We start from the raw sequence: 57671 nt of genomic DNA, 5'->3' as shown, positions 1-57671 counted from the left end.
ATCGTAAACGACGTTAAACAAGAATCACTAGACAAGGGCCTTGCGAACATCACTAAAAACTTAAACCGCAACGTAGAAAAAGGCCGAATGACAGAAGAAGAAAAAGAGGCAACATTAAACCGCCTTACTTGGACACAAGCGATAGAAGATGCTAGTTCAGTAGATATCGTCATCGAAGCAGCAGTCGAAAACATGGACATTAAGAAAAGTATTTTTAAAACACTGGACCAACATGCACCAGCACATGCGATTTTAGCCACTAATACATCATCTCTACCAATTACAGAAATCGCGGCAGTAACGTCCAGACCGGAAAAAGTAATCGGTATGCACTTTATGAACCCAGTTCCGGTGATGAAACTAGTCGAAATTATACGCGGCCTACAAACAGCAGATGAAGTATACAACTCAATTGAAGATATGACGAAAAAATTAGCAAAAGTACCAGTTGAAGTAAACGACTTCCCAGGATTCGTTTCAAACCGCGTTTTAATGCCAATGATTAACGAGGCAATCTACACAGTTTACGAAGGAGTAGCTACACCAGAAGCAGTAGACGAAGTGATGAAACTCGGTATGAATCATCCGATGGGCCCTTTAACTTTAGCTGATTTTATCGGGTTAGATACTTGCCTTTATATTATGGAAACATTACACGAAGGCTTTGGAGACGATAAATACCGCCCTTGTCCGTTATTGCGTAAATACGTAAAGGCTGGTTGGCTTGGTAAGAAAACAGGAAGAGGATTTTACACTTATTCATAGACATAGGAGTTGGATCATCATGAATTTACGCTTTACAGAAGAACAAGAAATGATGCGAAAAATGGTCAGAGACTTTGCAGAAGCAGAAATTGCTCCGTTCGTAGAAAAAATGGAAGAAGATGGTGAATTTCCTAGAGGCATTTTAAAGAAAATGGCTGAACTTGGATTAATGGGTATAACCATTCCAGAAGAATACGGTGGGGCAGGGATGGATTTTACGTCCTACATTATTGCGATTAATGAACTTTCAAAGGTGAGTGCAACAGTCGGCGTTATTTTAAGTGTTCATACGTCAGTCGGCACGAATCCGATTCTATACTTTGGAACAGAAGAACAAAAGAAAAAATATGTTACCAAATTAGCGAGCGGTGAGTATTTAGGGGCGTTCTGTTTAACAGAGCCAAGTTCAGGTTCAGATGCTGGTAGCTTAAAGACCCGTGCCGTGTTGAAAGATGATCACTACATTTTAAACGGCTCAAAAGTATTTATTACGAACGGTGGAGAAGCAGACACTTATATTGTTTACGCTTCTACTAATCCGGAGCTTGGGACAAAAGGAATTTCTGCTTTTATAGTCGAGAAGGATACACCAGGTTTTATTATTGGAAAAGACGAACATAAAATGGGGCTTCACGGCTCTCGTACTGTTCAACTAACATTTGAGGATGCGAAAGTACCAGTCGAGAATTTACTCGGTGCAGAAGGAGAAGGCTTTAAAAATGCTATGTCTAACTTAGATGTTGGTCGAATTGGAATAGCTGCGCAATCTTTAGGAATTGCCGAAGCCGCGCTAGAAGCGGCAGTTGCGTATGCGAAAGAGCGTGTTCAATTCGGAAAGCCAATCGCAGCACAACAAGGTGTTGGTTTTAAATTAGCAGATATGGCAACCGCAGTTGAAGCTGCAAAACTATTAGTCTATCGAGCGGCAAATTTACGCTCCAAAGGTTTGCCATGTGGAAAAGAAGCGTCGATTGCAAAGCTTTTTGCATCTAAAACGGCAATGAAAGTTGCTACGGAAGCAGTGCAAATATTCGGTGGCTACGGATATACGAAAGATTACCCAGTAGAACGCTTTTTCCGCGATGCGAAAGTTTGTGAAATATACGAAGGAACAAGTGAAATTCAACGGTTAGTAATTAGTAAACATTTATTAAAGTAATATGGCGGACTAATTTCCGTGCCGTGCCAATAAGAGTTCCAAAGTTAGAATAAGGTTTTGCATTAAACTTATGAGTGGAACGAAGCGGAAGGTGCGAGACTCCTGCGGGAAGAAGAGGAATCGGGAGACCCCACAGGGCAAAGCCCGAGGAGGCTCCCGTTTCTCCCCGCGGAAAGCGAGTACCTGCAGCGTAGTGTAACGGACAAACTTAGAAATATTAATCTTTGTTCAAGGATAGATACTAACGAAAAAACGGAGGGAAACAAATGAACTTTTTATTATCAGAAGAACATGAAATGATTCGCAAAATGGTAAGAGACTTTGCAAGAAACGAAGTAGAACCAACAGCAGCAGAGCGTGACGAAGAAGAACGCTTCGATATGGAAATATTCAATAAAATGGCGGACCTTGGTCTAACAGGAATACCTTTTCCGGAAGAGTACGGCGGAATTGGCAGTGACTATTTAGCATATTGTATCGCAGTAGAAGAACTTTCTCGTGTATGTGCTTCCACTGGAGTTACACTTTCTGCGCACACATCACTAGCAAGCTGGCCAATTTACAAATACGGAACAGAAGAGCAAAAGCAAAAATATTTAGTGCCACTTGCACAAGGTACGAAAATTGGTGGCTACGGACTAACAGAACCAGGATCAGGCTCAGATGCAGGTGCAATGAGAACAACGGCTAGATTAGACGGAGACCATTACGTATTAAACGGTTCTAAAATATTCATTACAAACGGTGGAATTGCGGACATCTATGTGGTGTTTGCATTAACAGATCCAACTTCTAAACATAAAGGAACATCTGCATTCATTATCGAAAGTGACTTCCCTGGATTCTCTGTTGGAAAGAAGGAAAAGAAGTTAGGAATTCGTTCTTCACCTACAACGGAAATTATTTTTGAAGAGTGTCGCGTACCGAAAGAAAACATGCTTGGTGCAGAAGGTGAAGGGTTCAAAGTCGCGATGACAACTCTAGACGGTGGACGTAACGGCATTGCTGCGCAAGCAGTTGGTATCGCACAAGGCGCATTAGACGCAGCGATCGCTTATGCAAAAGAGCGCGTTCAATTCGGTAAACCGATCTCAGCTCAACAAGGTGTAAGCTTTAAACTAGCAGATATGGCAACATCTATTGAAGCTTCTAGACTATTAACTTATCAAGCAGCGTGGAGAGAATCAGAAGGTCTTTCTTACGGAAAAGAATCAGCAATGTCTAAACTGTTAGCTGGTGATACTGCAATGAAAGTTACGACAGAAGCGGTACAAATTTTTGGTGGATACGGTTATACGAAAGACTATCCAGTTGAGCGCTATATGAGAGATGCAAAAATTACCCAAATTTATGAAGGTACACAAGAAATTCAGCGTCTCGTTATTTCTCGTATGATCACGAAGTAACCGAATAGGTGGGAGCTTTAATGAAAAAAAGGCAAGTACATGCGTCGGTGAAAGATGAAAAGTTAATTGAAAAAAGAAGAGATCAAATGATTAAAGGAGCGGTGAGCCTTTTTAAAGAAAAAGGCTTTCACCGTACAACGACGAGAGAGCTTGCAAAAGAGGCTGGATTTAGTATTGGCACACTGTATGAATACATTCGTACGAAAGAGGACGTATTGTATCTCGTTTGTGACCGCATTTATGACCAAGTTGGAGAGCGGTTACAGCAAGAGTTAGATATGAACCGAGGATGCTTAAAAAGCTTAAAATCAGCAATATATTATTATTTTCATGTAATGGATGAAATGCAAGATGAAGTACTTGTTATGTACCAGGAGGCAAAATCTTTATCAAAAGACGCACTTCCATACGTGTTAAATAAAGAATTACAAATGGTAGGCATGTTTGAACGGGTAATCCGCAATTGTGTTGAATATGAAAATTTACCTGTCTCGGAAAAAGAAATTTCGCTACTTGCACACAATTTGTTCGTCCAAGGTCAGATGTGGGGATTCCGACGTTGGGCATTACAAAAGCAATTTAATTTAAATGAGTATATAGAGCTTCAACTTGAAATATTGTTACACGGTCTTATGAAGGGGGAGAAAAAATAATGGAAACGTATAAACGAAAACACCATATCCGTTTCGTAACGGCTTCCAGTCTTTTTGACGGTCATGATGCATCGATTAATATTATGCGTCGTATTTTACAAGGAAGTGGAGCGGAAGTCATTCATTTAGGACATAACCGTTCTGTTGAAGAAATTGTAAATGCGGCTATTCAAGAAGATGTGCAAGGAATTGCTATATCATCTTACCAAGGTGGTCACGTAGAATATTTTAAATATATGTATGACTTATTAAAAGAAAAAGGCGCGCCACACATCCGAATTTACGGTGGTGGAGGCGGTGTTATCATTCCAGAAGAAATAAAGGAGCTCCATGAATACGGGATTGCTCGTATTTTTTCACCGGATGACGGTCGGGAGTATGGCCTTCAAGGAATGATAGATTTAATGGTAAGAGATTGTGACTTTTTACCTGGAGAAGGCTTGGACGTTGATGTAGAGCAATTAGACGCTGATAATCATCGTCTAATTGGTAGACTGATAACATTAGCAGAAGTAGGTCTTTCGGCAGAAGCGGAAGTAGCCTCAACGGCGCAAGCAATGTTAGAGCAAGTAAAAGCGATGCAGTCCAATTCACCAGTATTAGGAATTACAGGAACAGGCGGAGCTGGGAAAAGCTCATTAACAGATGAACTGATTCGACGCTTTTTAAACGAAGTGCCGGAAAAGAAAATTGCTATCCTTTCGGTTGATCCGACAAAGCAAAAAACAGGTGGAGCACTATTAGGAGACCGCATTCGGATGAACGCTATTTTCAACCCAAGAGTTTATATGCGCTCCCTTGCAACAAGAGGCTCGCGTTCCGAGCTATCGTTAGCGATACGGGATGCTATTTCTGTTGTAAAAGCAGCAGGCTTTGATTTAGTTATTGTCGAAACGAGTGGTATCGGTCAAGGAGATGCTGCGATAACAGAAATTACCGATCTTTCTATGTATGTAATGACGAGCGAATTTGGTGCTCCGTCACAGCTTGAAAAAATAGATATGATCGATTACGCAGACTTAATTGTGATTAATAAATTTGAACGAAAAGGCTCTGAGGATGCAAAACGTCAAGTTCAAAAGCAGTACCAAAGAAGCCGTTTATTATGGGATAAAGAGCTAGATGAAATGCCGGTGTACGGAACCATTGCGAGCCAGTTTAACGATTTAGGTACGAATACGTTATTTGCAGCTCTTCTAGAAAAAATAAATGAAAAAGCAGGAACAACTTACTCATCGAGTTTGCCAGTATCAAAAGAAGTAGAAAAACAAAATATTATTATTCCGAACGACCGTCGCTATTATTTACGTGAGATTTCCGAAACAGTTCGAAACTATCATAAGGATGCGCAAGCGCAAGTGGAGATTGCCCGTAAACTGTTTCAGTTAGATGGAGCAATGGAAGCAGCATCAGTAGCTGGAAAAGCGGAGCTAAAGCAAGAACTACAACAATTACGAGAAGAATATGCGCAACAACTAACTCCAACATCTAAAAAAGTACTAGAATCGTGGGATGCGAAACGAGAAGCATATTCTGGTGATCAATTTATAACGAGAATCCGTGACAAAGAAATTATTACAAAGCTTACAACGAAAAGCTTATCAGGCCTTTCCATTCCGAAAGTAGTTTTACCGAAATATGTAGACTATGGGGAAATATTAAAATGGGTATATAAAGAAAATGTTCCAGGAGAATTCCCTTATACGGCAGGAGTGTTTCCGTTTAAACGGGAAGGGGAAGATCCGAAACGTCAATTTGCTGGCGAAGGAACTCCTGAAAGAACAAATCGTCGTTTCCACTATTTAAGTAAAGATGATACAGCGAAACGTTTAAGTACAGCGTTTGACTCGGTAACTCTTTATGGAGAAGATCCGGACCACCGCCCAGATATTTATGGAAAAATCGGAAATAGTGGTGTTAGTATTTGTACGCTAGAGGATATGAAAAAACTGTATGACGGATTTGATTTGTGCGCGCCTTCTACGTCTGTGTCGATGACGATTAACGGTCCAGCACCAATTATATTAGCGATGTTTATGAACACTGCTATAGACCAACAAGTGAAGAAAAAAGAAGAAGAGGTTGGTAGGGTACTAACAGTAGAAGAGTATACAGAAGTAAGAGAATGGACATTAAAAACAGTACGTGGAACAGTGCAAGCCGATATTTTGAAAGAAGACCAAGGACAAAACACATGTATTTTCTCAACAGAATTTGCATTGCGGATGATGGGAGATATTCAACAATATTTCATCGAACATAAAGTACGAAACTATTATTCCGTTTCAATTTCTGGTTATCACATTGCCGAAGCGGGAGCAAACCCAATTTCTCAACTTGCCTTCACGCTTGCAAATGGCTTTACGTATGTAGAGTATTATTTAAGCCGTGGAATGAATATAGATGACTTTGCGCCTAACCTTTCATTCTTCTTTAGTAACGGATTAGACCCAGAATACACAGTTATTGGTCGTGTAGCTCGTCGCATTTGGTCAACGGTTATGAAAAATAAATACGGTGCAAATGAGCGCAGTCAAAAACTAAAATACCATATTCAAACATCAGGTCGATCGTTGCATGCGCAAGAAATTGACTTTAACGATATTCGAACTACGTTACAAGCATTAATGGCGCTACAAGATAACTGTAACTCGCTTCATACGAATGCTTACGACGAGGCGATTACGACACCAACGGAAGAATCGGTCCGTCGTGCAATGGCGATTCAAATGATTATTACGAAAGAGCATGGCTTAACAAAGAACGAAAACCCGTTACAAGGGGCGTTTATCGTCGAAGAGTTAACAGATTTAGTAGAGGAAGCAGTTCTGCAAGAATTCGATCGCTTAAATGACCGTGGCGGTGTGTTAGGTGCAATGGAAACGCAATACCAGCGTGGGAAGATCCAAGACGAATCGATGTATTATGAAATGAAAAAACATACAGGCGAATTGCCGATAATCGGGGTAAACACATATAAAAACCCGAACCCGCCATCTGAAGAAGAGTTAAACTCCATCGAGCTAGCTCGTTCAACAGAAGAGGAAAAAGAAACACAAATTCGCAACTTAAGACAATTCCAAACAGAACATGAAGACCAACTGGCAGAAGCACTACAAAAACTACAACAAACTGCCATAAGCGGAGGAAACATCTTCGAAGAACTAATGGAAACAGTAAAAGTAGCTTCCTTGGGCCAAATCACCAACGCCCTCTACCAAGTAGGCGGGCAATACAGAAGGAATATGTAGATAGAAATGCGGAAGGGGCTCGTTTAGCGGCGACAAGCATAAGGCAGGCGCTGCAGGTGGGCGCTTTTTGCCCACCGGAAGTGACTGACTTATGACCTCGAGCCGCTAGCCCCTGCAGCTGGACAATCAGAAAAGCGGAGGGCGTTCGATCAGCGGCGTACAAACTGGACCAGTCCGGTAGGAGATAAAGGAAACACGGCGAGTGAAAGGAGCCGATGTTGACTTATCGTACGGACGGACTGGGAAGTTTGTTAGCCGCTAACGCCCGGAGCTGGACAATGCGAAAAGCGGAGGCGGCTCGTTCAGGTCCAATCAAACTGGAGCTTTTCCGCAGGAGATAAAGGAATCACGGCGAACGTCAGTGAGTCGATGATGACTTATCGTACGGAGGAAAGGTGAAGTTTGAGCCGGACCTAGCCGCCGGAGCTGGACAATCAGAAATGCGGAAGGGGCTCGTTTAGCGGCGACAAGCATAAGGCAGGCGCTGCAGGTGGGCGCTTTTTGCCCACCGGAAGTGACTGACTTATGACCTCGAGCCGCTAGCCCCTGCAGCTGGACAATTAGAAAAGCGGAGGCGCTTTGCTCACGCCCGTACAAACTGCTACTATGTTTTGACTTTCAAGATTTAGAACTGTGAGTGGAAGGAAGCGAGTACCTGTAGCGTAGTGAAACGGACGATAATAACAGAAATACTAACCAAGGCGTTCGTCGAACAATGACGAACGCCGTAGTTTCTTTTCATTTAAATAAACATTTTTACATAAACAATCATTTAAGGCTGGATTAAACAATTAATTTTTGTTTATAATGAATGGTATGGTTTTATATGGTTAATAGAAATAGTAATGGTACTATTTTAATATGATATACATAGAAAGGATGTGCTGACATGGCTCTTGACCATCTAACGAAAGAACAATTAGAGGAAATGTCACTAATTGAAGTTGCATCTGAATTACTAATTACACAAAAAAAATCCTATACGTTCGGCGAACTATTGGATGACGTAAAACAAATCCTTGGATTATCTGATGAAGAAGTACGTCCAAAAATTGCACAATTTTATACAGACTTAAATATTGATGGACGTTTTATTTGTATTGGAGAAAATCAGTGGGGACTTCGCGAATGGTATCCGTATGACCAAATCGAGGAAGAAACAACACCTCAGGTAAAAGCAAAAACGAAGAAAAAATCGAAAAAACAACTTGATGACGATATTGAGTTGGACGATTTCGATGAGCTAGACGAAGAAGATTTAGAATTCGATGATTTAGACGATTACGAGGAAGAAGACTTAGAAGATGACGATCTAGTCGACGACCTAGATGATGATGACGACGCAGATGACGATGATCTAGAAATTATCGAAGATGAAGAAGAATTTGATGAGTTAGACGAAGAAGAAGAGGAACTCGAAGAAGAGGAAGAAGAATTATAATACCGTGTAACATTTTAAAGGAATGTGCTTGACTTTTATTCTGTTCGTAGGTAGAATCTTTTTTGGGCTCTTTAAAAAAGAGAAAGCACTTATACAATACACGCTCCCTTACCTAATCGGTAACGGGGGCGTTTTTTATTTTTTCAGAAAATAAAGCGGGACGCGCATAAAAGAGCAAAACGATAAAGAGCGCATCCGCTTTTTATAATTTTTTATAGCTCCACAGCGACGTAACTTTTCTGTTTTTTCTAATCAAAAGAGTGGTGAAATAATTTTGGATGGGAAAGCTAAAGGAAAAGTGAGAATCCAAAAATAAGCCCCAATAACCAACTAGTTACATACCGGAAAAGGTGTGAAATAGGCAATTTCAATAGAAGTTGAAAACCGCCAGACAATAAGAATCACATAATATTTGAGGGGGAGACCACATGACAAAGTATATTTTCGTAACCGGTGGTGTTGTATCATCATTAGGAAAAGGAATTACAGCAGCATCATTAGGAAGACTATTAAAAAACAGAGGATTAAGTGTAACGATTCAAAAATTTGATCCGTACATTAACGTTGACCCAGGAACGATGAGTCCGTATCAGCACGGTGAAGTTTTCGTAACGGATGATGGGGCAGAAACGGATCTAGACTTAGGTCATTACGAGCGTTTTATCGACATTAACTTAAATAAATATAGTAACGTGACAACAGGGAAGATTTATTCAACTGTTATTAAAAAAGAGCGCCGTGGAGACTATTTAGGTGGAACAGTCCAAGTAATCCCGCATATTACAAACGAAATTAAAGAGCGGGTGTTCCGTGCTGGTCGCGAAACGAAAGCAGATGTAGTTATAACTGAAATTGGTGGAACTGTTGGAGATATTGAATCACTACCGTTCCTTGAAGCGATTCGCCAAATTAAGAGTGATATCGGCCGTGATAATGTTATGTATATCCACTGTACATTAGTTCCGTATTTAAATGCAGCTGGAGAGCTAAAAACGAAGCCTACTCAACATAGTGTGAAAGAATTACGTAGCTTAGGTATTCAACCAAACTTAATCGTTTTACGTTCCGAGCACCCAATTTCTCAAGATATGAAGGATAAAATTGCTCTATTTTGTGATATTGATGAAAGAGCGGTTATTGAGTCAATCGATGCAGATACGTTATATGCAGTTCCGCTATCTTATCAAGAACAAAAGATGGACCAAATCGTATGTGAACATTTAAAGCTTATTTGCAATGACGCGGATATGTCTGATTGGGAGCAGTTAGTAAACAAAGTACGTAACTTGAAAAAAGTTACAACAATTGGACTAGTAGGGAAGTATGTAGAGTTACAAGATGCATACATTTCTGTAGCAGAATCTTTACGCCATGCAGGTTACCAATTTGATTCCGATATTAGCATTAAGTGGATCAATTCAGAAGAAGTGACAGAAGAGAACGTAGCAAGCGTACTTCGTGACGTGGACGGAATTTTAGTACCAGGTGGATTCGGTGACCGCGGAGTGGAAGGGAAAATTGCTGCAACTCGATATGCGCGTGAAAATAAAGTGCCTTTCTTTGGAATTTGCTTAGGTATGCAATTAGCTTCCGTCGAGTATGCTCGTAACGTATTAGGGTTGAAAGATGCTCATTCATCTGAATTAAACCCAGAAACAAAGCACCCTATTATCGACTTGCTTCCAGAGCAAAAAGATATTGAAGATTTAGGTGGAACACTTCGCCTAGGTTTATATGCATGTAAATTAAATGAAGGTACGTTAGCAAAAGAAGCTTACGGGGAAGAAGTAGTATACGAGCGTCACCGTCACCGTTACGAATTCAATAACGAATATCGTCAACAAATGGAAGAGGCAGGATTTATATTCTCTGGGACTAGCCCAGATGGACGTTTAGTGGAAATTGTAGAAATAAAAGATCATCCATGGTTTTTAGCGTGTCAATTCCACCCAGAATTTAAATCAAGACCGAACAGACCACAACCACTTTTCCGTGACTTTGTTCAAGCTTCTTTGAAAAAAGCAGAAGTACTAACAAAATAATGAATGAAAGGAGTTGCCGACCCGAGGTGACTCCTTTTTTCTGGAATAAAAAAGCCTAAAACTGTATACAGCTCTAGGCAAATAATATTTACTATTCTAATTCATCTAATGTTTCTTTCAACGTAAAAGCAATTCCATAATACGCATAGAGGGCAAGCATACTAGTTGGGAAACCGAAACGTGAGCCGTCATCATCTGGAATAAGTCCTCTTTTCAACCGTAAATCAATATGCACATCTGCAATTTCGGATAAAGAACGCTCTGTTTTTCCCTCTTTTTTATCAGAAATTGTAGAAATTGCAACAACCCCAACCCCGTTTTGTGTTAAAGTGTTAGCAATTCTGATAGCTTCTTCGTCGTTATCATATCTCGTGACAATTAATGCACGGTCAGCTATTGAAATAGAGGATGCGAGATCACGATGTAATTCTTTTCCTCGTGGTAACGTTTCAACCCCTTCTATCGCTTCTGCTACGACAGCTTTCATTTCGCGAGCACCATAAATATAAATATCACCTTCTCCTACGATAGCTTGAGCTAGTAAACGAGCACCGTCCTCAAATGAAAACTCTTCTTCTTTAGCGATTTTTTGAAAAGAACCTTGTAATTGTGTAGTAAATATTTTTAACAAAATGAATACACCTATCTTTCTAATATATCGTTCTGTACCTTTATACACCTGTAAAAGTAGTGTAATATATTGTAATATGTAGAAATTTTTTTTCAAAAAGAAGGAAAATATGTTTTGATAGTAGAATAAAAGTAAAAGATGCATTTATTATACAGAAAGAAATGAGGTGTGTTCAAGATGGGGAATAAACTACTTATTGTTGATGATCAATATGGAATTAGAATCTTATTGAACGAAGTATTCCAGAAGGAAGGGTACACTACATTTCAAGCTGCTAACGGTTATCAAGCACTTGACATCGTAGAAAAGCATACGCCAGATCTTATATTACTTGATATGAAAATTCCTGGCATGGACGGTATTGAAATTTTAAAACGTTTAAAAGCCATTAATAAAGACTTTCAAGTAATTATAATGACTGCTTACGGTGAACTTGATATGATTCAAGAATCAAAAGATTTAGGTGCAATTACACATTTTGCAAAGCCATTTGATATTGATGAATTAAGAGAGGCTGTCCGAAAGTACATGCCTAAAAAAGTGTAAAGCTAATATTTACATATCCCCTTCCATTTAGGTAAGGGGTAAAATTTTGCCTAAAAACAGTGGAATGTGGCAGAAAATAAAAACATTTTACATTTAAACGCTTACATCGGTCGATAGCGGTTTGAAGTTATTGCCGATTTTAAATTTAGTTGGTATGCTAATAACGGTTAGATTTCGTCGACAAGTTTTTTACCTTTTATACAGGGAATGTACATAGCCTTTTTTGTTTAGGTGAAACTATATTGGTAAATAACTTTTCGAGTAATGTTTTATATAAATAAAGGAGGATTAAACGATGCCTTTAGTATCCATGACAGAAATGTTAAAGAAAGCAAATGCAGAAGGATATGCTGTAGGTCAGTTCAACTTAAATAACTTAGAATTCACTCAAGCAATTCTTCAAGCAGCACAAGAAGAAAACTCTCCGGTTATCCTTGGAGTTTCTGAAGGTGCAGCTCGTTATATGGGCGGATTTAAGACAGTTGTAGCTATTGTTAAAGCTTTAATGGAAGACTATAGCATTACAGTTCCAGTTGCAATTCATTTAGACCACGGTTCTAGCTTTGAATCTTGTGCGAAAGCAATTCATGCTGGATTTACTTCCGTAATGATTGACGCTTCTCACCATCCTTTCGAGGAAAACATTGAAACAACTACAAAAGTTGTTGAGCTAGCACACTTCCACGGAGTATCTGTTGAAGCAGAGCTAGGTGTAGTTGGTGGACAAGAAGATGACGTAGTAGCGGAAGGTGTAATTTACGCTGATCCGAACGAGTGTGAAGAGCTAGTGAAACGCACTGGAATCGATTGCTTAGCTCCTGCATTAGGATCTGTACACGGTCCTTATAAAGGTGAACCAAACCTTGGATTCAAAGAGATGGAAGAAATCAACAACCGCGCTGGAGTACCTTTAGTACTTCATGGTGGTACTGGTATCCCAACTCATGACATTCAAAAAGCAATCTCATTCGGTACTGCAAAAATTAACGTAAACACAGAAAACCAAATCGCATCTGCTAAAGCTGTTCGCGAAACGTTAGCTGCTAAACCTGAAGAATACGATCCACGTAAATATTTAGGACCAGCTCGTGACGCTATTAAAGCAACAGTAATAGGTAAAATGCGCGAATTCGGTTCTTCAAACAAAGCGTAATATTTAAAATAAGCAACAATCACCATTTCAACAATATTTTTTCAACAAGGTAAAGGCTGTCATTCTTATGAATGGCGGTTTTTTCTTTTCTTACAGACTATCCTTTATTTCCCCTAGAAAACACGTTTTAAAACTATGCTTCACGCAGCTTCATTTTCATCGAATTAATGTAAAATACTTCGATAGTTCCACGATAATAACTAGTCAAAAGGTATTATTAATAAAATATTCAAGAAATATTGTTTTAGATAATGCCAGAAATTGTGTATACTAAGTAATAGTACATTTGGACATAACCTCGCCTTGAAGGGAGTCAAATATGGAAAAGTTAAAAATTATTGGTGGAACAAAATTAAATGGAACGGTACGTGTTAGTGGAGCGAAAAATAGTGCAGTAGCTTTAATTCCTGCAACGATTTTAGCAGAAACACCGGTTCGGATTGATGGGTTACCGAAAATTTCAGATGTTGATATTTTAAGTAGCTTGTTAGAAGAAATTGGTGGAACAGTTGAGCTTTCAGAAGAAGGTGACATAGTTGTTGATCCAGCAAATATGATCGCAATGCCACTTCCGAACGGGAAAGTTAAAAAACTACGTGCTTCTTATTATTTAATGGGAGCAATGTTAGGAAGATTCAAAAAAGCTGTCATCGGTTTACCAGGCGGCTGCCACTTAGGACCTCGACCAATAGATCAACATATAAAAGGCTTCGAAGCTTTAGGTGCAGAAGTAACAAATGAGCAAGGTGCTATTTATTTACGTGCGGAAGAGTTAAAAGGTGCACGAATCTACCTCGATGTAGTAAGTGTTGGTGCAACGATTAATATTATGTTAGCCGCAGTAAAAGCAAAAGGTAGAACGATTATTGAAAATGCAGCGAAAGAACCCGAAATTATTGATGTTGCAACTTTACTAACGAGTATGGGAGCAAAAATAAAAGGCGCAGGAACAGATGTCATCCGCATAGACGGAGTAGAAACATTACATGGTTGTCGTCACACAATAATTCCAGATCGAATTGAAGCTGGTACATATATGATAATGGCTGCAGCAGCTGGTAGTGAAATGATTGTAGATAATGTAATTCCAACTCATATCGAGCCACTGATTGCGAAACTTCGAGAAATGGGCGTAAGAATAGATATTAATGCAAATCAAGATCAAGTGTTAGTTGTACCTGGCGAAAAGTTAAAAGCAGTTGATGTAAAAACGTTAGTGCACCCTGGATTTCCGACTGATTTACAACAACCGATGACAGCACTATTAACGAAAGCAGAAGGAACGAGTATTGTAACGGATACTATTTACTCTGCGCGATTTAAACATGTGGATGAACTACGTCGCATGAATGCACAAATCAAAGTAGAAGGCAGATCCGCTATCATTAATGGCTCTGTGCAACTACAAGGAGCAAAGGTAAAAGCTAGTGACCTTCGTGCAGGTGCTTCCCTAGTCATTGCAGGATTAATGGCAGAAGGATTAACAGAAGTAACAGGCCTTGAACATATTGATCGTGGCTATAGCCATTTAGAAGAAAAACTAAATGGGCTAGGCGCAACAATCTGGCGTGAAAGATTAACAGAAGAAGAAATAGAACAAATGCAGAACTCATAATGGGTTCTGTTTTTTTTGTAATGGGAGCGTGGTTCCCTGCTGGAAAGCAAGCTTATGATAACGAAGCATCTCAGTCTGAAAAACTAAATCGTACAATTTTTACCCAAGCCAACGTTTCACCACTCCCAGACACGAAACCCCATTTCAGCACCTATCATTTTATTAAAAAGAAATACTAAAACAGTATAACATTACTTGATAAATGTGATATACTAATAAAAGATAATAGTATATCACATTGTCATAAAGAGTGCTTTATAGGGAGAGGATACGATGGAAAGAAGTTTATCAATGGAGCTAGTACGTGTAACAGAAGCTGCAGCTTTAGCATCCGCTCGTTGGATGGGCCGTGGAAACAAAGAACAAGCCGACGAAGCAGCTACAAGTGCAATGAGAGACGTATTTGACACGATTCCAATGAAAGGTACCGTCGTAATCGGTGAAGGGGAAATGGATGAAGCACCGATGCTTTACATTGGAGAAAAGCTCGGAACAGGCTATGGCCCGCGCGTAGATGTAGCGGTAGATCCGTTAGAAGGTACAAGCATTGTTGCCTCTGGAGGCTGGAACGCACTTGCTGTATTAGCAGTTGCGGACCACGGGAATTTACTACACGCTCCAGATATGTATATGGATAAAATCGCAGTTGGCCCAGAAGCAGTCGGGCAGATAGATATAAATGCACCTGTAATTGATAATTTAAAAGCAGTGGCAAAGGCAAAAAATAAAGACATTGAAGATATTGTGGCAGTTATTTTAAATAGACCTCGTCATGAACGGATTGTTTCAGAATTAAGAGAAGCTGGTGCAAGAATAAAATTAATAGATGATGGTGATGTTGCAGCAGCAATTAATACGGCTTTTGATGCAACTGGTGTTGATATTTTATTCGGTTCAGGTGGTGCTCCAGAAGGAGTAATTGCCGCAGTAGCATTAAAATGTTTAGGTGGAGAAATCCAAGGAAAACTTCTTCCACAAAATGAACAAGAATTAATTCGTTGCAAAAAGATGGGAATTGCCGATGTAAACGCGGTATTACGCATGGAAGATTTAGTTCGTGGAGACGATGCTATTTTTGCAGCTACAGGTGTAACAGATGGAGAGCTATTAAGAGGGGTACAATTTAAAGGAACGAATGGAACAACCCACTCATTAGTAATGCGAGCAAAATCAGGCACAGTTCGATTTATTGACGGACAGCATAACATTAAGAAAAAACCTAACTTAGTAATCAAGCCGTAAGCATTTGCTTGCGGTTTTTTCCTTGTCGTTTAGGAAACTATAAACGAGTAAATTTTGTGTATAACTACTAACTTTACTTACGTTACGTCTAGCTCCGGCGCTTAGGCCCTATCAAACTTCCTGTTCCGTCCGTACGATAAGTCAACATCAGCTCGCTTTCGCTCGCTGTGTTTCCTTTATCTCCTACCGGAACAGTCCAGTTTGTACGGGCCTGATCGAAGCGCCTCCGCTTTTGTCCCTAGTTTTTACAAAGAGAAAAGAAAAATTAGCTAGTAAAAATATTTTTTAATACTAGACGTAAAATCGACATAAGACACGGATTATGTAAGGGGGTGTCTACAAAAAGTAGTTGCTTAAAGATAGGAAATGTGGGTAAAATATGAATAATAGAGAATCTATTGTTTCTGTAAAAGATATAGTAGAAAGCATGATGAAATAAAAATAGATTAACTATTAAGCCGCAAATGCGTTACTTCCCGCATAGGAAAGACAACGATATTAGCTTCTAAAAGCTATTCTTCGACCTCTTCTAAGGATAGTTATTCCGCTACTAATAGAGAAATAGAAATCCGTTCCTTTATATCAATACATTCTTCGAAGAAAAGAAAAAAGTATAGCTAAAAATTAAGAATTGAGTGGTGTTTTTTTGCATGGAATTAACTATTTCTAATTTAGAAAATCTTAAGCTGAAAGACCTGTACGAACTTGCACGTCAATATAAAATTTCGTACTACAGTAAATTAACGAAAAAAGAACTTATATTTGCTATTTTAAAAGCTCAAGCAGAACAAGATGGGCTATTGTTCATGGAAGGTGTTCTTGAAATTATTCAGTCGGAAGGATTCGGTTTCTTACGACCAATTAACTACTCTCCAAGCTCTGAAGACATTTACATTTCTGCATCGCAAATTCGCCGTTTCGATTTAAGAAATGGAGATAAAGTATCTGGAAAAGTTCGTCCACCTAAAGAAAACGAACGTTATTACGGGCTACTTCATGTAGAAGCCGTAAACGGCGACGACCCAGAATCGGCGAAAGAACGTGTACACTTCCCGGCTTTAACGCCATTATACCCAGATCGTCACATCTTACTTGAAACACAACCACGTGCATTATCGACAAGAATAATGGACATCATGGCACCAGTAGGTTTTGGCCAACGTGGTTTAATTGTTGCGCCTCCAAAAGCTGGTAAAACAATGTTGTTAAAAGAAATTGCAAATAGCATTACAACGAATCATCCAGAAGCAGAATTAATCGTCCTATTAATTGACGAGCGTCCGGAAGAGGTAACAGATATCGAACGTTCTGTTGCAGCTGATGTAGTAAGCTCTACTTTTGATGAAGTGCCAGAAAACCATATTAAAGTTGCAGAACTAGTACTAGAACGTGCAATGCGTTTAGTTGAGCATAAGCGTGATGTTATTATTTTAATGGACAGTATTACTCGTCTGGCGCGTGCTTACAACTTAGTAATTCCGCCAAGCGGTCGTACGTTATCAGGTGGTATCGACCCAGCTGCCTTCCACCGTCCAAAACGATTTTTTGGAGCAGCACGTAACATTGAAGAAGGCGGTAGCTTAACAATTCTAGCAACAGCGTTAGTAGACACAGGTTCTCGTATGGACGATGTTATTTATGAAGAATTTAAAGGTACAGGTAATATGGAATTACACTTAGACCGTTCACTTGCTGAGCGTCGTATCTTCCCTGCAATTGACATTCGTCGTTCAGGTACTCGTAAAGAAGAGTTATTAATTCCGAAAGACCATTTAGACAAGCTATGGGCAATCCGTAAAACAATGTCTGATTCCCCTGACTTTGCGGAAAAACTACTTCGTCGCTTACGACAAACGAAATCGAACGAAGAATTTTTCTCTATTCTAGACGATGAGCAAAAAACAGGTGGTAGACGTTAATATTTAGTTCGTCCAACAATTGTCAAATAAAACTATTTACGAGTTGTTGCAAAACTGGAATAACCTTGATATAATTTCAACAGTGTGTTTAAGATAAATGATGTCGAATTGTATGACACTTTGGTATCATTTGATTATAACTCTGTTTCGAAAGACTCAGGGCGTTAAAGGAGATGAAAAGAATGAAAGCAGGAATTCATCCAGATTACCGTAAAGTCGTATTTATGGATATCAACACAGGTTTCAAATTCATCACAGGTTCTACGATGAAAACAAACGAAACTGTTGAGTGGGAAGACGGAACAACTTATCCGTTAATTAAAGTAGAGATCTCTTCTGACTCTCACCCATTCTACACAGGACGTCAGAAGCATGCTGCTGCTGATGGACGTGTTGAGCGTTTCAACAAAAAATACGGCCTTAAGTAATATTGAACTTATCTCAATGAGGGAGCTTGCTCCCTCATTGGTTATGAAAAGGCTAAAAATCGTACATGCAATCATGCCAACGATTTTCCGAAACGAAACGATAAAACAGGCAGGTTAACCAACATCTTGCCTGTTTTTTTATTCTTTATAGATAGAAATGCTGAGGGCGCTCGCTTAGCGGCGACAAGCACAAGGCAAGCGCTGTAGAAGGGCGCTTTTTGCCCTTCGGAAGCGATTGACTTGTGACCTCGAGCCGCTAGCGCCCGAAGCTGGACAGATAGAAAAGCGGAGGCTGCTCGCTCAGGTTCAAACAAACTGGAGCTTTTCCGCAGGAGATAAAGGAATCACGACGAACGAGAGTGAGTCGATGATGACTTATCGTACGGAGGAAAAGTGAAGTTTGAGCCGGACCTAGCCGCCGTAGCTGGACAGATAGAAAAGCGGAGCCGGACCTAGCCGCCGTAGCTAGACAGATAGAAAAGCGGAGGCGCATCGGCCTGACCGCGCTCCAGTAGGAAATTAATTACAACTAGTGGAAAAACAAAAAAATGCGTATAGTTCATATCGCTTATGACTATACAACTACTACTTTCGTTAAAAATAATTAGAAAAAAGCTACATATGCTACCACTAACGGTAGCATCTTAACTGTTTGTTGGAAGGGAGAGGCCTTATATGTATGTTATGGAACATTCAGGCTGGGTAGAAGTAATTTGCGGTAGCATGTTCTCAGGAAAGTCGGAAGAATTAATTCGCCGAGTTCGAAGAGTGCAATTTGCGAAACAATCCATTCAAGTGTTTAAACCGGCAATAGACAATCGTTATAGTGATGAAGCAGTAGTTTCACATAACGGCACGTCCGTTTTAGCGATACCTGTGAAAGATTCAAATACAATTCTACAAGTGTTAGATGAAAAAACAGAAGTAGTCGCAATAGATGAAGTACAATTTTTTGATGATGCAATTGTTGAAGTTGTTCAACAACTAGCAAACAAAGGCTATCGAGTAATGGTGGCTGGATTAGATCAAGATTTCCGCGGTGAGCCATTTGGGAAAGTTCCAGAACTAATGGCGATTGCTGAATCTGTTACGAAGCTACAAGCTGTATGTACTGTTTGTGGTTCTCCTGCAAGTAGAACACAACGTTTAATTAACGGGAAACCAGCTAGATTCGATGACCCAATTATACTAGTAGGTGCTTCAGAAGCCTATGAAGCCCGCTGCCGCCATCATCACGAAGTTCCTGTAAAGGTACCGGAAAGTCAAACAATTAAATAAATAGTAAAGGGATTCTGCATGAATAGTTACCATGACTGTTCATTCAGGATCCTTTTTTATTTTGCATTTGTTTTCATATCAAGGTGAATATTTCCATACCGATAGGGGAAGTTATAGTTAGTCCAACTGTACCTAAATTGAAGGTGATACGATGAAAAAACCAATTCCGTTATCTTCTCTTTTGAAAAAAAAGATAGAGGAAGAACAGGAAGATAGTAAAGAAGCAGTAGAAGTAACGGATGAAACTTCGGAACTATATAAAGATCTTACGAGTAATATTGAAAAAATAAAACAATTATTAGGAAAAAGTAATGATATTACATTTAGAGAACTAACAATAACGCAAAAGCCTTTTACTCAAGGAACTGCGGTATTTATAAACAATATAGTAGATGAACAAATCGTGAATGAGCATGTTTTAGAGGCAATTATACAATACCCATTTGAAAAAGAATTAGAGAAAGAGAATCTATTTTCTATACTAGAAAAAGAGACTTTATCTGTCCTAGACGTTAACGTGTTGAATCGATGGGACGATATAGCGAACGAGATAGTATCAGGTCATACTGTTATTTTTGTTAACGGAATAAACGAAGTGGTTAGTTGTAAAACAAACGGTGGAAATTACCGGTCGATAGAAGAACCTTCAACAGAAGTTACCGTGAGAGGGCCGAAGGAAGGTTTTGTCGAATCGTTACCGATAAATATTTCATTAGTTCGTAGAAAAATTAAAAGTCCGGATTTGCAAGTAGAGAAGAAGAAATTAGGGAAAATAACGAAAACGAATATTGCCGTTTTATACGTAAAATCAGTAGCGAACGAAAAAATCGTGCAAGAAGTGATGGCGAGGCTGAATCGAATTGAAATTGATTCTATTTTAAGCTCTGCGAATATTGAGGAACTGGTACAAGATGGTACATTCACTCCATTTCCGACCGTTTTTAATACAGAGCGCCCTGACATTGTTTCGAGTGAGTTAATGGAAGGTAGGGTGGCGATTATTGTTGAAGGGACACCGTTTGTATTAATTGTCCCTACGAGTTTTCCACAATTTTTTAAATCTGCGGAAGATTATTATCAACGGTTTGATATTGCATCACTAATTCGGATTTTACGGTATATTGCGTTTACAATTTCTTTACTCGGTCCTTCCATTTATATTGCCCTCATTACATTTCATCAAGATTTAATACCGACAACGCTACTAATTAATTTAGCTGCACAAAGAGAAGGTATACCGTTTCCAGCTTTAATTGAAGCGTTCATTATGGAATTAACATTTGAAGTGTTGCGAGAGGCTGGGATTCGTATGCCAAGGGCAATTGGCCAAGCAGTTTCCATTGTAGGGGCACTAGTAATCGGCCAAGCGGCAGTACAGGCAGGTATCGTATCAGCGTCAATGGTAATTGTAGTAGCATTGACAGGGATTGCAAGTTTTACAACTCCTTCTTACAACCTTGCTATTGCAGCTCGGATGTTACGTTTTTTTATGATGCTAGTAGCTGCAACGTTCGGTTTATATGGGGTTATGATGGGGATTATTGTTATCGTTGCTCATATATGTAGCTTACGCTCATTTGGAGTACCGTATTTATATCCAATTGCCCCATTTAGTCTAACAGGTCAGGCAGATGGATTAATTCGAGCTCCTCTTTGGTGGATGAAAAACCGTCCACACTTAATTAGTAGAGGCAGAACAAAAAATATGCCGAAAGATTTACACCCAACCCCAACAACAAAAGGTGATACGAATGATTCGACGTAGTTTCAAGTTATCGATACCCATCATCATATGCATTCTATTAACGAGTTGTTGGAATGCTCGAGAAATAACCGACCTTTCTATCATTTCTGCAGTAGGGGTTGATAAAACAGAGGATGGAAAATTTAACGTTTCGTTTCAAATTATTAATGCTGGGGATGTAGCAACAGGGCAAGAAGGGGCTTCCCGAAATGCTTCCCCTACTGTCGTATATTCAGAGCAAGGGGACACGTTATTTGAAGCGATAAGAAGAGCTACGAAGAAAATATCAAGAAGAATATATTTTCCACATACGAACGTCGTAATTATTGGCGAAGAAATAGCACGTGAAGATGGTGTGAAAGCTTTTTTAGACTGGTTTGAACGTGATCATGAATTCCGAACGAATGTCGATCTTGTTATTGCTAGAGGAAGTAGAGCAGAAGATGTATTAAAGGTACAAACATCGATAGAACGTGTGCCGGCGAAAAAGATTGTTACCGAGATTGCGACAACGGAACGGTCTTGGGGAGGAGCAATCGTTTCGCAAATCGGTGAAGTTATTAGCGATTTAATGAGTGATGGAAAAGAAGTAGTTATTACAGGAGTTCATTTAATCGGGGATATACAAGAGGGATCAAATGGTGAAAACTTAATGAAAAGTGTCCTTCCTAGCTGGATAGAAGTGAGTGGAATAGGGCTATTTAAAGAAGGTAACCTTATTCATTGGTTAGATGGACGCGATGCGCGTGGGTATAATTGGGTCGTCGATAATGTGACAAGTACGGTAGTGAATCTTGATTGTGAAGCGCGTCCTGGAGGAAATATTGCAATTGAATTAATTAGATCGCGGACAATAATTAAAACGGAAATTCATAATGGAGCACCGATAGTTAACATGAGTGTAACAGGAGAAGGTAATATTGGGGAGCTGAGCTGTCCAATTGACCTACTTGAGCCCACTAATATATTAAAGCTAGAAAAACAATTAAATGAAGAAATAAAAGGAGAAATAGAAAGAACGGTAAATATCATTCAGGAACTAGGTATAGATTCTTTTGGCTTTGGAAGTGAGTTTCACCGTCAGCATCCAAAAGAGTGGAAGGAGCTAAAAAATAATTGGGACGAAATTTTCCCAACTGTAAAAGTGAATGTTGAAGTAGACGGTTTTATTCGAAGAACGGGCATGAATAATAATAATTTCCTCATCCAATAGGAAATGGGGTGGTTTAATTGGATAAAGTTAAAATAAATTCCTTTCAGTTTTTCACACTGCTAGTTCTGTTTGAACTAGGGAGTGCCATTGTTGTATCTGTAGGATTAGAGGCGAAGCAAGGAGCTTGGGCGACTATTTTATTAGGAATGACAGGTGGAATTGCTATTTTCTGCATTTACTATTTATTACATAAACAATATCCCGATAAACCACTCACTGATTATGTAAACGCCATCGTTGGAAAGTATATTGGTACAGTAATTAGTTTCTTATATATCGTTTATTTTTTATATATTGCAGCAAGAGTATTGCGTGATTTTGGTGATTTATTACTCACCTCAACTTTGCCAGAAACCCCCCTGTTCGTCATTAATCTCGTGATGATCATAGTAATCGTGTACGTTTTATTCCTTGGACTAGAAGTGATGGCAAGAATGAGTGAGTTTTTTTTCATCTTTTTAATATTAAATGGACTATTCGCCAATTTCCTTATCTTTTTTTCGGGCATCATTAATTTGAAAAATTTATTTCCAATTCTCGGGGAGGGAGTTGGAACAATTATAAAGACAGCTTTTCCGGTTGGATTTACATTTCCGTTTGGGGAAGTAATTGTGTTTACGATGATTCTTCCACTATTAAATAAGGAGAAAACAGCGCTTAAGACTGGAATAATTGGAATTGTTGTAAGTGGACTGTTAATCGCGTATACAACGATGTTAAATGTTGTCGTTTTAGGTGCGGAAGTGTCTCGTGTATCTACCTTCCCACTTCTAATGACTGTTGGAAAAATTGAAGTTGCTGAGTTTTTAGAGCGACTAGATGCACTTGTCGTCGTAACACTCGTATTAACAATGTTTTTTAAAATTTCTATCTTTATGTACGCGGGCTTAAGTGGAATTAAATCGGTATTAAAACTTAACAGCTTTCGCACATTCGTTTTTCCAGTAGGTTTGTTAACAGCGCTTTGCTCTATTACAATTGCAGGGGATTTTTCTGAGCATTTAAAAGAAGGAGTAGACATTGTCCCGTACTATTTACATTTACCTTTTCAGGCAGGTATTCCAATCATGTTATTGTTAATAGCTTTATTCCGTAAAAAAATGATGAAAAAAAGTTAAGTAGTTTCTTTCTCTTTCTGCACAGAACGAAATTTATTATATAACGGAATAGCGACACATAGCCCAGCAATAATAATGATGATGGCGTATTCCTCCGTATCCATTACCCAAAACGGATTAATTATGTTACGAATACTCGTTTGCATCGGAATACCTACAATAAAGTCTAAAGCAAAAAGTAACATACATTGAGCTATTAACAATAATGGCATAAATAAAAGCATTTTTTTCATTAGTTATTTCTTCCTTTACTGGTTCTAGTGTAACGCGTCTGAATAACACTGTGGAGTGGTGCATTGGAGCGGAATTTTCGTGCATAAACTTTTCATAGTGGTGCAAACCGTGACGGAAATTGGTGCATAACCAGCTGAAAAGTCAGCGTAAGAACTCATCGTAGTAAAACAGAAAACCAACTTCGTGCTCCATTACTAATAGTATGCTTGAACAAACGAATTGAAATTGGATGTAAAAATTGGAATGATACCTTCTCCTATGAAAAAAAAGTAGGTGGGCAGTATAAAGGTAGGAGGTGTATGAAAAGTGAGAACGATACTTATCTTATTGGTAACAAGTTTGCTGCTAGCTGGTTGTGGGATTGATGGGGAGCGAATTAGCCAAAGTGAAGATATAGATGGAACAAGGTTTATTAACAATCGATACGGTGGTTATTATGAACGTGATTTAGATAGTGAACGTTACAATACGAATCAAAATCCTAATTTTATCGATCTAACAGAAAATAGACCAACGTACGGGGATGACCAAGATAAAGCACGTGAAGTGATAAATGCAGTTTCGGGTGTGAGAGCGGGCTCTATTTTTATAAATGGCAACACTATTCATGCCACAGTGTATACGACCGAGAAAAAAGATAAGGAAGAAAGAAAAGAGCTGAAAAAGAAAGTAAACCGGAAACTAGCTAGAGCGCTACCACGATATGATTACGATGTACAATTGCAAAACGAAAATTAAAAAACGGCTGAGACAAAACTAAATTCATCATGATAAAAAACGAACAATTGCAGGATTAGCGGAGGAAATATACGTAGACTTCAGCGGGAGGAAAGGCATAGGTGAGAAGATAGCAGTGCGCAGCACGAGGAGGCTCACCAGTACGAAAAGTGAAGGCGGCTCGCTCTGGCCCGACAAGCATAAGACAGACGCTGCAGTTGGGCGCTCTTTGCCCAACGGAAGTGACTGGCTTATGTCTCGAGGGCCAAGCCGCCGTAACTAGACACGCCCGCGGAAAGCGAAGTATATTTCCGGAGCGAGTTTTCCCCGGATATTTTTTTGTTCGTTTTTTTACTTTCATGAAAAAAGTTATGTCCCAACCTCTTTAGACATGTCAGGTAACTCTCTGCTTTTTTTCCAATAATTTAGATTTTGACTGTTACTTTCTACTATATTATAATTATACTGTTGTACATATAATGCTAATTTGCAAAATCCATTTAGAGGTGAATGCACGTGTTTGATCGTTTACAAGCAGTAGAAGCACGTTATGATAAATTAAATGAATTATTAAGTGATCCGGAAATCGTTAGTGATACAAATAAACTTCGTGATTATTCGAAAGAACAATCAGATATTCAAGAAACAGTTGAAGCTTATCGTGAGTATAAAGAAGTAAAAGAACAGTACGATGATGCGAAAGCGATGTTGGAAGAAAAGCTCGATGATGAAATGCGCGAAATGGTAAAAGAAGAGCTTTCAGAACTAGAAGACCAAATTGAAGAGTTAGAAGAGCGTCTGAAAATTTTGCTTATACCGAAGGACCCTAATGATGATAAAAACGTTATTATGGAGATTCGTGGTGCAGCTGGTGGAGATGAAGCAGCACTGTTTGCTGGTGACCTTTACCGCATGTATAGTCGTTTCGCCGAGGCAAAAGGCTGGAAAACGGAAGTAATGGAGGCAAACTCTACAGGTGTAGGTGGATATAAAGAGATCATTTTTATGATTACTGGGAAAGGTGCCTTTTCTAAGCTTAAGTTCGAAAACGGTGCGCATCGTGTTCAACGTGTACCTGATACTGAGTCTGGGGGCCGTATTCATACATCTACCGCTACTGTTGCAGTTTTGCCAGAAGCGGAAGAGGTAGAAGTGGATATCCATGAAAAGGATATTCGTGTAGATACATTTGCTTCAAGTGGACCTGGTGGACAGTCAGTTAACACGACAATGTCTGCAGTTCGTTTAACGCACATTCCGACGAATACTGTTGTTTCATGTCAGGATGAAAAATCTCAAATAAAAAATAAAGAAAAAGCGATGAAAGTATTACGTGCTCGTGTATATGATAAGTTCCAGCAAGAAGCTCAAGCCGAATATGATGCAAACCGTAAACAAGCGGTTGGAACAGGGGATCGTTCAGAGCGTATTCGTACGTACAACTTCCCGCAAAACCGTGTAACAGACCATCGTATCGGACTAACAATTCAAAAACTTGATCAAATTCTAACAGGGAAGCTAGATGAAGTAATCGATGCCCTCATTATGGAAGATCAAGCACAACGAATGGAACAGGCGGAATAGCTATGAAACCGATGAAAATATACGAAGCCCTCACTTGGGCTTCTTCTTTTTTAAAACAAAATAACCGTGATGAAAACGGGGGCGAAATATTATTAAGGCATCAATTAAAAATGTCTCGTGCCCAACTTTTAAGCAATATGCAAGAGGAACTTTCAGAAAATCACCGGAAAGTATTCGTATTCGATGTGCATAAATTGGTAGCTGGAGTTCCGGTTCAGTATATCCTTGGATTTGAAGAGTTTTACGGTCGCCAGTTTTTCGTGAATGATGAAGTGTTAATACCTAGACCGGAAACGGAAGAACTTGTCGAAGGTGTGCTCCAAAGAATTGAAGATTTATTTCAAAACAAAGAAAGTGTCTCCCTAGTAGATGTTGGGACAGGCAGTGGTGCAATTGCAGTGTCGCTTGCTCTTGAGAATAGTAGATTACAAGTTAGTGCAACAGACATTGCTGGAGAATCGTTAGAAGTTGCGAAGGATAATGCGCATAAGTATGATGCGGCTGTTGAGTTCGTACACGGTGATTTATTATTACCGTTAATAGAACAAGGGATAAAAGTAGATGTTGTTGTTTCTAACCCGCCGTACATTACGGAAACGGAATTTGAAGAACTTTCTACCGTTGTCAAAGATTTTGAACCGTATCGAGCATTAGTAAGCGGGAACTCTGGATTAGAATTTTATGAGCGCTTTATGGAAGAATTGCCACAAGTTCTAAACGAAAGAGCATTAGTCGCTTTTGAAGTAGGACTTGGGCAAGGTGAAGCAGTGAAGGAACTACTACAGCGTACATTCCCGCAAGCAGATGTTCAAGTAATAAATGATATTAACGGCAAAGATCGAATGGTTTACGGAATCATACGTTGATGGAATAGAGGGGATTGGCTTAATGCCAACCCCTTTATTTCTTTTTCTAAATGTTTAAAGACAGTCTGTTTCATTAAAGAAACCTCTGCTTCGTCAATATGTTTAAGTATTTGAGAAAGATTTGGATCAAACGTTATTGTTCGATGATAGTGATGATAAAACACGGTACCGTTCATCCATTTTCCCCCGATTAATAAATCAAAACTAACCGGAACGCTAATATGATTAAACGACTTACCAACTTTTCCAACACGATAATCCTCAATTTGGAATTGGTACTGATACATAACGTTTTCATCCTTTCCTAAGTAGTATTCTGTAGTCATGTATCCCCTCTAACCACATTCCCGTTTAATAAATGTCCTAAAACATTTTTCTTTAAATGAAAATATTTCTAACCGTATACATAAATAAAGGAATGGTTAATACAATAATAAATTTCTGTTAAGTTTTTTGAAGAATGTAAATATTATTACGAGTGATTTTTCTAAACTATTGATTTGTAACGCTTTAGTAGAGCTTCCGTTAATTGTTTTGTAAAATCGTCCAATTTGATTTACAAATCGTTCATATTAACTTAAAACTACTATTTTATGATTGGGGTGGTAGATTACATATTAATAGGAGGAGTAGCATGAAAAAGGGGAATGTAGGAGCGGGACTAAACAAACTATTAGTGTATATGTTAATGTTTCTTTTAGTTTTTTCAAACATTAGCTTATCACTACCACCAAAGTATGCGTTTGCAACAGAAGTGGAGTCGTCCACTAGTAAGAGCGAGATGTCTCTATTACTAACAGAAATAGGATCGAACGCTGATGAGACTGGTTATGAATTTTTTGAAGTTTATAATACAACAGCCAATCCAATATCACTAGTAGACTTTTCTTTTGTTTACGATAATATGGTAGATTCCAACATAGAGATAACATTAAGCCAGGAGAAGTATTAGTTTTTTGGTTTAATAATGGAGATAAAAGTTTAGAAGAATTTAATGAAAATTTCCAAATAAATTTAACGAGTGAACAAGTAATACAATTTAAAGATGTATTTCCAGGCTTTGCAAATGGCGGCTATCGAGCACTCGTTATAAGGGATCAAGAAGGAAATGAAGTTGTTTCAGCTAACTACTTGGCTAGCGACAACGATAACACTGGGGCAGGCATCCAATACAAGTATCCTTTAACAGGGACAATGATGGAAAAATATCAAAGTTTAGCACCTCCAACACCAGGTACAGTGGAAGCAGTTCAAATAGAGGAGCCAAAAGAAGAACCAGTCGTCGAAGAACCTATAGATGAACAGGAAGATACTTATAGTGACCTTCCGATTTTAATACCAGAATTATCTCCAAATTCTGTAGGGGGTGGTACCGACTTTTATGAGTATTTTGAGCTCTATAATAATACAAATCAACCCCTGTCGTTATTAAATTATTCATTTATCTATTTATATACTCAAACTGGAGTGGAGTTACCTTTCCAAATTCCTGTCACAACGATAGAACCACAAGAAACGCTCGTTTTTTGGTTCAATGTTGGTGACCGAAGTTTAGATCAATTTAATGAAAATTTTGGTACACAATTAACGAGTGAGCAAGTTGTGGAATTTAAAGATGTTTTTCCAGGGTTTGCAAACGGGGGAGACCGCGCTTTAGTATTGAAAGATAAGGATGGTAATGTAGTAGTTTCAGCAAGTTATTTAGGATCGGATAACGATAATACAGGAGCTGGTATCGAGTATAAGTTTCCACAATCAGGTACAGAGATGGAAAAATACAAAAGCCTTGCACCACCAACACCAGGTACAATTGAACCTATTCAAGTTCCGACGAAACGTATTGAACTAGAGGAGCTACCAGTCGACATAGAAGCACCAGTAATTTCTCATGAGCCTGTTACTGAAGCAACAGCTTTTTCTCCCGTACAAATAGAAGCGGAAATAACAGATAACGAGACAACACCGTTTGCTAACGTCTTTTATAAACTAGCGGAAGGTGACGATTGGAAGTCTATTCCGATGAGGTCCTCAGAAGATAATTCACAAATATATAGAGCGGATATACCAGGATTAGATGTACAGGGTGATGTTATATATTATATTGAAGCAACGGATGGGTTTAATATAGCCAAAACGGAAGAATATACAATCTCTGTTCAAGTAAGTGAAGTGGATTATAATAGTCTCCCTCATTTTCTCGTAACGGAAATTGTCCCTGATTCTACAAATGTAGGAACGGCTGATGGTTATGAGTTTATTGAAATATATAACAATACGAATAAAGACATTAACTTTAAAGATTACAAAATAAATTATCGCTACGGTGCCGATCCAAATACGGATGTAGTATGGCCTTCTATCCCAGAAGAAGTAATGATTCCGTCAAAAGGGACGCTCGTATTTTGGATTATTAATGATCAAAACGGTCACAGCACAGTAGACGATTTCAATGCAAATTATGGCTCTAATTTAGTGGAAAATAAAGATATTGTTCGAATTTATAGCGCTGGTATGGCAAATGCGGCAATGAGAGGGCTTTTAGTAGCTACGAATGCAAAAAAACCAATCTCAATCGCTTACTATAATGATGAGCCTGGTGTAGATGATACTCATCCAGATCAAGGAATTCTTTATAAATATCCACAAGATGGTACTATTCAATCTACAAAACTAGGCATTGAAGCTGCAACACCTGGAAGAGTGGAATCTTTCCAAGTGCCACCTCAAGCTGTGGAACTTGAAGATGACACTACACCACCAACAGTAACAGATTTAACAAGCGTAACAGAAGTGTTAGAAACAGAAGATATTTTAATAAGAGCGGAAGCTTCGGATGATAGAGAAGTAAAGTCAGTCCGTCTGTTTTATTCATTAAGTACAGACAATGATTACAGAGGGGTTATTTTAAATAAAAATCAAGAAAATGAAACGTTTTTCTGGACAATTGCCTCTCCTGACATTATTGGGGAAGACTATGTGGACTACTATTTTGTCGTTTCGGACGGTACAAATGAATTAGTCAGTGAAACAAAACGAATTACCGTTTCTAGTCTTTATGACAAGTCTAGCCTTCGTTTAAATGTATCGGATGGAGAAGTTATAGCAGGCAAAAAAGTCATCAAAGGTACGTCACCTTCAGCTGTTTCGGGTGATGTAAAGCTTTATATTGATGAGGAAGAATGGACAGAAGGATTGTATTCTTCATTGGAGCAGGATGCGTATTTTGCTTATGAAGTGAGTGGTATCAATGCATTATTCCAAAATGCGGTCACAATGGGAGACGACATTCTTCATATCTTTGATAGAACGATGGCAGATTGGACATTAATTACGATACCGATTGAAGCGGACCGCCTCACGGTAGGAGAAAATACAATTACGGTTAGATCAGGAAATAAATCATCACCTTTCGAACTGGATCAATTAGAAGAAAACCGTGACGACTTTAACTTACGAGATGTTCGCCTCGTATTACCAGACGGTACGATACTACGCGATCCATTAAAATCAGACCCAACACAAGTTTTTGATATGGGTGATGACGGAACGTACCGACCATTTGAACATTTTACGTTTACGATTACAGAGGAACAAGCACCATCCCAATCCTTTATTTTTGATACAACTACTGTTTTAGATGGTGAATATACGATTAAAGCGCTAGACGTAAAACAAAACGAAACAATGGCGGCGACTGTTTTTGTTGATAACACAGCACCTCAAGTCTCTACATCTATAATGGAAGGTCACGAATATAAAGGTCCTTTTACAATAGAAGTACAAGCGACAGACAATATTGCAGGTGTAAGTACTGTTAGAGTGTTGCTTAATGGGAAGGAAATAGAAACACCGTACGAAACAGCATCTTCACAGCTTTCACCTGGAGAACACAAGTTAGTTGTCATTGCCACCGACAATGTTGGTAACAGAGCAGAAGCAACAGTGAATTTTTCTGTAGTGAATGAAAATCCGTTGAAACCAGAGCTAGTTTCACCAACGGACAGTGCAGATCATTCAGTAGATGGTGACCCTACATTAGTAGTGAAAGTAAGTGATCCTACAGATGACGAGTTAAAAGTATCATTCTATGAAGGATTTAAATACGATGCGAAGCGAACAGACTCCATCCGAATTTTCTCCAATGCTACTGATTATGAGCCACCACAAACGATGGTGCCGGAAGGGGAAGAGAAATTTGGAGACGAGGAGTATGTAACCATTTCCGAAAAGGATGGAAACTATGTAACGAATGATTCAAGTACACAATTCCCATACCATCGTTTTGAAGTGACAATAGATGAGACGATTGACGAAAATGATTTGATTGAACTAGTTTGGAACGGAAATTCTCTCGATGGTCGTAAAGTATCCATGTATGCTTGGAATCACGATACAAAGAAGTGGGAATTACTAGATTACAAGATTGCTGGAATAGAAGACTTTGAGTTAAAAGGAATCGTATCGTTCCATGAATATGTGAAAGAGCAAAAAGTAAACGTATTAGTTCAAGATGAAATACCAAGTTCACCGGAGGAATATGACTATACATTCGTTTGGATGACAGATACACAATATTATTCAGAGAGTTATCCTCATATTTATGATGGAATGACTCATTGGATTGCTGAAAATAAAGATGAGTTGAAAATTAAATATGTGTTCCACTCGGGTGACCTGGTAGATAAATACTATCAAGAGTTTCAATGGGTGAATGCAGACAGAGCGATGAAGACGTTAGATGACCATAACATTCCTTATGGCGTTATCGCTGGAAACCATGATGTCGATTATATAAATGACGATTATACCGAATATTATAAGTGGTTTGGTGAGGAGCGCTTTAAAAATAAACCTTATTACGGTGGCTCCTATAAAAATAACCGTGGCCATTTCGATTTAATTTCCGAAAAAGGCAATGATTTCATCATGGTGCATATGGGATGGGGAGTTTCCGACGAAGATATTGAATGGATGAATGATGTATTAGCGCAATATCCAGACCGTATCGCGATTTTAAACTTCCATGAATATTTACTAGTTTCAGGGAACCGTAGTCCAATCGGTAACCGTATTTTTAACGAAGTTGTTGTGCCAAATAAAAACGTAGTGGCTGTTCTAAGTGGCCATTACCATGATGCACAAACATTAGTTAGTGAAGTGGATGATAACGGTGATGGAGTGACAGATCGTAAAGTTTATCAAATGCTTGCAGACTACCAAGGTGGTCCGGAAGGTGGACTAGGATATATGAGATTGTTGCATATAGATCAAGACAACAATCGAATTATCGTAAATACGTATTCTCCTTATTTAGACAAATACAATTACTATGATCCAACTGACTACCCTGAAAAAGATGAATTTATTATCGAAGTCGATTTAACAGTAAAAGAAAAGCGAGTTGCTACTGATTATTTTACTGTTAATGTATACACAGATACAGAAATCGGTACGGTTGACGGAGTAGAGAGTGGTAGTCAAACGGAAATGAACTGGTTAAATCTAGAGCAAAATAAAACGTATTCTTGGTATGTTGTAGCAGAAGACCAATACACCGGTAGAGCCGTTTCGGATATTTGGACTTTTACTAAAGGGAATATTCATTCAGAACTTCCAAAACCAACAGATCCAGTAGAGGAAGATCCAGTAGGGGAACAACCTGTCGTTGAGAATCCGAAAGAGGAAAACATAAACACAGAAAAAGGACAAAAAACGGACAACTCAAAACAGTCTAATGAAAAAGAAATAACGAAACAGCCAGAAACGAATAGTGGTAACCAATCAAATCTATTACCTAAAACGGCCACACATTTTTATAATTGGATAGCGATTGGGCTTATTCTCATTATGGCAAGCTTAGTAATCGTTTATAAGAATCGACGAAAAATATTATAAACTATTAAAAAAGTAGGAACATTACGGTTCCTACTTTTTTTGTTTCTATAAAAGGATTCGTTATAGAAAAAATATATTTTTTCATTTTACTAGTTTAATATTTATCCAATTTGTCCAAACTGTTTGCTAGAGAGGGGAGAAAAAAGCAAATGGTTAAAAAAAATATGATTCCTTTATATATAGTAATAATGTTTATGGGAGCTTTTGTGTCACTAGTAGGCGAGCAAGTAGAAGCAGGTGTTAAGAACGGTTCAATGGTTATTCCGGACGATGCGATTCGTTTACGTATTCTAGCAAATAGTGATAATGACGAAGATCAAGAGTTAAAACGTAAAATACGCGATCGAGTGAACGAAGAAATTACAATTTGGGTAGCAGATATTACGTCAAAGGAAGAAGCAAGAGCTGTCATTAAAGGAAACATCCCAGCAATAGAAGATATTATTGAAGAAGTAATGGTAGCAGAAGGCATCGAGCAAAAGTATAATGTAGAGTTTGGAAGAGCAGATTTTCCTACAAAAATGTACGGTCGTTTTATATATCCAGCTGGAGATTACGAAGCAATTAAAATTACGTTAGGAAAAGGTACTGGTGCAAACTGGTGGTGTGTACTATTTCCGCCATTATGTTTCTTAGACTTTTCAAACGGAGAAGCAACTTCTGCAACACCTTTTGAAGATGAAGAACAATCAGAACAATTAGTAGTAGTAGATGAAGAGCCAGAAGAAGTGGAAGTAAAGTTTTTCTTATTCGAATTTATTGCAAACATTTTCGCGAAATTTAAATAAATGATAGATTTATTATAAAAACAGTTCTACTTTCTATCTCGGTTCATAGATTATTACTAGAATCTATTTAAAACGAGGTGGAAAAATATGAAATATGTAAGAACGGCTAATAGAAATGATGTGCAAATGGTAGAACGATTTTTAGGACAAGCTAATATTAGTGCAGTAGGTTTAGAAGATTTGATTGAAGACTTTTTAGTGGTAGAAAATGAAGAGGGAAAAATAGAAGGGACGTTAGGAATTGAACGTCACGGAAAATACGCTTTGCTTCGGTCCCTCGTTATTTCACCAAGTTTTAAGCAACATCATATTTTGCAGCTGTTTGAACAAGCCCAAATATACGCAAAAAAGCGCGAAGTAGAAAAACTATTTCTGTTTACGAACAAGGCCAACTTTGCATCTTTTTTTGAACTACTTGGTTTTGTACCACAAAAAATAGAAGAAGTGCCGTCCGAAATACAGCAATCACCTTACGTGAAGGAGACATTTTCATTATCCGAAAGTAAAGTGTTAGCATGTGAATTATAGGTTATTCTATATGAATATCGGAACTATACACATTTTTTTGTGAAATATTCTGAAACAAACAACGTTATCCACAAAAAAGGTATGCTTTATCCACAGAATGTGGATAAAGCTTGTGTTATGGAGAAAATTTTAATAAAGTAATAGTACTATTACTAGATTTTTAAACGAGGATGATAAAATGAACACAATAAAGTGGATTGTGGATAAAAATAAAGTAAAAACAGAAAGTTATCCACATGTTCAACAAGCAGCAGCACTTTTACAACAAGATGAAGTAGTAGCTTTTCCTACTGAAACGGTATATGGACTTGGTGCAAATGCCTTGAAAGATAGCGCCGTTGCTAAGATTTTTAAGGCGAAAGGTAGACCGAGTGATAACCCGTTAATCGTACATATTAGTAATCAACAACAGTTGATAAACCTTGTGGATAACATAACACCAGTAGCAAAAAAGTTAACCGAAACGTTCTGGCCGGGACCATTAACGATTATTTTAAAAAAGAAGGCAGGTATTTCCGAGTTATTAACTGCTGGGCTAGATACGGTAGCGATTCGGATGCCGGATCATGAAATTGCACTAGCGCTAATAGAAGAGTCCGGCTTACCGCTTGCTGCTCCGAGTGCAAATCTTTCAGGTAAACCAAGTCCAACATTAGCTAAGCATGTTGAGGAGGATCTTAACGGTAAAATAGCTGGTATTGTCGATGGTGGTGCAACAGGAGTTGGCCTAGAGTCAACCGTTGTAGATTGTACAGGGGACATCCCGGTTATTTTTCGGCCAGGTGGCGTAACGAAAGAGCAACTTGAAAAAGTGGTAGGCAGAGTGGATGTAGATCCTGCGCTGGAAAAAGAAGAAGCATCTTTAAAACCAAAGTCGCCTGGAATGAAATATACACATTATGCTCCGGTCGCACCACTATATATAGTAGAAGGAAGTCCACAATATCTACAACACGTTGTGGATAAAGCGAGAAAAGATGGGAAAATCGTCGGAGTACTATCCACAGATGAACAAATAGATAGGATAAAAGCCGATGTTGTATTAACAGTTGGTACGAGAAAAGACCTACATACAATCGCAGCACATCTATACGAAGTATTGCGCGCCTTTAATGAAACGTCTGTGGATATTATTTTTAGCGAAAGTTTTCCACAAGTTGGTGTTGGGGCAGCCATTATGAATCGTTTACAAAAAGCAGCTGGTCATAAAATAGTGAAAGAAAACGAGTGAGGATAACCTTGCTCGTTTTTTTTATGAAAAAAATAACAACTAAAAATTGTATATTTCTCTTCTATCCCATCTTGGTTGTGCATAAGTTTATATAGGCTAGTCCGGTTGGGAGGGAGAGATTACAATTACACACTTTATAGAAGAACTCATAACTCTATTTATTATGGCAGTTGCTCTAGGAATGGATGCCTTTTCCGTTGGGCTAGGGATGGGAATGATTAAATTAAGATTAAGGCAAATATTTTACATAGGGGTTACAATTGGAATTTTTCATATCATTATGCCGCTCGGAGGTATGTTCGTAGGAAAGCTGCTGTCAGAAAAATTCGGTGCGCTAGCAACATGGGCGGGTGGCATTTTATTAATTCTTCTCGGCTTGCAAATGATGATTGCCTCCTTTAAAAAGGATGATAAACCGTTTATTACCCCAGTAGGCTTCGGATTAATCCTTTTTGCCTTAAGTGTCAGCATGGACAGCTTTTCTGTCGGATTAAGCGTAGGCATATACGGTGCAAAAGTATTTTTAACCGTAATGATGTTCGGAATCGTCAGTATGATATTAACGTGGATCGGACTTCTTTCAGGGAAAAAGCTACAAGGTTGGCTTGGCTCCTACAGCGAAGCACTAGGTGGCAGCATTTTACTAGCATTCGGAATTAAATTACTATTGCCGTAAAAGCAAGGTGTATGCCTTGCTTTTTTTGTGCGTTAAAAAGGTTCGTATCTGCGTCAATAAATTTCTCAAGTGCGTCAAAAGTCCGAACCACCGTCAATAACCCGTTCAGGTCCGCCCAAAATCTCCCCGTAACTGCATGAAAACCTGTAATAAACATCTATCCCATGACGATAAAGAGGAATCCCCGTCCAAAACTCTAAAAATCTTATTACTTTTTACCTAATTTTTGCTATCTAGTACATAAACATTTATTGAAATATGCCGAAATAAAGTATATAAAAGTTTTCATACTTTTTTTCTGTTCTTCTCCGAACTTGGACTATAATAGTATTAAACAATAACATCGAGGAGGACATGAAAATGAATATTTTATTTGTATGTACAGGAAATACTTGTCGAAGCCCAATGGCAGAAGCGATTTTATATAGTAAAAAACTACCGGGTGTGGAAGTGAAATCAGCAGGGATTTATGCGAATTCTGGTAGTGCTCCGTCTCCACAAGCGCAAATAGTATTGGAAGAGCAGGGTATAGCTTTTGATCATCGTTCGACAGCTCTGTCAGAAGAGCATATTGAATGGGCGACCTACATTTTAACAATGACAAATCAGCATAAACAATCCATTACTTATCAATATCCGCATGCACAGGGGAAAACGTTCTCATTAAAGGAATTTGCAGACGAAGATGGCGATATAATCGATCCGTTTGGCGGCAGTGTACCTTTGTATGAACAAACATTTAAAGAACTAAAGAGATTAATTGAACAGATAGTAGAAAAAAAGTTGTAGGCAGGGGAAATTTGGGAGGGAAGAAGCTTGAAGGAGAAAAAAATATTTACCTTTAGTTTGCGTTGGAAGTTAGTTATTTTTACTACAGTTTTAGCAGCGATTACGTATAGTGTGAGTGGTTTCTTCATTTACGTTGTGGCAGATTATGTATCATTTTTAAATGAAGTCTCGTTTACGATCATTACATTAACGTTAGGTGTTATTTGGTCGGGAATATTAGCTTATGTCGCTGCACAATATTTAACGAAGCCATTACATCAAATTCAAGTAGTTGCGGAAAAAGCAGCGAATGGTGATTTAACAGAAGACGTTCCTGTAGTTCAATCACGTGATGAAATTCAAGCGCTTGGGACGTCATTCAACTTAATGCTTCATAACTTAAGAGAAATGGTACAACATATTGAACAAAACTTCGATGAAACGAACAAAAAGGTAATGCATATTTCATCCGTTTCCTCTCAAGCTTCTGAACAAGCATACAACATTGCAGTAACGATAGAAGAAATTGCAAAAGGGGCAGAAAGTTCTGCTGCCTCTGTACAAGATACAGCAGAGTCTGTAGAAAATGTTATTCAAATTGCGGATGAAGTACATACAAAAGCAACGTCATCTGAGCAATTATCGCAAGAAATGGTGCAAGATTTAAATGAAAGCAAAGAAATCATTCACTCTCTTGTGTCTGGTATTCATAATCTAGCAGAAAATAATAGCGCATCATTAAAAGCGGTAGAAAGATTAGAACAACATGCGAAAGAAGTGGAACATATCATTTCATTAGTCGGCACTATTGCCGGGCAAACGAACCTTTTAGCATTGAACGCATCCATCGAAGCAGCTCGAGCTGGTGAACATGGTCGTGGATTTGCAGTTGTTGCGGATGAAGTTCGTTCACTAGCGGACGAAAGTGCAAAAGCAGTACAAGCTATCTCAGGTTTGATTCAAAACATACAAGTGGAAGTAAAAAATGTCGTTGCTCGCATAAAAGAACAAGCGAAAGTAGCAAATGTTGAGGCAGACAAAGGGACAAAAACGAACGAAGTAATTGCCGAAATGCAACAGTCTGTCATGGAAGTAGCCGACGCGGTAAAACATATAGCGGATTTAGTGAATAGACAAATGGAAGTCATTCAAGTAACATCCCGACAATCACAAGAAGTAGCAGCAATCGCAGAAGAAACATCAGCAGGTGCAGAAGAAGTAACAGCAGCTACACAAGAACAAGCAACATTAATCAATGATATTGAAGGCATCTCCGAAGAGCTTGCCACCCAAGCAAACCGCCTAAAACAAACGATAGAAAAATTTCATATTTAACACCTACAAACCTTAGCTTTCAAAAGAGATAAATACACTTATTATTTCTAATAGCTGAGGTTTTTTTGATAAATAACGGTAAATGATAATGGTTGGTTCGCCTTAGAACTGTTACAATATTTTACCTTAAAAGATTTAGAACCGTGAGTGGAACGGAGCGGAAGGTGCGAGACTCCAGCGGGGGAAGCGTGAGTCTTGAGACCCCGCACGAGCGAAAGCGAGGAGGAGGCTCAAGCCACGCCCGCGGCGACGCACAGGACGTGCTAGTGTCGACCGTGCGACAGGACGTCGCGGTACGGTCGACCAAGCGAGTACCTGCAGCGAAGTGAAGCGGAACTATGGTAGCCGGTATTTCCGCTATTTGCAATAAAGAACTGGATCAAAGGGGAGGTCCAAGTTCTAGATTTAACAAACTACAGTTACTAAAAGGGGTACTTCTATATGACGGATCGTTCACAAAAATTAGACCAACTAAAAAAAGAAGACATTACAAGAAAAAATAAACTTATTAATCTCGTTACATTTATTTCTGTCCTACTAGCCGTAGTTGTAGAAATATCCATACAACAACCGTTAGCGGTCATCCTAACAATCGGCATAGGTGGAGTCATATTTATTTCGGCTTTATCTGTATTTATAAAAAAAGAAATGTTCCTAATGCAAACACCATATATAGCAATAGGTGGAATAGCAATCGTCGTTTACCTTATTATGTCTGTTTCCACATCGTTGCCGGTTATGCTACTACCACTATACATTATGACAGCAGCAGCGATTTACAATACACGAAAAACGCTAATCGTTGGTACTGCTACTGCTTTATTGCTTAGCGCTCTTTACTTTATAACAACAAGTGCTGATTTAGGTATGGACTTGAAAAACTTAGTCATTTTCTATTTAATTTTCATCGTCATTACGTTAACGCTCTTTTTTCAAAACAGCGTGTCTCAAAAGCAAAATGTAGAAATCCAAAAACTACAAGAAGAAACAGAAAACATGTTACAAAAGCTACAACATCAAGCTAGTGTAATCGGTGATAAAGCGACAACTATAGGTGAAAACCTCACAAATATTCGTAAACAAGGAGAAACACAAGGTTATACTTTTAATGAAATGGTAATAGCCGTAAACGAAATATCTTCCGGAATGAACACACAAAGTGCAACGGCTTCTACTATTACTGAATCAATCGAAAGTTTAAACGAAATGGTAAAGCAATTGCTCGAAGGCTCTTCTGTTTTGAAGAAGGAAACGGATAAATCCCAACTCGAAACACAAAATGGTAGTAAAACGGTTGAATTACTTTCTACTAAAATAGTAGACTTTCAGCAAAGTATTCAACTAATGTCGGAAACGATGGAAACATTAGTGGAGAAAATAAAGGAAACGAACGGTTTTACAAATAACATTCAAGAAATCGCAGCACAAACAAACCTTTTAGCGTTGAATGCTTCTATAGAAGCGGCCCGTGCTGGAGAAAGCGGTAAAGGATTTTCGGTCGTGGCGGCTGAAATAAGAAAGCTTTCGGAGCTAACATCTAACACAGCTAATTTAATATCTAACAATCTAGCAAAAGTAAACGAGAGCACCGCCATTACGCAACAGCAAATGAAGGACAATTCATTAAGAATGATAGAAAGTGTGGAGTTAACGAAAGAAACGAACGGGGTGTTTTTGAAAATTAGCGAAAGTGTAACACAATTAAATAACACCGCTAAGCAATTTGAAGAAATAACACAGCAGCTAGGGGCATCTTCGTTCTCCATTGAAACGTCGGTAAGTGATTTTGCGGCTATTATTGAAGAAACAACCGCTTCATTAGAAGAAATGTCCGCTTCTATAGAAACGCAAAACGAACAATTACATGAGCTCGTTTCTTACGTGCAAAATACAGACAAAGCAACAATGGAGCTGGTGAATAGTTGTAAATAAAACAGACAAACGTTTTCTCCAATTGTAATGATGGATTTTTTTTAACTAGAAGGGTAATATGAAAAAAGAGAAACATACGGTAAAGGAGAATGACAAACATGAAAGTAGCAGTTGCCTCAGATCATGGTGGTATGAATATCCGCAGAGAAATTATTGAACTTTTAAATGAAATGAATATTGAGCACGATGATTTAGGCTGTGAATGTGAAACGAGTGTAGACTATCCAGACTATGCACTACCAGTTGCTCAAAAAGTAGCTTCTGGAGAATACGATCGTGGAATTTTAATTTGTGGAACAGGTATCGGAATGTCTATTGCGGCCAACAAAGTAAAAGGGATTCGTTGCGCACTTGTGCATGATATGTTCAGTGCAAAAGCAACTCGTGAGCATAATAATAGTAACATCCTTGCAATGGGAGAGCGCGTAATCGGACCAGGTTTAGCAAGAGAAATTGCACGCGTTTGGCTTCAAACAGAATTTGAAGGTGGTCGTCACGAAAACCGCGTGAACAAAATTCATGCTGCAGAAAAATAAAAACAAGTAAATGCCCATCGCTAGCTTTGATGGGTTTTTTCTGTAAAAAGGAGTGAGCGTGTTGACAGTTTCGGATTGGAAAAACGAATTAACCGAAATATTAGATGAATTTCAAAAGCAAGCAAATCTTCAAAAGGGGCAAATATTTGTAATTGGCTGTAGTACGAGTGAAATCGTCGGAGAACGAATCGGCACAGCAGGCACGGATGAAGTAGCAGCAATGGTTTATGAAACGCTCTCCCAGTTCAGCAAACAAACGGGTGTCCACCTCGCATTCCAATGTTGCGAACATTTAAATCGAGCACTCGTCGTGCAACGAGAACTTGCAGATACACGAGGATTTGAACAAGTAACCGTTGTTCCAGTCCGTCAAGCGGGTGGAGCAATGGCATCTTATGCGTACCGAAACATGCCAAATGCCGTTATGGTAGAGCATATAAAAGCAGACGGTGGTATTGACATCGGTGACACTTTTATCGGTATGCATATAAAGCATGTGGCTGTACCTGTCCGGGTAAAACGAAAAAACGTTGGCCAAGCACACATCACGTTAGCGACTACCCGTCCAAAGTTAATCGGCGGTGCGAGAGCGATATATGTTTTAGAAGATGGCACTTGAAGCTTTACTCAAGTGCTTTTATTTTTTTGAAAATGTACTGTAACTTTTTCCAACATCGTTCGTTTTCATAATAGATAAGGGGGAGAAAAAGTGGAGAAGCAACGAAGGGAGACGTTGGATACATTATACCGAGCCTACGCGGAACAACTTTATTACTATTTGCAGAAACTGTCAGGCTCACCTTCAGTTGCGGAAGACTTAGTCCAAGAAACGTTTGTGAGAGCGACAATCTCTTTGCATGAATGGAAGGACAATTCCTCAGCGAGAGCATGGTTATATAAAGTTGCACGAAATGCGTATTTAGACACTTGGCGCAAAAAACAGAAATGGCAGTGGGTTCCGTTTTTACAACGTGATGAAATGGTCAGTCCGTATGGAATTCCAGAGATAGAATATGAAAAGAAGCAAAACCACCAATTAGTAGAAGAACTATTTAGTCTCCTCCCCGAGCAATATCGTTCTGTTCTCTATTTAAGAGAAATAGAGAATTATAGTTATGAGGAAATAGCCGAAGTGTTAGAAATGAACGAAGGCCAAGTGAAAATTACGATTCATCGTGCCAGAAAACGACTTCAAGATCTCGGAGAAAGAGAGGAGAAAAAATATGAGTAACTGGACAGAAGAGAAGGAGAAGAAAATATTAACGAAGTATCGATTCACGCTTACTTTTCGGATTCTCCGAATAACAATCGCCGTATTAATCGCATATTTTCTTGTAGTATCGGGAATGAAATGGATCATTATCCAAACAACGAATCCGTTAAAGTACGCTCATGATGCCGACACTATGTTACTAATAACAGAGCCAAATATTCATATTGAATATCGTTTTTGGGTATACCCAGAAATAGACTCTTTTTTTACTCAAACAATAAAGTATCCTATCTATAAGAAAGTTGGAAATGGTGAAATAGAAATTGGGGAAGTAGAAATAAAGAAGAAGCTATTCCAACGTAAGCCAACAATGACGGTAAATAAAAAACCACAATACAGCAATACATTTGAATTTTATTTGCCAGAAGATCCAACGGGAGGAACACCTTTAGATGCTCCTGAAAAACCTGGGCAATGGGAAAAGTTAGAGAAAGTCCATGAAGGTACTGTTGCAGAAATGGCATTTTCGATGGACCGTTATTATAGTATGGAAGAGTTACTAACTTTATTGGAAGGTTATGATATTCATGTTCTTTGGATGCCGTTAAATGTTGGAGAAAGGGCATTTCCTTATATGTCTTCCAGTAGTGGTGAAGAAGGTTATATTAACTACGTACCTGGTCAAGGTCTTGGGATTGGTAGAGTAAGTACGGTAGATGAAGAATATCGCCATTCGATGTCCATCTCTAGACCTTTTGTAGATGGAGCAGAACAAATGAGAGATATTTATTTAGTGAACTTACAAGGGTTGATTGAAGAAAGTACATTCCAAGAACAAATATTTACGAAGGAGTATCTTGCAAAGTACTATAAAGGTATAGAGGAAAATGACTTCCAAGTATACGGTGCTGTCGTTACTGGACCGGTAAAGGAACTTTTGAAGCTAAAGGAAGTCGAAGGACTACGAGCAGCACAAGTAGGAGATGTCACCTTTTGGAATTGGGATGAATAATAATCCGAAAATTTTCGATAGTAAACGCTGCCAACCTTCTTTTTTCCTTCCAAATGTAGCCCTGTACATGATAATATAATGTGGAGAATGAAAAATTTCCGAATAAACGCCAAAGGGGGATTCGAGAATGACATTAGCAAAACAAGATGAACAAGTGTTTAAAGCGATACAAGCAGAACTAGGTAGACAGCGTACGAAAATAGAATTAATTGCATCTGAAAACTTTGTAAGTGAAGCAGTAATGGAGGCACAAGGTTCTGTACTGACAAACAAATATGCAGAGGGATACCCAGGTCGTCGTTATTACGGTGGCTGTGAGCATGTTGACGTAGCAGAAAACATTGCGAGAGATCGTGCGAAAGAAATTTTTGGAGCAGAACATGCAAACGTGCAACCACATTCTGGTGCGCAAGCGAACATGGCAGTTTACTTTACGATTTTAGAGCCGGGAGACACTGTTTTAGGGATGAACCTTTCTCATGGCGGACATTTAACACACGGAAGTCCAGTTAACTTCAGTGGAATTCAATATAATTTCGTTGAATACGGTGTGGACGAAATAACTCATACCATTAATTATGAAGATGTATTAGAAAAGGCGAAATTACATAAACCAAAACTTATCGTTGCGGGTGCAAGTGCATATCCACGTGTTATCGACTTCGCTAAATTCCGTGAAATTGCGGATGAAGTAGGTGCATACCTCATGGTTGATATGGCACACATCGCAGGTTTAGTTGCAGCGGGCTTACACCCTAACCCAGTTCCTTATGCAGATTTCGTTACGACGACTACGCATAAAACGTTACGTGGACCACGTGGTGGAATGATTCTTTGTAAAGAAGAATGGGCGAAGAAGATTGATAAGTCCATTTTCCCTGGAATTCAAGGTGGCCCATTAATGCACGTAATCGCTGCAAAAGCAGTAGCATTCGGTGAAGCATTACAAGACGATTTCAAAGTATATGCACAAAACATTATCGATAACGCTAAGCGTTTAGCGTCTTCTTTAGAAAAAGAAGGGTTAAGTCTTGTTTCTGGTGGAACAGACAACCATTTATTACTTGTAGATGTACGCTCTTTAGGCATTACGGGTAAAGTTGCGGAAAAAGTATTAGACGAAGTAGGTATTACAGTTAATAAAAACACAATTCCATTTGAAACGGAAAGTCCATTCGTAACAAGTGGTATTCGTATTGGAACAGCAGCGGTTACAAGTCGTGGATTCGGTTTAGAAGATATGGACGTGATCGCAGCTCTAATCGCCGAAACGTTAAAAAATCATGAAGATGAAGCGAAGTTAAAAGAAGTAGCAGAAAAAGTAGAACAATTAACTGCTAAATTCACACTATATCCTGAACTAGGATAAGGTTTTTGTAGAGGTCTGATGTTAGACCTCTATTTTTTTTCGTCAATGACTTGAACGATTTGTCGAATTTCTGTAAAATCAGTGAAAGTGTGGACAAAATAGATTCGTGATATAAAATTTTTGATTAGATGAAGGGAGCGCTTTCGATGGCAAAAGTATACGTTTTTGATCATCCGCTAATTCAACATAAACTAACATACATACGAGACGTAAGTACAGGAACGAAGGAATTTCGTGAGCTTGTAGATGAAGTTTCTACATTAATGGCTTTTGAAATTACTCGTGATCTACCACTTCAAGAAGTGGATGTAAATACTCCTGTAGCAACAGCAAAATCAAAAGTATTAGCAGGAAAAAAATTAGGTATTATCCCGATCCTTCGTGCTGGCCTTGGCATGGTAGACGGTATATTAAAGCTAATCCCAGCAGCAAAAGTAGGGCACGTTGGACTATACCGCGACCCTAAAACGTTGCAACCTGTTGAATATTACGTGAAGCTTCCTTCAGATATAGAAGAAAGAGAACTAATAGTAGTGGACCCAATGCTAGCAACAGGTGGATCTGCTGTAGAAGCAATCCATTCCTTGAAAAAACGCGGAGCAAAACATATTAAATTTATGTGCTTAATCGCTGCACCAGAAGGCGTAGAAGTAGTAAAAGAAGCACACCCAGACGTGGACATTTACATCGCAGCACTAGACGAAAAGCTAAACGAAAAAGGCTACATCGTTCCTGGTCTAGGCGACGCTGGCGATAGATTGTACGGTACAAAATAATTTTTACGAGCTTCCCATTTATGGGGAGCTTTTTTTGATGAGGTGGAGGGGATGGATGGTGTGGTTGGCACAAAAGGGGTTGCGGTTGGTGCAAAAGGATGTTGGGTTGGGGCAAAAGGACGCTGGGTTGGCACAAAAAGTGTTGCGATTGGCACAAAAAGTGTTGCGATTGGCGCAAAAGGATGTTGTGGTGGCACAAAAGGGTGTCGGGTTGGCGCAAAAGGAAGCTGGGTTGGCACAAAAGGGTATCGGGTTGGCGCAAAAAGATGTTGGGTTGGCACAAAAGAATGTCGAGTTGGCGCAAAAAGATGTTGAGTTGGCCGAAAAAGTGTTTTGGTTGGCGTGAAAGAGAGTTCAGTTGGCCGAAAAAGTGTTTTGGTTGGCGTGAAAGGGAGCTCAGTTGGCCGAAACAGAGTCGCGGTTGGCGTGAAAGAGAGTTCAGTTGGCCGAAAAAGCGTTGCGGTTGGCGTGAAAGAGAGCTCAGTTGGCCGAAACAGAGTCGCGGTTGGCGTAAAAGAGAGTTCAGTTGGCCGAAAAAGTGTTTTGGTTGGCGTGAAAGAGAGTTCAGTTGGCCGAAAAAGTGTTTTGGTTGGCGTAAAAGAGAGTTCAATTGGCCGAAAAAGCGTTTTGGTTGGCGTGAAAGGGAGCTCAGTTGGCCGAAAAAGTGTTTTGGTTGGCGTGAAAGGGAGCTCAGTTGGCCGAAACAGAGTCGCGGTTGGCGTAAAAGAGAGTTCAGTTGGCCGAAAAAGCGTTGCGGTTGGCGTGAAAGAGAGCTCAGTTGGCCGAAACAGAGTCGCGGTTGGCGTGAAAGCGAGTCTGGTTGGCCGAAAAAGCGTTGCGGTTGGCGTGAAAGAGAGCTCAGTTGGCCGAAACAGAGTCGCGGTTGGCGTAAAAGAGAGTTCAGTTGGCCGAAAAAGCGTTGCGGTTGGCGTGAAAGAGAGCTCAGTTGGCCGAAACAGAGTCGCAGTTGGCGTGAAAGAGAGTTCAGTTGGCCGAAACAGAGTCGCGGTTGGCGTAAAAGAGAGTTCAGTTGGCCGAAACAGAGTCGCGGTTGGCGTGAAAGCTAGTTTGGTTGGCACGAATAAAGAAGCGGTCTTTGCCCGAAAGTCCGATTGGTCCCGAATTGCCAAGAGCGTCGACAATTTGTACAGGTGCGTCAAAAAATTCGCGAAGTGCATCAATTATTTCCACAAGTGCCTCATAAACTACGTATAGTGAATTGTTAACCTCCCAAGCGCCTCATAAATCTCAAAGAATCGCATAAAATTTCCTCCCAACTACAACAAAAATTAAAAATCGCCCCGCAAAACCACCTTAAACAGGCCTATCCGCACCCCATTCTCCACCTTCAAAAAAACTTCATTCCACGCTAAACAATCGTTACATATTTCTCCCTCCAAAAACAAACATTAGAAAAGAGGTGGTTAAATTAATGAATTCGTGCCGTCAATTTCTAATAATATCGATAGCTGTTGCATTATTTTTTTCTATTACCCAACGAACGTATGCCTTTCAATATCCAGAACGTCCACCGTTACCCGTTAGTCAACCTATAAGTGATGAAGAAACACAAACGGTTATTATCCGGACAGATGAAGAAATGCATGAGGCAATCCAACAAATCATTGAAACGCAATACCCTACACTCTCTATTAAATATACATACACAGAAGTATTTCACGGATATTCGATAGAGGGACCGGTACTAGAGTTAGAAAAGCTACAGAAAGAGGAAGGGATACTCGATGTTTCACCTGTTTCTATCTACAACCCACACATTGATGAAAGTGTCCCGTTTATTGGTGGGAAAGAAATAAGAGGCATTTTCGATGAGGATGGAGACCGCTTAACAGGTGAGGGTGTTGTAGTAGGGATCATCGACACTGGTATTGATTATACACATCCAGATTTAGCGAGTAATTATATTGGAGGTTATGATTTCGTCGATCAGGACGATGATCCGATGGAAACAAAGCGTGAACAAGGACCTCCAACACTACATGGAACGCACGTTGCTGGAATTGTTGCAGCGAATGGAAAGATGATGGGGGTAGCACCAGAGGCGAAAATTATGGCATATCGAGCACTTGGACCAGGTGGGAATGGCACGAGTGAACAAGTTATTGCTGCTATTGAGCGAGCAATTAAAGACGGAGTAGATGTTTTAAATTTATCACTCGGAAACACGATTAACGGTCCAGACTGGCCAACGAGTCTCGCTTTAGATAAAGCAGTCGAAAAAGGGATTGTTGCAGTCACATCGAGTGGGAATTCGGGACCGAACCTTTGGACAGTAGGCTCACCTGGCACGTCAACAAAGGCGATATCCGTCGGAGCGTCCACCCCTCCATTACACATCCCACACATCGCTACTATTTTCTCGAGCGAAGAAGTAGAAATGCTCCCGTTTCAAGGAGCCCCAAAGTGGAATTTAAAACAAGCAAAATATTACGAGATGGAGTTTGTCGGTCTCGGTGAGAAAAAAGACATAAAAGATGTAGAAGGAAAAGTAGTATTAATCGAACGGGGGAAAATTCCGTTCACTGAAAAAGTGTTAAATGCGAAAGAACAAGGTGCAATTGCTGTTATCATTTATAATAATTTAGAAGGAACGTTTCTTGGGGGACTAGAGGTGGAAGTGGACATACCGGTCGTCTCTATTTCGAAAAGTGACGGGTTATTTTTAAAAAACCAATTAAAAAAGAAAAGAAAATTAATGAAAACGAAATACAGATGGCATCGGGATGAAATTGCTTCTTTTAGTTCAAGAGGACCTGTTACACATACGTGGGAAATTAAACCGGACTTAGTTGCGCCTGGAGTTGCAATTGATAGTACCGTACCAAATGGATATATTGCGCTTCAAGGGACGAGCATGGCAGCACCTCATGTTGCAGGAGCAGCAGCATTACTAAAGCAAGCTCATCCAGATTGGGAACCTTCAAAAATAAAAGCGGCATTAATGAATACAACGAAAGTATTAAAAAAAGGGGATGGAGAATTTTATTCTGTTCTCGAGCAAGGAACAGGTCGTATTCAACTAAAAGATGCAATGGAGACAAAGTCTATCATTCAGCCAGGATCCCTTCATTATGGAATTTACGAAAAAATTGATAAGCGAGAAAAGAAAGATGTTATTCTTCAAATAGAAAATGTTAGTGAAAAAGAAGTAAAATATCGTTTCGATATTCCGAAAGCAAACAAAGGAATTATATGGTCGATTCCCCCATCCTTCTCATTGAAACCAGGAGAAAAGAAAGAAGTAACAGTTTCACTCGATATTAACCCGGAAAAGTTAGAACCAGGAATGCATGAAGGTCAAATAACGGTGAAAGCAGATGGGCAAGAAATTCGGTTACCTTACTTATTTATGATCGAAGAACCTAACTATCCGAGAATTCAAGGTTTTCAATTTGGATACGGCGATAAAGAAGGTAGCTATCAATATGAAGTATTTGTTCCAGAAGGTGCAGAAGAGTTAGGAATCGCATTATACGAAGGGGACACGCTTCATTTTATCGATTTTCTTGACTGGCAACGAGATGTACCACGAGGATTGCTTAGAAAAGAAATAAGTGGGGAAAAACTGAAAGGTAAAGGATTAGTAAAAGCAGTTATTTTTGCGAAAAGAAAAGAGAAAGAAGATTCCATTGAAGTGAATCTATATTTCGATTAATAAAAAGACGGTGATTTCGAATAAAGAAAAGCTTTTTCACAAAAGTTTTTTTCGAAATCGCCGTTTTTATAGTTGTTTTTAAGTTGGACACAAAATGTTCACAAAGTCAAATTAGAAATGCAGGAAAATCCAATTAAAATCGTGTTAGAATAAAGAGTAAAGTTTTTGGGACTACTATAATACAGTGATTTTTATCACACCATTTAATACCAATAAAGTTTACTGAGAATTTATGTATAACACATTGACATTGACAAAATGCTATTGTATGCTTACAAAGGGTATGAAATGGTAGGGTTTTCATACATTGAAAACACTTGTAAATGTTACATATTTTCATCGAGTTGGACCTCTTTTTTTTGACCACCATTATTGGGGTGATTAGGATGACTAATGAGAAACACCCTTTCCGTGCAATGGCACTAACTACTAGCATTCTCTCTTACTTAGTTGGCCCTACTTTACTAGGTATTTTTGTAGGGAAGTGGTTAGACGAACAATTCGAAACTCCGCCGTTGTTTTTACTTATCGGTCTCTTTCTGGGACTGGCTACAGGTATATTTGGAATTATGCAATTACTTCGAAAATACTCTTCAGGAGAATGATTATGCCTGATACTAAAATTATGTTTATGCGTCATATAAGGTATTTTCTATTTATAGCAGCCTTATATGTATTAGGATGGGGTTTCACTCCATACCAAGACTGGTTTCTAGGATTACTACTAGGAACAGTTATCAGCTTTTATAACCATTGGCTACTATACCGAAAAGTTAATAAACTTGGAACGGTAGCAGCTGAAGGTGGCAGAATGATGTCACTTGGAACTGTATCAAGGATGGCTGCCGCCGTATTAGGAGTAGTACTAGCCGTAAGATTGCCAGAATATTTAAATCTATACGGAGTAATTATCGGGATTGTGACATCCTATATTGTCATTATCATAGATTCATTTGCAAGAATTTTCATAAGCAGTGGGGAAGAGAGGTGAGTACAGTTGGATCATGGAGCACCGATAAGGGTTGTTAATTTGTTTGGGGATTTTACCATATCCTTTAACCTATCAAACGTTATCATGACAATTATTGCAGCAACAATCGTGTTTCTAGTAGCGGTAATCGGAACACGCACAATAGCATTACGACCAACTGGTATGCAAAACTTCCTGGAATGGCTAGTAGATTTTGTGAAAGGCATCATCAGTAGTACGATGGATTTAAAAACTGGAGCCAGATTTATCACGTTAGGACTAACATTGCTTTTGTTCGTGTTTGTTTCTAACATGCTTGGACTTCCATTAGCTATCGTCTATAACCATGAGTTATGGTGGAAAGCGCCTACTGCCGATCCAGTGATGACATTAACGTTGGCTGTAATGGTCGTTGCATTAACGCACTATTATGGTATTAAACTAAAAGGCTTTAAAGAATACGGTAAGGATTACTTTAGACCGATGCCGTTCTTGTTCCCGTTAAAAATAATTGAAGAGTTCGCAAACACGCTTACTCTTGGATTACGTTTATACGGTAACATGTTTGCAGGAGAAATCTTGCTAGCATTACTAGTAGGACTAGCAGTAAATGGATACGAAGTTGGAATCGCATCTGGTATCGTCGGAACTGTTTTAGCAGCAATTCCTATGATGATTTGGATAGCGTTCAAAATGTTCATCGGATCAATTCAAGCGTTTATCTTTGTAATGTTAACAATGGTTTATATGGCACACAAAGTGAGTCATGACCATTAATTTATAAATTTTTTTTACAAAAATTGAAATTATTTTATACACATAAGGAGGAAATTATCAATGGGAGCTTTAGCAGCAGCAATCGCAATTGGTTTAGCAGCACTAGGTGCAGGTTTCGGTAACGGGATGATCGTTAGTAAAACAGTAGAAGGGATCGCTCGTCAACCTGAGTTAAAGAACGCTCTTCAAACTACAATGTTCATCGGGGTAGCACTAGTAGAGGCTGTTCCTATCATCGCGGTAGTAGTAGCATTCATGGTAATGTAATTTTAGAAAATTAGCTTAAAAAAGGTTCAATAAAGGCGAAGTCCGTCTCACTCGAGAACCTTCGCCTTTCGTTTATACGATGTTTAAGGGAATTACTCCTTTTAACATAAAATAGACGAGAATAGTTTTAATAGAAGAAACTAGCTTTCGTTTGTAAATAGACCATTTATAAACTACACAACTTGGTTGTAGACCAAGTTTTCTCATGTAACGATGTATTCCTTGAAAGGAGTGAAAGCAATGATGAGCAACCTCGACACATTAGTACTTGGTGCTGGTGGTGGTTTAACTCTTGGCGACTCACTTGTCCAATTAACAGTTTTCCTATTATTACTTTGGTTACTACGTAAGTTTGCTTGGGATAAGCTTATGGACATGATGAAGAAACGTGAAAACCATATCTCTAGTGAAATCGATGCGGCTGAAAATAGTAATCGCGAAGCTAAAAAGCTTTTAGAACAGCAACAAGCGTTATTAAAAGAAGCACGCGTTGAAGCGCAAACTCTAGTAGAAAGCGCGAAAAAAATTGGTGAAGACCAAAAGAACGAAATTATTAAATTAGCACAAGAAGAAGCTAATCGCGTAAAAGAAGATGCGAAAAAAGAAATCGAGCAAGAAAAAGAGAAAGCAGTTGTTGCTTTACGTGAGCAGGTAGCATCACTATCTGTCCTAATTGCATCTAAAGTTATTGAAAAAGAACTAAATGAGCAAGATCAACAAAAACTTATCGACGACTACGTTAAACAGGTAGGCGAAGCACGATGAGTAAAAATAGTGCAGCAAAACGTTATGCGTTAGCTCTTTTTCAAATAGCAAAAGAAAACAACACTTTCGATCAATTTGATACAGAATTAGCAGAAGTAAAAGCAGTGTTCGCAACGAACAAAGAATTACAATTAGTGTTAACAAACCCAAAAGTTTTAAAAGAATCAAAGAAGCAAATCATCCGCGAAGGATTTGTAGGCGCTTCTCCATTTATCGTAAATACATTACAGCTTTTAGTAGATCGTCATCGTGAAAATATTGTAGTCGACATGGTTGATGAGTACAAGAAAATAGCGAATGAAGCTCGCAATATAGCAGAAGCTGTCGTTTATTCCGTAAAAGCTCTTTCTGAAGCAGAAAAGCAACAGCTGTCCGCTGTGTTTGCTGCAAAAGTAGGGAAAGCATCATTATCCATTGAAAACATCGTCGATCCATCTATTCTAGGTGGCCTTAAAATTCAAATCGGCAACCGCATTTTTGATGGAAGCGTTAGTAGTAAATTAGAACGTCTTGGACGTCAATTAACTTTGAACAGATAGTAGATAGGGGTGAAATTCATGAGCATCAAAGCTGAAGAAATTAGTGCGCTGATAAAAAAGCAAATCGAAAGTTATCAGTCAGAAATCGAAGTTAGCGATGTAGGTACAGTTATTCAAGTAGGTGACGGTATTGCTCGTGCTCATGGCCTCGACAACGTCATGGCTGGAGAACTTGTTGAATTTTCAAACGGTGTTATGGGTCTTGCCCAAAACCTTGAGGAAAACAACGTAGGTATCGTTATTCTTGGTCCTTTCCGCGAAATTAAGGAAGGAGATTCTGTTCGCCGTACTGGCCGTATCATGGAGGTACCAGTAGGTCCAGAATTAATCGGTCGTGTCGTGAATCCATTAGGACAACCTGTGGATGGTCTTGGCCCAATTGAAACAAAGAAAACTCGTCCAATCGAGAGTGCAGCTCCTGGTGTTATGGATCGTAAATCCGTTCATGAGCCACTTCAAACTGGTATTAAAGCGATTGATGCGCTTGTACCAATCGGACGTGGACAACGTGAGTTAATTATCGGTGACCGTCAAACTGGTAAAACTTCCGTTGCAATTGATACAATCTTAAACCAAGCTGACCAAGATATGATTTGTATCTATGTAGCTATCGGTCAAAAAGAATCTACTGTTCGTGGAGTAGTAGAAACTTTACGTAAGCATGGTGCATTAGATTACACAATCGTTGTAACAGCATCTGCTTCTCAACCAGCTCCAATGTTATTCTTAGCACCTTACGCTGGGGTAACAATGGGTGAAGAATTCATGTATAACGGAAAACACGTATTAGTTGTGTATGATGACTTAACGAAACAAGCGTCTGCATACCGTGAGCTTTCCTTACTATTAAAACGTCCTCCAGGTCGTGAAGCATACCCTGGTGACGTATTCTACCTACACTCTCGTTTATTAGAGCGTGCAGCAAAACTTAGTGATGCAAAAGGATCAGGTTCCCTAACAGCGTTACCATTCATTGAAACGCAAGCGGGTGACGTATCTGCTTACATCCCAACAAACGTTATTTCCATCACTGATGGACAAATTTTCTTACAATCAGACCTATTCTTCTCAGGAGTTCGTCCTGCGATCAACGCTGGTTTATCCGTATCCCGTGTTGGTGGATCGGCACAAACAAAAGCGATGAAGAAGGTATCTGGTACACTTCGTCTAGACCTAGCGTCTTTCCGTGAGTTAGAAGCGTTCGCTCAGTTCGGTTCTGACCTAGATAAAGCGACACAAGCGAAATTAAATCGTGGTGCTCGTACGGTAGAAGTGTTAAAACAAGGTTTAAACAAACCAATAAAAATGGAAAAACAAGTTGCGATTCTTTACGCATTAACGAAAGGTTTCATCGACGACGTTCCAGTTGAAGATGTAACTCGTTTCGAAGAAGAGTTATTTGTATTCTTAGATCATAACCGTAAAGAAGTATTAGAAGAAATTCGTACTACTGGTGCTTTACCAAAAGACGAAGAAACTCTTAAAGACGCAATCCTTGCATTCAAAAAGACGTTCGTTCCAACTGAAAAGTAATAGATTAAATCGGTGAGACCACAGTAATGATAATCATTGCTGTGGGTTATCGCCATGACAAGGTTACAAAAGGTGGTGAGAACCTTTGGCATCATTACGCGACATAAAAACGAGAATTAACTCAACAAAGAAGACGAGTCAAATTACGAAAGCAATGCAAATGGTATCTGCTTCGAAATTAAATCGTGCAGAAACAAACGCAAAAGCTTTCAACCCATATATGGACAAAATTCAAGAGGTAGTTGCAAGTATCGCACTTGGAAGTACAGATGTAACGCATCCAATGTTACAAACACGTCCTGTAAAACGTACTGGCTACATCGTCATGACTTCTGATCGTGGATTAGCAGGTGCTTATAACAGTAATATTTTACGTACTGTATACCAAACAATCCAAAAGCGACACAAGTCTCAAGATGAGTACGCAGTAATTGCCATCGGTCGAGTTGGCCGCGATTTCTTCAAAACACGTAATATCCCTGTATATTCCGAAATCACGGGATTAGGGGACCACGTATCGTTTGCGGAGATTAAAGATATCGCGAGTCAAGCAGTTGGTATGTTTGCAGATGAGACTTTTGATGAGTTATACATCTATTACAACCACTTCGTAAGTGCAATTTCACAAGAAGTAACAGAGAAAAAACTACTTCCACTATCGGACTTAGCTCAAGACTCTAAACTTACTTCTTATGAATTTGAACCATCTCAAGACGCTATTTTAGAAGTTTTACTTCCGCAATACGCAGAAAGTTTAATTTACGGTGCTTTACTTGACGCAAAAGCTAGTGAACACGCAGCACGTATGACGGCAATGCAAAGTGCGACAGATAACGCGAAAGAGCTTATCCGTGACCTTACACTTGTTTACAACCGTGCACGTCAAGCAGCGATTACACAAGAAATTACCGAGATTACAGCTGGTGCGGCTGCATTAGAATAGAATAAAAAAGATTCGGACATAAAAAGTTGAACGGTAAAAGTAAGATAGGAGGGAAAACGATGAAAGGACGCGTTACTCAAATCATGGGTCCAGTAGTAGACGTAAAGTTCGAAAGTGGACATCTTCCTGAAATTTACAACGCTCTAAAAATTAATCATAAAGCACGTAGCGCTAATGAAGTTGATATCGAATTAACTTTAGAAGTTGCCCTTCACTTAGGGGACGATTCAGTTCGTACAATCGCTATGGCTTCTACTGATGGTGTCGTTCGTGGCATGGAAGTAGAAGATACAGGTTCTCCTATTTCTGTACCAGTAGGAGACGTAACATTAGGTCGTGTATTCAACGTATTAGGGGAAAACATCGACTTAGATACACCAGTTGCAGCAGGCGCTCGTCGTGATCCAATTCATAGAACAGCACCTACATTTGAGCAACTTTCTACAGACGTAGAAATCCTTGAAACTGGTATTAAAGTAGTAGACTTACTTGCTCCATATATTAAAGGTGGAAAAATCGGTCTATTCGGTGGTGCCGGTGTAGGTAAAACAGTATTAATCCAGGAGCTTATCAACAACATCGCTCAAGAACACGGTGGTATTTCCGTATTCGCAGGTGTTGGAGAACGTACTCGTGAAGGTAATGACCTTTACCACGAAATGAGCGACTCTGGCGTTATCGGCAAAACAGCGATGGTATTCGGTCAGATGAACGAACCACCTGGAGCGCGTATGCGTGTTGCCTTAACTGGTCTTACAATGGCGGAATATTTCCGTGATGAGCAAGGTCAGGACGTTCTATTCTTTATCGATAACATCTTCCGTTTCACACAAGCAGGTTCAGAGGTTTCTGCCCTACTAGGCCGTATGCCATCTGCCGTTGGTTACCAACCAACACTTGCTACTGAAATGGGTCAATTACAGGAGCGTATCACGTCTACAGCTGTCGGTTCTGTTACATCGATCCAAGCGATCTACGTACCAGCCGATGACTATACGGATCCAGCTCCAGCAACAACGTTCGCTCACTTAGATGCGACAACAAACTTAGAGCGTAAATTATCTGAGATGGGTATTTACCCTGCGGTAGACCCACTTGCTTCAACTTCTCGTGCATTATCACCTGAAGTAGTAGGAGATGATCATTACGCAGTAGCTCGTGAAGTACAGTCTACTTTACAACGTTACAGAGAATTACAAGATATCATTGCAATCCTAGGTATGGACGAGTTAACAGATGATGACAAATTAACTGTTCACCGTGCTCGTCGTATCCAATTCTTCTTATCTCAAAACTTCCACGTTGCTGAGCAGTTTACTGGACAAAAAGGTTCTTACGTACCTGTTCAAGAAACGGTTAAAGGTTTCCGTGAAATTCTTGACGGTAAATACGACCACCTTCCAGAAGATGCATTCCGCTTAGTTGGACGCATTGAAGAAGTAGTGGAAAAAGCGAAGTCAATGGGTGTAGAAGTTTAATTAAACGGACCTAGGAGGGAATGAAATGAAGACGTTAACTGTCAGTGTAGTAACTCCCGATGGCCCGGTTTATGAATCTGATGCAGAAATGGTCGTATCAAAAACTCTTGAAGGTGAGCTCGGGGTTTTACCAGGACATATTCCAATGGTAGCTCCTTTACAAATCGGAGCTGTTCGCGTGAAAAATGCGAATACTACGGATCTTGTTGCTGTTAGTGGTGGATTCCTTGAAGTACGACCTGACAAGGTAACAATCCTAGCACAAGCGGCAGAGACTTCAAAGGACATTGATGTTACCCGTGCGGAAGAAGCTAGAAAGCGTGCGGAAAGTCGTATGCAATCTAAACAAGATGACATCGACTTCCGTCGTGCAGAACTAGCACTTAAACGCGCAATCAACCGTCTAAACGTTGCTAAACGCAGCTAATTATATAACTATTGATACCTAACCTCGTTGGTCTGCTTATAGAAGCAGATTGGCGGGGTTTTTTATTGTTCGGAGTAGAAAAAAATGCGGACATTTATGTTAATGTGGCTTTATGTAAACAATCAAAGTGTTTATGTGTGTCAGGTGGAGGTTTATGTGCAATATCAAAGTGTTTATGTGCATTATGTGGAGATTTATGTTCAATATCCACCGAAATATGTGCAACATCCATTCATTTCTGTTCTCGGGAAAAGTTTATGTGCACTATCAAAGTGTTTATGTGCATTATGTGGAGATTTATGTTCAATAAACCCAAAAATATGTGCAACATCCATTCATTTCTGTTATCGGGAAAAGTTTATGTGCAATATCAAAGTGTTTATGTGCATTATGTGGAGATTTATGTTCAATAACCCCAAAAATATGTGCAACATCCATTCATTTCTGTTCACTGTAAAAGTTTATGTGCACTATCAAAGTGTTTCTGTGCATTACATGGAGATTTATGTTCAATATCCACCGAAATATGTGCAACATCCATTCGTTTCTGTTCTCGTAGAAAGTTTATGTGCAATAACAAAGTGTTTCTGTGCATTACATGGAGATTTATGTTCAATATCCGCAAGAATATGTGCAACATCGATTCATTTCTGTGTTCTGAGCACATTTATGTGGGTTATCAAAGTGTTTCTGTGTATTACGCGGGAAATTATGAGCATTAACCCCAAAAATATGTGCATCATCTATTCCTAAGCCGAATTCCGGTTCTCACATGTCTTTCATTCAGATCCGGCTCCACCCCATCAAACTGTTATCACTATACAATCTATTCACCCTAAAAAATTTCTCCATGTCTATTATCTTTATCACATCTCCAACTCTAGTTAACTCTATCTTATATGCTGTTCCCATTACCCAAAATTGCGGTACCACTAGTGTTCAGCAATTTCCACTATTTTCACCTCATAAATGTGAAATAACAAACATACGATTTCTATGTGGCACTTGTACATCTTATGTCGACACAGATATTGGTATTTGGTATAATTGTTATCGGTTACATTATTTAATATTCAGATGAATTTGAAAAAATGAAAAGCTTTGGAGGGGGCGGCATGAGTCTACTTAACTTATATCAAAATAACTATTTGATTGTGATCGTGTTCTTGCTATTAGGCGTGTTACTTCCTATCGTTGCTTTAACGGCAGGTAGGTTTTTAAGACCACATGCT

Annotated in this window: 52 protein-coding genes (2 of these 52 running past the window's edge); 49 read left to right on the top strand and 3 right to left on the bottom strand. The window is 39.1% G+C overall.

Annotation, left to right across the window (positions count from 1 at the left end):
* The 7 genes from O1A01_RS24460 to O1A01_RS24430 all read left to right on the top strand — a co-directional run.
* On the top strand, positions 1 to 765 hold the 3' portion of the coding sequence (locus tag O1A01_RS24460; RefSeq protein WP_270065263.1) for a 3-hydroxybutyryl-CoA dehydrogenase. It extends 87 nt beyond the left edge of the window; the window shows 765 of its 852 coding nt (coding positions 88–852); the start codon falls outside the window, past its left edge; it ends in the stop codon at positions 763 to 765.
* A gap of 19 nt (positions 766 to 784) precedes the next feature.
* On the top strand, positions 785 to 1924 hold the full coding sequence (locus O1A01_RS24455; protein ID WP_270065262.1) for an acyl-CoA dehydrogenase: 1140 nt from the start codon (positions 785 to 787) through the stop codon (positions 1922 to 1924).
* 266 nt (positions 1925 to 2190) lie between these two features.
* A complete protein-coding gene (locus O1A01_RS24450; protein ID WP_066420537.1) occupies positions 2191 to 3330 on the top strand; it encodes an acyl-CoA dehydrogenase in 1140 nt (379 codons plus the stop codon).
* A 20-nt stretch (positions 3331 to 3350) separates the two neighbouring features.
* Entirely contained in the window at positions 3351 to 3983 is a 633-nt protein-coding gene (locus O1A01_RS24445; protein WP_066420539.1) for a TetR/AcrR family transcriptional regulator, read from the top strand.
* Entirely contained in the window at positions 3983 to 7234 is a 3252-nt protein-coding gene (gene icmF / locus O1A01_RS24440) for a fused isobutyryl-CoA mutase/GTPase IcmF (protein WP_270065261.1), read from the top strand. Before O1A01_RS24445 ends, icmF begins: the two co-directional genes overlap by 1 nt.
* Before the next feature lie 889 nt (positions 7235 to 8123).
* Complete coding sequence (gene rpoE / locus O1A01_RS24435) at positions 8124 to 8675, top strand: DNA-directed RNA polymerase subunit delta (RefSeq protein WP_270065260.1); 552 nt, start codon at positions 8124 to 8126, stop codon at positions 8673 to 8675.
* A 428-nt stretch (positions 8676 to 9103) separates the two neighbouring features.
* Positions 9104 to 10717 carry a CTP synthase gene (locus O1A01_RS24430; protein ID WP_066421499.1) on the top strand — a complete coding sequence of 538 codons (1614 nt, stop codon included), beginning with the start codon at positions 9104 to 9106 and terminating at the stop codon, positions 10715 to 10717.
* A gap of 91 nt (positions 10718 to 10808) precedes the next feature.
* On the opposite strand, the gene O1A01_RS24425 is transcribed toward O1A01_RS24430, so the two are convergent.
* Positions 10809 to 11348, bottom strand: coding sequence for a DUF2529 domain-containing protein (locus O1A01_RS24425; RefSeq protein WP_066421504.1), 540 nt, complete (start codon positions 11346 to 11348; stop codon positions 10809 to 10811).
* A 177-nt stretch (positions 11349 to 11525) separates the two neighbouring features.
* Here O1A01_RS24425 and O1A01_RS24420 point away from each other — a divergent pair, with 177 nt between their 5' ends.
* From O1A01_RS24420 to O1A01_RS24375, 10 genes are all read left to right on the top strand, one after another.
* Entirely contained in the window at positions 11526 to 11894 is a 369-nt protein-coding gene (locus O1A01_RS24420; protein ID WP_066421505.1) for a response regulator, read from the top strand.
* Between the two features lie 295 nt (positions 11895 to 12189).
* Positions 12190 to 13047 (top strand): class II fructose-bisphosphate aldolase, encoded by an 858-nt coding sequence (locus O1A01_RS24415; protein WP_270065259.1) that lies wholly within the window; start codon positions 12190 to 12192, stop codon positions 13045 to 13047.
* A gap of 319 nt (positions 13048 to 13366) precedes the next feature.
* Positions 13367 to 14662 carry a UDP-N-acetylglucosamine 1-carboxyvinyltransferase gene (locus O1A01_RS24410; RefSeq protein ID WP_270065258.1) on the top strand — a complete coding sequence of 432 codons (1296 nt, stop codon included), beginning with the start codon at positions 13367 to 13369 and terminating at the stop codon, positions 14660 to 14662.
* 273 nt (positions 14663 to 14935) lie between these two features.
* Positions 14936 to 15904 carry a class II fructose-bisphosphatase gene (glpX, locus tag O1A01_RS24405; protein WP_066421513.1) on the top strand — a complete coding sequence of 323 codons (969 nt, stop codon included), beginning with the start codon at positions 14936 to 14938 and terminating at the stop codon, positions 15902 to 15904.
* A 650-nt stretch (positions 15905 to 16554) separates the two neighbouring features.
* A complete protein-coding gene (rho, locus tag O1A01_RS24400) occupies positions 16555 to 17823 on the top strand; it encodes a transcription termination factor Rho (protein ID WP_066422009.1) in 1269 nt (422 codons plus the stop codon).
* Between the two features lie 182 nt (positions 17824 to 18005).
* A complete protein-coding gene (locus O1A01_RS24395) occupies positions 18006 to 18251 on the top strand; it encodes a type B 50S ribosomal protein L31 (RefSeq protein ID WP_066422007.1) in 246 nt (81 codons plus the stop codon).
* 675 nt (positions 18252 to 18926) lie between these two features.
* Positions 18927 to 19529: a thymidine kinase gene (locus O1A01_RS24390; protein WP_066421782.1), complete on the top strand. Its 603-nt coding sequence runs from the start codon at positions 18927 to 18929 to the stop codon at positions 19527 to 19529.
* A gap of 151 nt (positions 19530 to 19680) precedes the next feature.
* Complete coding sequence (locus tag O1A01_RS24385; protein WP_270065257.1) at positions 19681 to 21294, top strand: spore germination protein; 1614 nt, start codon at positions 19681 to 19683, stop codon at positions 21292 to 21294.
* Positions 21281 to 22486, top strand: a complete 1206-nt coding sequence (locus tag O1A01_RS24380) for a Ger(x)C family spore germination protein (RefSeq protein WP_270065256.1) — start codon at positions 21281 to 21283, stop codon at positions 22484 to 22486. The genes O1A01_RS24385 and O1A01_RS24380 overlap by 14 nt, the downstream gene beginning before the upstream one ends.
* A 17-nt stretch (positions 22487 to 22503) precedes the next feature.
* A complete protein-coding gene (locus O1A01_RS24375; RefSeq protein WP_270065255.1) occupies positions 22504 to 23604 on the top strand; it encodes a GerAB/ArcD/ProY family transporter in 1101 nt (366 codons plus the stop codon).
* Here the strand turns inward: O1A01_RS24375 and O1A01_RS24370 are convergent.
* Positions 23601 to 23837: a YczF family membrane protein gene (locus O1A01_RS24370; protein ID WP_270065254.1), complete on the bottom strand. Its 237-nt coding sequence runs from the start codon at positions 23835 to 23837 to the stop codon at positions 23601 to 23603. The two genes, O1A01_RS24375 and O1A01_RS24370, sit on opposite strands and share 4 nt — an antisense overlap.
* A 307-nt stretch (positions 23838 to 24144) precedes the next feature.
* Between O1A01_RS24370 and O1A01_RS24365 the strand changes: the two genes are divergently transcribed.
* From O1A01_RS24365 to prmC, 3 genes are all read left to right on the top strand, one after another.
* Positions 24145 to 24576, top strand: a complete 432-nt coding sequence (locus tag O1A01_RS24365) for a hypothetical protein (protein ID WP_066421793.1) — start codon at positions 24145 to 24147, stop codon at positions 24574 to 24576.
* Between the two features lie 489 nt (positions 24577 to 25065).
* Entirely contained in the window at positions 25066 to 26139 is a 1074-nt protein-coding gene (gene prfA, locus O1A01_RS24360; protein WP_066418277.1) for a peptide chain release factor 1, read from the top strand.
* An 11-nt stretch (positions 26140 to 26150) separates the two neighbouring features.
* On the top strand, positions 26151 to 27005 hold the full coding sequence (prmC, locus tag O1A01_RS24355; RefSeq protein ID WP_270066465.1) for a peptide chain release factor N(5)-glutamine methyltransferase: 855 nt from the start codon (positions 26151 to 26153) through the stop codon (positions 27003 to 27005).
* Here prmC and O1A01_RS24350 read toward each other — a convergent pair.
* A complete protein-coding gene (locus O1A01_RS24350) occupies positions 26987 to 27331 on the bottom strand; it encodes a hypothetical protein (protein ID WP_066418284.1) in 345 nt (114 codons plus the stop codon). The genes prmC and O1A01_RS24350 overlap by 19 nt on opposite strands.
* Positions 27332 to 27639: 308 nt before the next feature.
* On the opposite strand from O1A01_RS24350, the gene O1A01_RS24345 reads away from it, so the two are divergent.
* The 29 genes from O1A01_RS24345 to O1A01_RS24205 form a co-directional block, all read left to right on the top strand.
* Positions 27640 to 27957: a lamin tail domain-containing protein gene (locus tag O1A01_RS24345; protein WP_270065253.1), complete on the top strand. Its 318-nt coding sequence runs from the start codon at positions 27640 to 27642 to the stop codon at positions 27955 to 27957.
* Between the two features lie 245 nt (positions 27958 to 28202).
* A complete protein-coding gene (locus O1A01_RS24340; protein ID WP_270065252.1) occupies positions 28203 to 32900 on the top strand; it encodes a lamin tail domain-containing protein in 4698 nt (1565 codons plus the stop codon).
* 149 nt (positions 32901 to 33049) lie between these two features.
* A complete protein-coding gene (gene spoIIR, locus O1A01_RS24335; RefSeq protein WP_066418287.1) occupies positions 33050 to 33688 on the top strand; it encodes a stage II sporulation protein R in 639 nt (212 codons plus the stop codon).
* Positions 33689 to 33775: 87 nt separating this feature from the next.
* Positions 33776 to 34216, top strand: coding sequence for a GNAT family N-acetyltransferase (locus O1A01_RS24330; RefSeq protein ID WP_270065251.1), 441 nt, complete (start codon positions 33776 to 33778; stop codon positions 34214 to 34216).
* A 178-nt stretch (positions 34217 to 34394) separates the two neighbouring features.
* Positions 34395 to 35447 (top strand): L-threonylcarbamoyladenylate synthase, encoded by a 1053-nt coding sequence (locus O1A01_RS24325; protein WP_066418296.1) that lies wholly within the window; start codon positions 34395 to 34397, stop codon positions 35445 to 35447.
* Between the two features lie 163 nt (positions 35448 to 35610).
* Positions 35611 to 36123, top strand: a complete 513-nt coding sequence (locus O1A01_RS24320) for a manganese efflux pump MntP (RefSeq protein WP_174522381.1) — start codon at positions 35611 to 35613, stop codon at positions 36121 to 36123.
* Between the two features lie 360 nt (positions 36124 to 36483).
* A complete protein-coding gene (locus O1A01_RS24315) occupies positions 36484 to 36912 on the top strand; it encodes a low molecular weight protein arginine phosphatase (RefSeq protein WP_412766300.1) in 429 nt (142 codons plus the stop codon).
* A 27-nt stretch (positions 36913 to 36939) separates the two neighbouring features.
* A complete protein-coding gene (locus O1A01_RS24310; protein WP_270065250.1) occupies positions 36940 to 38226 on the top strand; it encodes a methyl-accepting chemotaxis protein in 1287 nt (428 codons plus the stop codon).
* A 441-nt stretch (positions 38227 to 38667) separates the two neighbouring features.
* Positions 38668 to 40158 carry a methyl-accepting chemotaxis protein gene (locus tag O1A01_RS24305; RefSeq protein WP_270065249.1) on the top strand — a complete coding sequence of 497 codons (1491 nt, stop codon included), beginning with the start codon at positions 38668 to 38670 and terminating at the stop codon, positions 40156 to 40158.
* 98 nt (positions 40159 to 40256) lie between these two features.
* Positions 40257 to 40694 carry a ribose 5-phosphate isomerase B gene (gene rpiB / locus O1A01_RS24300; RefSeq protein WP_066418305.1) on the top strand — a complete coding sequence of 146 codons (438 nt, stop codon included), beginning with the start codon at positions 40257 to 40259 and terminating at the stop codon, positions 40692 to 40694.
* 61 nt (positions 40695 to 40755) lie between these two features.
* Positions 40756 to 41313 (top strand): TIGR01440 family protein, encoded by a 558-nt coding sequence (locus tag O1A01_RS24295; protein WP_066418307.1) that lies wholly within the window; start codon positions 40756 to 40758, stop codon positions 41311 to 41313.
* Between the two features lie 90 nt (positions 41314 to 41403).
* Complete coding sequence (locus O1A01_RS24290; RefSeq protein ID WP_066418309.1) at positions 41404 to 41925, top strand: RNA polymerase sigma factor; 522 nt, start codon at positions 41404 to 41406, stop codon at positions 41923 to 41925.
* Positions 41918 to 42919 (top strand): anti-sigma factor, encoded by a 1002-nt coding sequence (locus tag O1A01_RS24285; protein WP_270065248.1) that lies wholly within the window; start codon positions 41918 to 41920, stop codon positions 42917 to 42919. The genes O1A01_RS24290 and O1A01_RS24285 overlap by 8 nt, the downstream gene beginning before the upstream one ends.
* Before the next feature lie 127 nt (positions 42920 to 43046).
* On the top strand, positions 43047 to 44288 hold the full coding sequence (glyA, locus tag O1A01_RS24280; protein WP_270065247.1) for a serine hydroxymethyltransferase: 1242 nt from the start codon (positions 43047 to 43049) through the stop codon (positions 44286 to 44288).
* A 146-nt stretch (positions 44289 to 44434) separates the two neighbouring features.
* Positions 44435 to 45064, top strand: a complete 630-nt coding sequence (gene upp, locus O1A01_RS24275) for a uracil phosphoribosyltransferase (RefSeq protein ID WP_066418319.1) — start codon at positions 44435 to 44437, stop codon at positions 45062 to 45064.
* A gap of 51 nt (positions 45065 to 45115) precedes the next feature.
* The gene (locus tag O1A01_RS24270; protein ID WP_270065246.1) at positions 45116 to 45379 is read left to right on the top strand and encodes a hypothetical protein; all 264 of its coding nucleotides are present in this window, start codon (positions 45116 to 45118) and stop codon (positions 45377 to 45379) included.
* Positions 45380 to 45406: 27 nt separating this feature from the next.
* Positions 45407 to 46279: a hypothetical protein gene (locus O1A01_RS24265; protein WP_270065245.1), complete on the top strand. Its 873-nt coding sequence runs from the start codon at positions 45407 to 45409 to the stop codon at positions 46277 to 46279.
* 217 nt (positions 46280 to 46496) lie between these two features.
* Complete coding sequence (locus O1A01_RS24260) at positions 46497 to 48740, top strand: S8 family serine peptidase (RefSeq protein ID WP_270065244.1); 2244 nt, start codon at positions 46497 to 46499, stop codon at positions 48738 to 48740.
* A 386-nt stretch (positions 48741 to 49126) separates the two neighbouring features.
* Positions 49127 to 49345, top strand: a complete 219-nt coding sequence (locus O1A01_RS24255; RefSeq protein ID WP_066418334.1) for an AtpZ/AtpI family protein — start codon at positions 49127 to 49129, stop codon at positions 49343 to 49345.
* A 2-nt stretch (positions 49346 to 49347) separates the two neighbouring features.
* Positions 49348 to 49731 carry an ATP synthase subunit I gene (locus O1A01_RS24250; RefSeq protein ID WP_066418337.1) on the top strand — a complete coding sequence of 128 codons (384 nt, stop codon included), beginning with the start codon at positions 49348 to 49350 and terminating at the stop codon, positions 49729 to 49731.
* A gap of 84 nt (positions 49732 to 49815) precedes the next feature.
* Positions 49816 to 50487, top strand: a complete 672-nt coding sequence (gene atpB / locus O1A01_RS24245; protein ID WP_235858196.1) for a F0F1 ATP synthase subunit A — start codon at positions 49816 to 49818, stop codon at positions 50485 to 50487.
* 60 nt (positions 50488 to 50547) lie between these two features.
* On the top strand, positions 50548 to 50754 hold the full coding sequence (gene atpE, locus O1A01_RS24240) for a F0F1 ATP synthase subunit C (RefSeq protein ID WP_066418341.1): 207 nt from the start codon (positions 50548 to 50550) through the stop codon (positions 50752 to 50754).
* A gap of 243 nt (positions 50755 to 50997) precedes the next feature.
* A complete protein-coding gene (atpF, locus tag O1A01_RS24235) occupies positions 50998 to 51519 on the top strand; it encodes a F0F1 ATP synthase subunit B (protein WP_280522909.1) in 522 nt (173 codons plus the stop codon).
* Positions 51516 to 52058 (top strand): F0F1 ATP synthase subunit delta, encoded by a 543-nt coding sequence (locus O1A01_RS24230; protein ID WP_066418344.1) that lies wholly within the window; start codon positions 51516 to 51518, stop codon positions 52056 to 52058. The genes atpF and O1A01_RS24230 overlap by 4 nt, the downstream gene beginning before the upstream one ends.
* A gap of 18 nt (positions 52059 to 52076) precedes the next feature.
* Entirely contained in the window at positions 52077 to 53591 is a 1515-nt protein-coding gene (atpA, locus tag O1A01_RS24225) for a F0F1 ATP synthase subunit alpha (protein ID WP_066418346.1), read from the top strand.
* An 85-nt stretch (positions 53592 to 53676) separates the two neighbouring features.
* The gene (locus tag O1A01_RS24220; RefSeq protein ID WP_066418348.1) at positions 53677 to 54534 is read left to right on the top strand and encodes a F0F1 ATP synthase subunit gamma; all 858 of its coding nucleotides are present in this window, start codon (positions 53677 to 53679) and stop codon (positions 54532 to 54534) included.
* A 59-nt stretch (positions 54535 to 54593) separates the two neighbouring features.
* Positions 54594 to 56012, top strand: coding sequence for a F0F1 ATP synthase subunit beta (gene atpD / locus O1A01_RS24215; protein WP_066418351.1), 1419 nt, complete (start codon positions 54594 to 54596; stop codon positions 56010 to 56012).
* 25 nt (positions 56013 to 56037) lie between these two features.
* Positions 56038 to 56439, top strand: a complete 402-nt coding sequence (locus O1A01_RS24210) for a F0F1 ATP synthase subunit epsilon (protein ID WP_066418353.1) — start codon at positions 56038 to 56040, stop codon at positions 56437 to 56439.
* A 1115-nt stretch (positions 56440 to 57554) separates the two neighbouring features.
* On the top strand, positions 57555 to 57671 hold the beginning of the coding sequence (locus O1A01_RS24205) for an NADH-quinone oxidoreductase subunit A (RefSeq protein WP_066420492.1). The gene runs 258 nt beyond the window's last position; 117 of the gene's 375 nt are visible here — the first part of the coding sequence; the start codon lies at positions 57555 to 57557; its stop codon lies off the right edge, out of view.

This window comes from Sutcliffiella sp. NC1 (assembly GCF_027594365.1).
Lineage (GTDB): Bacteria > Bacillota > Bacilli > Bacillales > Bacillaceae_I > Sutcliffiella > Sutcliffiella cohnii.
Note: the sequence above shows the minus strand (reverse complement) of the source record. Positions and strands in the feature narration are given on the sequence as shown.

Excerpts from the sequence above, each read along its gene's own strand:
- O1A01_RS24455 (WP_270065262.1), top strand. The coding sequence starts at position 785 with ATGAATTTACGCTTTACAGAAGAACAAGAAATGATGCGAAAAATGGTC.
- O1A01_RS24450 (WP_066420537.1), top strand. The coding sequence starts at position 2,191 with ATGAACTTTTTATTATCAGAAGAACATGAAATGATTCGCAAAATGGTA.
- O1A01_RS24445 (WP_066420539.1), top strand. The coding sequence starts at position 3,351 with ATGAAAAAAAGGCAAGTACATGCGTCGGTGAAAGATGAAAAGTTAATT.
- icmF (WP_270065261.1), top strand. The coding sequence starts at position 3,983 with ATGGAAACGTATAAACGAAAACACCATATCCGTTTCGTAACGGCTTCC.
- rpoE (WP_270065260.1), top strand. The coding sequence starts at position 8,124 with ATGGCTCTTGACCATCTAACGAAAGAACAATTAGAGGAAATGTCACTA.
- O1A01_RS24430 (WP_066421499.1), top strand. The coding sequence starts at position 9,104 with ATGACAAAGTATATTTTCGTAACCGGTGGTGTTGTATCATCATTAGGA.
- O1A01_RS24420 (WP_066421505.1), top strand. The coding sequence starts at position 11,526 with ATGGGGAATAAACTACTTATTGTTGATGATCAATATGGAATTAGAATC.
- O1A01_RS24415 (WP_270065259.1), top strand. The coding sequence starts at position 12,190 with ATGCCTTTAGTATCCATGACAGAAATGTTAAAGAAAGCAAATGCAGAA.
- O1A01_RS24410 (WP_270065258.1), top strand. The coding sequence starts at position 13,367 with ATGGAAAAGTTAAAAATTATTGGTGGAACAAAATTAAATGGAACGGTA.
- glpX (WP_066421513.1), top strand. The coding sequence starts at position 14,936 with ATGGAAAGAAGTTTATCAATGGAGCTAGTACGTGTAACAGAAGCTGCA.
- rho (WP_066422009.1), top strand. The coding sequence starts at position 16,555 with ATGGAATTAACTATTTCTAATTTAGAAAATCTTAAGCTGAAAGACCTG.
- O1A01_RS24395 (WP_066422007.1), top strand. The coding sequence starts at position 18,006 with ATGAAAGCAGGAATTCATCCAGATTACCGTAAAGTCGTATTTATGGAT.
- O1A01_RS24390 (WP_066421782.1), top strand. The coding sequence starts at position 18,927 with ATGTATGTTATGGAACATTCAGGCTGGGTAGAAGTAATTTGCGGTAGC.
- O1A01_RS24385 (WP_270065257.1), top strand. The coding sequence starts at position 19,681 with ATGAAAAAACCAATTCCGTTATCTTCTCTTTTGAAAAAAAAGATAGAG.
- O1A01_RS24380 (WP_270065256.1), top strand. The coding sequence starts at position 21,281 with ATGATTCGACGTAGTTTCAAGTTATCGATACCCATCATCATATGCATT.
- O1A01_RS24370 (WP_270065254.1), bottom strand. The coding sequence starts at position 23,837 with ATGAAAAAAATGCTTTTATTTATGCCATTATTGTTAATAGCTCAATGT.
- prfA (WP_066418277.1), top strand. The coding sequence starts at position 25,066 with ATGCACGTGTTTGATCGTTTACAAGCAGTAGAAGCACGTTATGATAAA.
- prmC (WP_270066465.1), top strand. The coding sequence starts at position 26,151 with ATGAAAATATACGAAGCCCTCACTTGGGCTTCTTCTTTTTTAAAACAA.
- O1A01_RS24350 (WP_066418284.1), bottom strand. The coding sequence starts at position 27,331 with ATGACTACAGAATACTACTTAGGAAAGGATGAAAACGTTATGTATCAG.
- O1A01_RS24345 (WP_270065253.1), top strand. The coding sequence starts at position 27,640 with ATGAAAAAGGGGAATGTAGGAGCGGGACTAAACAAACTATTAGTGTAT.
- O1A01_RS24340 (WP_270065252.1), top strand. The coding sequence starts at position 28,203 with ATGGAAAAATATCAAAGTTTAGCACCTCCAACACCAGGTACAGTGGAA.
- spoIIR (WP_066418287.1), top strand. The coding sequence starts at position 33,050 with ATGGTTAAAAAAAATATGATTCCTTTATATATAGTAATAATGTTTATG.
- O1A01_RS24330 (WP_270065251.1), top strand. The coding sequence starts at position 33,776 with ATGAAATATGTAAGAACGGCTAATAGAAATGATGTGCAAATGGTAGAA.
- O1A01_RS24325 (WP_066418296.1), top strand. The coding sequence starts at position 34,395 with ATGAACACAATAAAGTGGATTGTGGATAAAAATAAAGTAAAAACAGAA.
- O1A01_RS24320 (WP_174522381.1), top strand. The coding sequence starts at position 35,611 with ATGGCAGTTGCTCTAGGAATGGATGCCTTTTCCGTTGGGCTAGGGATG.
- O1A01_RS24315 (WP_412766300.1), top strand. The coding sequence starts at position 36,484 with ATGAATATTTTATTTGTATGTACAGGAAATACTTGTCGAAGCCCAATG.
- O1A01_RS24305 (WP_270065249.1), top strand. The coding sequence starts at position 38,668 with ATGACGGATCGTTCACAAAAATTAGACCAACTAAAAAAAGAAGACATT.
- rpiB (WP_066418305.1), top strand. The coding sequence starts at position 40,257 with ATGAAAGTAGCAGTTGCCTCAGATCATGGTGGTATGAATATCCGCAGA.
- O1A01_RS24285 (WP_270065248.1), top strand. The coding sequence starts at position 41,918 with ATGAGTAACTGGACAGAAGAGAAGGAGAAGAAAATATTAACGAAGTAT.
- glyA (WP_270065247.1), top strand. The coding sequence starts at position 43,047 with ATGACATTAGCAAAACAAGATGAACAAGTGTTTAAAGCGATACAAGCA.
- upp (WP_066418319.1), top strand. The coding sequence starts at position 44,435 with ATGGCAAAAGTATACGTTTTTGATCATCCGCTAATTCAACATAAACTA.
- O1A01_RS24270 (WP_270065246.1), top strand. The coding sequence starts at position 45,116 with ATGGATGGTGTGGTTGGCACAAAAGGGGTTGCGGTTGGTGCAAAAGGA.
- O1A01_RS24260 (WP_270065244.1), top strand. The coding sequence starts at position 46,497 with ATGAATTCGTGCCGTCAATTTCTAATAATATCGATAGCTGTTGCATTA.
- O1A01_RS24255 (WP_066418334.1), top strand. The coding sequence starts at position 49,127 with ATGACTAATGAGAAACACCCTTTCCGTGCAATGGCACTAACTACTAGC.
- O1A01_RS24250 (WP_066418337.1), top strand. The coding sequence starts at position 49,348 with ATGCCTGATACTAAAATTATGTTTATGCGTCATATAAGGTATTTTCTA.
- atpB (WP_235858196.1), top strand. The coding sequence starts at position 49,816 with ATGACAATTATTGCAGCAACAATCGTGTTTCTAGTAGCGGTAATCGGA.
- atpE (WP_066418341.1), top strand. The coding sequence starts at position 50,548 with ATGGGAGCTTTAGCAGCAGCAATCGCAATTGGTTTAGCAGCACTAGGT.
- atpF (WP_280522909.1), top strand. The coding sequence starts at position 50,998 with ATGAGCAACCTCGACACATTAGTACTTGGTGCTGGTGGTGGTTTAACT.
- O1A01_RS24230 (WP_066418344.1), top strand. The coding sequence starts at position 51,516 with ATGAGTAAAAATAGTGCAGCAAAACGTTATGCGTTAGCTCTTTTTCAA.
- atpA (WP_066418346.1), top strand. The coding sequence starts at position 52,077 with ATGAGCATCAAAGCTGAAGAAATTAGTGCGCTGATAAAAAAGCAAATC.
- atpD (WP_066418351.1), top strand. The coding sequence starts at position 54,594 with ATGAAAGGACGCGTTACTCAAATCATGGGTCCAGTAGTAGACGTAAAG.
- O1A01_RS24210 (WP_066418353.1), top strand. The coding sequence starts at position 56,038 with ATGAAGACGTTAACTGTCAGTGTAGTAACTCCCGATGGCCCGGTTTAT.